Source organism: Ligaoa zhengdingensis, assembly GCF_014384885.1.
In the GTDB taxonomy this organism is placed as follows: domain Bacteria; phylum Bacillota; class Clostridia; order Oscillospirales; family Ruminococcaceae; genus Ligaoa; species Ligaoa zhengdingensis.
On sequence record NZ_JACRST010000003.1, the window covers coordinates 1 to 57,671 of the forward strand.

Genomic DNA, 57,671 nt, shown 5'->3' on the forward strand with positions numbered 1-57,671 from the left:
CATCGAACGCCGCCCAGCTCTCCTCGGTGTAACGCGCTTCCTCGAACACTCCGTCGATCGCTTTGATCAGCGATTCCAGCATGCTCTTATCCACATCGGAGGGAATCTCGCCCTCCACCAGATTGGAAATCGCTGTCTCTAATGCCGCCAAGGCGTCGCTCACCTCACTGTCCGCAACGCTTTCATCCTCCAAAATTTGCTGGGCGAGAGCTACAGCATCCTGAAGCTGTCCCCAGCTTTCCGCCGTATAGTCGTTCTGATTGAGCTGTTCAATCTGCGCCAACTTGGCTGCGATGCGCTCCCGGTCCGAACGGGCGGCAAGCTCATACAGGGCCTGATTCAACTGCTGGCTCGCCGCCTCGATTTCCGCCTCTGAGGCGCTTTCGTCGCCGCATACCAGCTCCGCTTGTGCAATCGCTTCCTCAAGGCTGGCCCAACTTTCATTCGTATACTCGTCCTGCAAATAGTATTGCTGGATAAACTCAATCTTGTCCCGAAGCGCTGTTGTATCCGCTTTTAGCTGTAGCGTATCGATTGCATTTTGCAGCTGATCGAGCGCCGACAGGATTTCGTCCGCCTGCGGATTCTCTTTCTCTGCAATGTTTCGCGCCTCATTTAATGTGCTGTCAAAGGCTGCCCAATCGGTGGTGGAGAGATAAGCATCCCTGTCGATCCGTTCTGCATGGAAGATCGCGTCCTTCAAAAGACCCAGGGTGGAACTGTAAACCTCGAGCTCGCGCATCCCCGCCCAGACGCCGTTGGTGCTGCTCAAAAAGCGAATGCGCAGATACCGGGCCCGCGCCGCGCCTGACGCGGCATACTCGGTGGAAACCTGGCTGTTGTTCGATTTGTCGCAGAACACCTGCCAATTGCCGCTTGCAAAGGAATCGTCCGCCCAGTCGCTGGGATCATTGGAATATTCGACAACGTACTGGAATCCAGCGGGTTTTTCCGCGGTGAAATCGACATTGGTGACGAGCGTTTCAGCGCCGAGATCGATTTTAAACCATTGGGGCATCGCGTCGCTTCTGACGCACCAACGATTTTCCACATCCGCGCTGTTGATGCCATCAACCGCTTTTTCCGGACCGTAATCGCCGTTGTACTGCTCCGATGCCTTCACCGCTTTGCCGAACGCAAGATTGTCCCCGCGGTCAGCCGTTATGCCGGTTTCCGCGCGGAAATAGGTGGTGTAGGTCTCGTCGCCCACCTCTGTGAACGGGACGAACAGCAGGGAATTGCCGCGCCCGTCCTCTGCGGAGAAGTGCAGCGGCAGACCATCACCGGCCGGTTGGAACCATTCATTCAGGTTGTCCTTCCAATTCTCATATGCGGACTGCGAGTCGAAAGCGAGCGTTCCGTTATCATTCACCGAGCCGATGGCGGCCAGGGCGACGGGGCCGTAGGTAAACGCGGTCACCATATCATCGTCGCCCATGGGAGCGCGCGCGAAATCCATTGGCAGGGAGACGCGGATGGTGTCACCGGTTTTAAATTCACCGGTTACGGCTACAAAACCGGATTCCGTTCCGCATGCATATTCCTCACCGTTGAGCTCAATGGTGTAACCCGACTTGATCCAGCTCGGAATGCGGATCATCACGGTGAGTTCCCGCCCATCCGCCTGCTCAAAGGTGAGAAGGGAAGTGTCTTCATAAGGGTAGGAAGTTTCCTGTTTCAGCCGGACGCCCTGTTCCTCCCAGTTGAGCGTGGAGGCTGCGAACTGGGCGACGTAAAGGGTGTCGTCGGAGAAGAAATACAGGCATTCGTTGAGCTTTGAAAAGTTTTCCAGACCAGAGCCATTGCAGCAGAATGCGCCGTACACGGTGTCGTTCCAGGTCGCCCTGCGGTTGGCGCCCATCGGCTGGAAATAGGTCTTATCCCCCTCCGGGTTCATGCTGCCCAAAATCTGGTTGAACAGGCCCTGTTCGTAGTAATCGAGATATTTGACATCGCCGCTCCATTCAAACAGGTCGCGCGAAATTTTGAGCAGGTTGTAGACATTGCAGGTTTCGCAGGTATCGCCATTGAGCTGGTGAGAGAGGGTGTTGGGCACCTGATAGTGTTCGGCGATGCTGTTGCCACCGTTCACATAGGTGCGTCCGTCCTCCACCACAAAATCCCAAAAGTGCTCGGTGGCCAAGCGGTAATAGTCGTCGCCGAACAGTTGATAATTGCGCGCCAACCCTACAATTTTCGCGAGATAGGTGTTGCCGTGCATCCCGTCGAGGTTGTCCACACCATTATAAAGGTCGTCGAACAGGCGTTCGCGCTCCTCAAACAACGCCGCGATTGGGAGGTATTCCTCCTTGCCGGTGGCTGCATACATGTTGAGCAAAACTTCATTCATGCCGCCGTATTCCTCATAGGAGAGCACCTCTTCGGCCCGGTCGCCCAGCCGCTCCATGCGCCATTTGGTCCATTGGGCCAATTGATCTGCTACTTCAAGCGCCTTTTCATTTCCACAGTAGTTGTACGCATCCAGCAGGCCGGCCATGATCTTGTGGATCATGTACCAGGGCACCGCAGCGTATTGATGGGATTCCAGTTGGTCAAAGCGGCTCTCCGGAAACGCGGAAAGGTATCCCCGCGCCACCTTCGGGTCTCCGGGGTTGTCCCCATCGCTGAGCATCAGCCCCTGGATTTCGGCCAGCCCATCCACAATTGCATCGAGTTTCGCCTTATCGGCCTCATCGTGGTATCTGCCGTACAGCATCGCCAGCGCGGACATGTAGTGGCCCTCGAGGTGGCCTGCAAACTGGTGCCCCGGTTCGGCCCACCCATGCAGGGAAGGGGCGCCCTTATAGTCCAGGTTGGCGCCGTAATTTTGATTGGCGTTGTAGCGGAACGCATACAAGATGGTGTCCGCAGAGATGCTGTCCATCACGGCGCGGTTGATCTCTTCCTTCTCCAGAAATTCGCCGTCCAATAGGGCGACGTCCTCCAGGTCAAAGGAAAGGATCTGTTCCTGGGCGAGCGATGCGCGCACCGTAACGAAGAAATCCTTGCTCAGGCTCGCTCCACCGCTTTGGATGGTGGCTGTGAGCTTCACCAGCACATCGCCACTGTCCGGTCGGGTCACTTTGCCGTCCGCGGTGATCGCCTCCGGACGGTTGGATCGCCAGCTGATGCGCGTCCCATAGGCTCCAGTGCGCACAAGCTCGAGGTTTTGAACCGCTGTTTTGGGGAGGGTGAGCAGCTCCTTGGCTGCCTTCACCTTTTCCATGTCGGTGAGGCTTGCAACCTCGGCAAGTTCTTCCGCGGAGAGCGCTCTGCTGTAGAGGCGGAAGTCGTCCATCTCCCCGCAAAATAAGGGATCATCCCACAGGGATTTTCCGAGATAGCTGCGGAAACCTTCCGCGTCCACGGCGATATCCGAGGGTTTCAAAGCGATTTCAGCTTCGGCTTGCTGTACCCCGTCGTAATAAATTTTGGCGATTCCCTGCTGATAGACAAGCGCCAGATGGAACCAGCGGCACTGCGGCGCTCCATCCTTTACGACAACCGATTTTTCCACCGCAGCGCCTCCGCCATTTTCCGAAATGGTATAGTTAAGGCCGCTGTTCCACTGGTTGGTGCTCCGGGTGATCAGACACATAAATTTTCCGGTTTCTCCGGTTCCAAAGTCGAAGACCCGCTGGAAGGTGCGGTCCTCCGCTACCTTCAGATACACGGATACTGTGAAGTCGTCAATTTGGGACAATTGGCCGTCCAAATCCGGGATTTCTATGTAATCATCTCCGCCGTCAAATGTGATTGCATTCCCTTTGATGCCATCTGCAAACAGCGCACCGCCGTTGATGACACCGTCCAGGCCGTTTCCACTTCGATCGGGCAGTTGGACCCCTTCCGAGCCCTCCATATCATACCACAAAACCAAATCATCCGCCGGCGGCTGCACCGTGTAGGCGCTCGCTGTCACAGCTGACGCCAGACTTGTTGCGATCATCACCGCAGCCAAGACGGAAGCTGTCGCCGCTTGAACCCTTTTTTTCATCCTTATTTTTCCTCCTTTTTGCTGTTTCCTCGAATTTTTACCCGGCGAGGGATCTTATTTATTATTTTACCACGATAAGTATTTTGAGTATTTACAATATTTTAGCAGATTTGCTGACAAAATGTTTAAAAAAGAAACAGGCGGGAGTTCCCCAGGAAACTCCCGCCTCAATGCCCGGTTGAACCGGTTTTGTTATCTCATCAATTTTCGCTTGTCCTTTTCACGGATAGATTTGCGGGCGTTTTTCATCCCGCCCACCTCTTTGAACATTTCATTCAGCTTTTTGGCTTCAAGTTCTCTAAAGTTGAGGCCATCGTATTGTGCTTCCTTTTGCAATTTCAAATAGCTTGCAAGCCGGTCCGTGCCGAGGCTGCCCTCCTGGATTGCCTGTTGTACGGCGCATCCGGGTTCTTTGGTATGGGTGCAGTCCCGAAATTTACAATGCGCCGCCAAAACCTCGATATCGGTAAACGTCTTTGATAGGTCGGCATTCTCCAAGCCGAGTTCGCGCATACCCGGCGTGTCGATCACCATCCCCCCGTTTTCCAGTGGGATGAGCTCCCGCCTGGTGGTCGTATGCCGGCCTTTATCGTCCGCCCGAATTTCATGGGTATCCAATTGTTCTCTACCGATCAGACGGTTGATCAGCGTCGACTTTCCGACGCCGGATGACCCGATAAAAGCCACGGTTTGGCCGGGTTCGATATATTTCAGGATGGAAGCATAGCCGTCTTCATCGACCGAGGAGGTGATAAGGATGTCCGCGCCGATCGCCACCGATTCCACCTGGGCAACCCATTGCTCCACGTGATCACACAGATCCGCCTTAGTTAATACAACGACTGGGATCGCTCCGCTGTCCCAACTGATGGCAAGGTATCGTTCCAGCCTGCGCAGATTAAAGTCATGGTTGAGCGACATGCAGAGGAACACTGTGTCGATGTTGCTCGCAACGATCTGCTCGTCATTGGCGGTCCCTGCCGCTTTCCGGATAAAGGCACTCTTTCTGGACAGCACATGATGAATCACAGCGTTGCCGTTGAGATCCGTTTCGCGGTCGATCATGACAAAATCACCGACCGCGGGAAAATCGGAAAGCCGGGTTGTCTCAAACCGGAATTTGCCGGAAACCGAGGCCATGAGTTCGCCGTTTTCACATAGAATTCGGTACAAATCCCTGGACTGAGAGACCACACGTGCAACAAAGAGGCCGCCGTACATTGCCGCTTCGGTTTCGAAGCGGCCTGTATATCCCAAATCTTTCATATTCAGTTGTTTCAATTGTAAATCCTCTCTACATTCAAAATTTTTATCCTGTTCGTTACCGCCGCTGTGATTTGCCGCGGTAAGAGTTTTTGGCCCGGCCAGAAGTTTTTTAGATCGCAAGCAGGCGGGTCGCAATTGAAAAATAGATGACCAGCGAGAATGCATCCACGATGGTGGTGATCAAGGGTGCAGCCATGATTGCGGGGTCGGCCCGGAACAGTTTGGCGACGATCGGCAGAATTCCGCCGATCGTTTTGGCCATCACCACGGTGGCGAACAGGGCCAACGCCACGGTGAGAGCCACAGCCTCATTGCCGGGGTAGGTGATAATCAGCCGCACATAGTTGACCGCCGCCAGAACAGCGCCAACCACCACGCTCACCCGCAGCTCCTTCCAAAGGACGGAAAGCAGGTCGTGCGGCTGAATTTCTGCCACCGCCATGCCGCGGATGACCAGGGTGCTGCTTTGCGAACCCGCGTTGCCGCCGGTATCGGTCAACATGGGGATAAAGGTGACCAGCAGCGGCATGGCGGCAAATGCGGCCTCATATCGCCCCAGAATCCCGCCGGTGATCATGCCGGAGATCATCAGAACCAGCAGCCACAGAATACGATTTTTGGCCAGGGAGAACACGCCGGTTTTCAGGTAAGGCCGTTCGGAGGGCAGCATTGCCGCCATCTTTTCAAAGTCCTCGGTGGCCTCCTGCTCCATCACATCCACCGCGTCGTCGACAGTCACGATGCCAACCAGGCGGTTTTCGTGATCCACCACCGGCATGGACAGCAGGTCGTATTTGGAGAACAGCCGCGCAACCTCCTCGCGGTCCTCGGTCGTCTTCACCGAGATGATATCGGTATCCATGATCGTGTCCAAAGCGCATTCGTCGTGCGCAAGCAGCAGGTCCTTTACGGTCACTACGCCGTCCAGCTTGCGCTGCTCGTCGATGACATAGCAGGTGTAGATGGTTTCCCGATCCTCCCCGGTGCGGCGAATGTGCTTAATCGCATCTTCCACCGTCATGTCGCGGCGCAGGTCGGTGAACTCAGCGGTCATGATGCTGCCAGCCGAGTTTTCGGGGTACTGCAAAAACTGGTTGATCAGCGCGCGGTCGTCCGGCGTCGCATTGCGCAGCACCCGCTTGACCACATTTGCGGGCATCTCCTCGAGCATATCCACCGCGTCGTCGGTGTGCAGATCATCCAGAATCACGGCGAGCTCCCGGTCGGTGATGGAACCGATGATGACTTCCTGGGTTTCAGACGATAGATTGGCGAATACATCCGCAGCCATATCCTTGGGCAGGGTGCGGAAGGTGACGACCGCCTTCTCCACTGGGAGCTCCTCAATGAATAGGGCGACGTCCACCTCGTTGGTGTCAGAGAGCACTTCGCGCAGCGCGCGATAATTTTTGGTGTCCAAAAGCGCTTCCAACGCTTCAAAATTTGAGTTGATTTCCATTTTGATTTCCTCCTTGCGTCGTTTTTAATCAAGGTAGGAAGCTCAAAAATGAACAAAACCGCATGAGAAGGCACAGACCTGTCTCATGCGGTGATTATCCTTATGTGCAGAGAGGGCCGCAAATTCAGCGCGCCACAAAACAAGCGGACCAATATGAGCCGCCGCACAAATGATAATCACTGTCTTGTTCCATTTTTGTACTTCGACCGCATATGTCCACCTATTTTCCCTCCTTTGTCCGTTTCAAAGTCTTAGAATGCCCAAAATTTCTCCAGGAATCCTTTTTTAGTATACGCTGAGCCGCACTTTTTTGCAACTGTTGGTCAGCGCTTCTCCAACAGTAGGCGGCGGATATCGTTGCCCTGGAACCACAATACACTGTAGTTGCCGATCAATCGCGACACGATGCGGTCGGCGTACTGCTGGTCGAGCTCCTTCAGGGTGAGATTGGTGCTGATGATGGTGGATTTGCGGGTATTGATGCGGGTGTTGATCAGGTTGTAGAGCAGGGAATTGGTAAAATTGGTGGCGAACTCAGACCCGAGGTCGTCGAGGATCAACAGATCGCACGCCAGCATCGATTCCAATGTGTCGTAGCGGCTGCCTTCGCGGGAGAACTTTTCGTCCTCCGCGCGGCGAAACAGGTCCTGCATCGAGCCATACACCACCTCAAACCCGCGTTTGATCACTTCGGATGCAATGGCGAGCGAGAGATGGGTCTTGCCCAGGCCGGTCGCGCCGAGCATCAGCAGGTTGCGTCCGCTGCCCCCTTGAAAATCGCGTGCAAACTGGCGGCAGACGTCGTAGATCGCCTCCATGCGGCGGCGGGGCGCCGCGCCTCCATCGGCGGTATTGGGGTAATAATCGAGATGAAACTGGTCGAAGGTCGCCAGCGAGAGGGAAGAGACCGAGTTGAGGCGGCGGAGCTTCTCCTCCCGAAGGACCTTTTCCAGGCAGGAGCAGATTTTTCCATCGATGTATCCCTCATCCCTGCACAGGGGACAGACAGGGCTGGGTTCGAGGTAGTGCTCCTCCACCCCGACCGAGCGCAGCAGCTCGGTCCGCTCCTGTTGCAGGGCAAGATTTTTGGCCTTTACCTGTTTGACCAGTTCGCCGGTCGATGATCCGCCCGCTATCACGGCGCGCACTAACTCCAGGCCGGTGCCCGCAAGCTCCTGTTCGATCGCGCGCAGGCGCGGCAGATGGCGGTACAGCTCCTCACGCCGCTCGGTTGCCTGCGCCTTGGCGGTGTTGCGCCGTTGGCTGAGAACCCCCAGGCCATATTCCAATAAATCCTTTGAATAAGCCACAAAATCACCGCTTTCGTTTTATTTGGGCGTGCTGCCCGCGAGGTATGCCTCCAGCTCATCAATATCGTAAGAGGATTTCGGCTTTTGTTGTTCCGCTTTTTGACGGGCAAAGGCCGAGCTTTCCTTGGCGACCTGTTCGGGGGTGCGGATGTTCTGGCTGCGCCAGTTGGAGAGAACCTTATTGATATAGGGAAAGCTCAGTTTCCCGGTGTTTTCGATCGACCGTTCATAGGCCAGCTTGATAACTGGCAGATCAAACCCGTAATCGCAGAACCAGGTGCGTATGTATTCGCACTCTTTGCTGGTCAGTGCGCGGTCGTAGATGCCAAAGGCAGCTTTGCAGAGCTGCTGCCGCTTGTCCGCCTCCAGGCTCTCACGTATGTAGTGCTCCGCCTTTTCCAGCGTATCGATGCCGCGCTCCTGCCAGGCCATCGCTACCTTTTCGATGTACCGGAGATTGGTCTTTCCAATCTGCCGGCAATATTCAATTACGGTGAGCAGCACGTCTGCTGGGATACCGGCCCAGTCGTAGAGGGAGGCCAATGTCGCGAGGTCGGAGCTGGTGAGCGTCTTGCCCAGGGCCGCCTCAGTTTCAGTCAGCAGAGCCTGGAATTCGGCGCTGCTCCGGGCCAGCTTGGCGATTTCGGCGGATGTGAGCCGCAGCTTCGGCGGACTGCCCGAGGGGCGCGGAGCCGGCGTTTGAGAGGCGACAGGGAAAGCCGGAGCGGGTTCGGCATTTGTACTGGGAACCGTAAGGCGGACGGAATCCTCATCGGGCAGGGCGCAGAGGACCCCCGCGCCGATCCAATAGTTGAGCGCATCCTGGGTGTCTCCTGCGGAAAGATTCAGCGCTGCCGCAAGGTCGGCGAGCTCCACAGCTTCGCCTGCCCGCCGCAACAACAGCAGCAGCACCTTCAGGTGGGCCACGCCGCACAGCTTTAGGTGTTTGTCCACAATTTGAGTAGGTACGGCGAACACCGAATTCCATATACCAAAATTTAAAGAATATTTCATAGAGAGATAGACCTCCGCCTTGTTGGTTCTGATTGTTTATCTTTATTATAACAGATTTCCGGCTTCTCGTCACAAAAAGGAGAAAAAATTTGATAAAACAGTTGACAGGGGAAAATTTATTTGCTATAATAAACCAGTCAGCTCAAGAAAGTGAAAAATGCGGGTTTAGCTCATTTGGTAGAGCGCCACCTTGCCAAGGTGGAGGTAGCGAGTTCGAACCTCGTAACCCGCTCCAGAGAGAAACCCCGTGAATTGGCTTAGAATGCCAGTTCGCGGGGGTTTTTTTATTATTTTCAATTTGGGTTTTGAGCCAAAATTTTTATAGATTTTGAGTATTTTTCAGCCGTAAGGTAACACGTAAGGTAACAGACTTACAAGGGATAAGGTAACAAATATTATACTACGAGTGATCGTCCTAGAAGCTCTTTTTGATCTCATTCTGGATGACCTTCAGGAACCAGCGCACTAAGACTGATAGATCATTGCTGCTGCTTTTGTATCGTTGAAAATAGCGGCTCTATGACTATAAATCGTTCTGTTTTAGGATATTTTTCCTGCAAATAAGGTGCCTGATTGGCCACCTTTTATGATTTCATATAGACTTTCAGGTGCTTTTCCATTTGTGATAATGGTATCTATCCCTTGTGCGGTGGCAAGCTGAGCGGCCCGAAGTTTTGTTTTCATGCCGCCTGTTCCGCGCCTTGAGCCTGCGCCGCCTGCAAGAGAATATATTGTTTCATCAATTTGTTCTATCCGGCTGATCAGCTTGGCATTTGGGTGCAGTCGCGGGTCTGCATCATACAGACCGTTTATATCGGACAAGATGACGAGCCGCTTTGCCCTGCATAGAACCGCAACGACAGCGGAAAGCATGTCGTTATCGCCGAATAGCCTATCCTCCGATTCTATCTCTGTATAGCTTACTGAATCATTTTCATTGACAATGGGGATAATGTTCATTTCCAATAGGGCGTTGAATGTATTTGTCAAATTTTCTTTCTTTTCTTCTTGTTCCATGTCTTCCGCATTCAGCAGAATTTGGGCGATTGTCTTGTCGTAATCATTGAAAAATTTGTCATACAAATACATGATGCTGCATTGACCGACCGCAGCAGCAGCCTGTTTCATTCGCATACTGGAAGGACGCTCTTTCATATTCAGTTTGTTCGTTCCAACGGCTATCGCGCCGGAAGATACCAAAATCACTTCATACCCCATATTTTGAATGTCGGACAGTACACACGCAAGGCGGTCAAAGGAACGCAGGTCGCTTTTTCCCATTTCGTTTGTCAGTGTGGAAGTTCCAACTTTTACTACGATTCTGTTTTGATATAGTCCCATATCACACCTCAATAACAGTGGCAGTATGCTTTGTAAATGGCAGGAACTTCCGGTAAATGTCATCTGTTTTCACTTTCATGTATCCGGTTGTCGTGCCGTCGCTGCACCCATACCATTCTTCTGCAAGGACATCTTTATCAAAAACAATCCTCACTTTGTTTTCGCTGTCTAAAAGGCTGCTGAAAACAGTTGCTGCGCCTATTTTTGTGCTGAGCATGGCATCCATTTGTTCCGCTGGCGCAAAGGAGACGCGGGAAACATCTAATGCATTGCTGAAGTCTTTAGAGCGAAACGGCTTATTGCCAACGGTAATAAACAAATAGAAATCGGTTTGCTGCCTGTTGCAGAGGAATAGGGTTTTTACCATATTCATATTCAGTTTTTCATTAATGGCAACGCAGTCCTCCATTGTAATCGCTTCCTCTGTATCGACGCGCTCAAACGGAATTTTCAGTTTTTCTAATGTCTCATAGACTTTTTTCTGAAGCTGCGTCTGAAAATGACAGGGAGCTTCGGTTTGAATTTCACTTACATAAAACATGTTGCTGTCACACTCCTGCTTGACTTTTTTGCGTTTTCAGTTTACCATACTTTTTATAATTACAAAAGCGAATGTTTATCATGAAAAATATGATAAAATCAGATGGAAAAACAGGGTGATAGTATGGATATGAATATCCAAAAGTATATGGCATTTGTAAAAACAGTAGAGTATGGCAGTTTTACAAAAGCCGCTGAGATGCTTCATTATTCCCAATCTGGCATTAGCCGCATGATTAATGATTTGGAAAAAGAGTGGAAAATCGTTCTGTTGGAACGGGGGAAATTGGGGGTAAGACTCACAAGCGACGGAATGAAGCTGCTTCCGCATGCCAAGAGCGTCTGCATGGAATACGAGAAACTGCAAATGGAGGTAGACGAGCTCTCCGGGCTGCAATCCGGGCTGATCCGTATCGGTACATTTTCCAGTGTGGCGACACATTGGCTGCCGAACATCATCAGAGAATTTCAAAAGGCATATCCGAACATTGATTATGAATTGTTACTTGGCGACTATACGGAAATCGAAGCATGGATATTAGACGGACGTGTGGATTGCGGTTTCCTGCGTTTGCCCGCACATCCGGAATTTGAAACAATTTTTTTAGAACAGGACAGGTTGCTTGCTGTCCTGCCAGAAAATCATTCTTTGGTACACCTTGAGAAAGTCCCTGTTGCCGCGCTCTGTGATGAACCGTTTATGCTTTTGGAGAAAGGCGCAAAAACGGAGGTGTCGGAAATATTTGAACGCTGCAATCTAACGCCTAAAGTGCATTTTACAACGTGGGACGATTACGCGATTATGTCAATGGTGGAAAGCGGTCTTGGCATCAGCATTCTGCCGGAATTGATTTTGAAGCGTGTTCCATATCGAATTGTTGTAAAAGAATTAGACGTTCCTGCCTATCGAAAAATTGGTATCGCTTTGCGGAATAAAAAAACAGCTTCGCTTGCGGTAAAACGGTTCTTAGAGTATCTGCAATATCGTTAAAACTTCAGAAAGTAAAATGCCAAGACAGCGCCCCCATATTTAACCCGATTTACGGTTGAATATGGGGGCGCTGTCTTGCGGTTCAGATCTTTATATCAAAATGAAAAATTAAGTTGTTAAAAGAGTTGCAAAGAAAAAATCTCATTACATTGTTCGACGATAAGAAAACAAAATTGATACAAAGTGGAGATCGACCGCTGTAAGATCATATCGGTTTAATATATAGCAGTTTCCTTAACACGGTAGGTCTAGCGTTAAGGAAACTGCTACAAAATTATCAATTTAGTGAATGTAAGCTGAGCACGCATAGATATCATAAATAATATGTGAAAATAATAAACTTTTTAAAATATTTTTTATTTACAAAATTTGTTATTTGTTGTATAGTAAAAACATATCATCCAATATTATACAAAATTCTACAAATTATGGATGGTTTGGGAGGTGGAACTAATTTTCCTTGGGGTAGGTTGAAGACAAACGAGAGTTGAGAACGGAGGAGATTTATGAAACGACAACTGAGGATTGTGACAGGATTAATCGCGATGTTGAGCATACTTGTTGGGTTGACAGTCGTTGCGTATGCGACGGAAAAGCATCCGAATCAGGTAAAGAGCAATGATATCGGACTTGATGAAGAAGGGAATCCTGTAGATCTGGATTTGTGGGAGTACAGTTTTGAAGCCTCCCCGCAACTACTTAGCCTGGAAGGTGCAGAGGATGAAAGCGATGAAAAAATCGCAAATGTGCGTTACGTTGGACCGATTATTGACGGACGAATCTTGGGAAATGCACCAGCAACCATTCAAAGCAGTGCGACGAATTATGATTCTGCCTTTCAAAATATGACCAGCTTGATATATCCCCCTGAAATACCGGAAGGCGTTATTTCAATGAACCATACCTTCAATGGGTGCAGTAATTTAGTAGCGGCGCCAGAAATTCCATCTACAGTTACATCTATGAACTTTTGTTTCGCTAACTGTACCAGCATGGTGACACCGCCGCCGTCAATTCCGGAGGGAGTTTACACTGTTTACGGGACATTTGCAAATTGCAGCAGTATGACGACAGCGCCGCAATTTGTCAGTTGGCCTGGGATGGTGCAAAACTTGTTTATCCAATGTACAAGTTTAAATCTGGATATGACGGTGCAGCCGACACTTTCGTATACGACCAGCGGAATGTTTGATAATGTCTTGAGCGTGCGATTTTTAAGAACAGATACGACTCTTGTTGACTATGCGGCAAGTACCCCAGCAGGGGGATATGATGCACCTCAAAACTGGATTATGGTGCAGCATGAAGAACTCGGAAACATCGCTTTAGGACAAACCTATAGCTACACAGGATATCTTGGAACAAAGCCGTTAGATTATATGACGGAATATGTAAAAGAAGAATGGATAGATTTCACGCCGACACAAAGTGGGGAGTATAGGATTTTATTAAACGGAAGTGATATGACGGCATATTTTGGGGAAAAAGCAGGGACATTGAGCTGTCTATCCTATCATTCAAGCGTGTTGGATATCACAAGAGCATTGACGGCAGGAATCACTTACAGAGTCAAAATAGAAGGCTCTGAAAATAGTAGCAGCAGCCTACAAATTAGTTCGGAGGGAACTACGCCGCCAGCTCCGCCTCAAGAATATATCGCAGGAGAAGAATACAGCTTTGCGGTGAAAGCAGAAAATGTGACAAACTTCAGCAACATTGTGTATAAGCTGGAATTCGACAACACCAAATTTGACATCGTGAACCTGTGTGCTGGGATGTATCCGGCAAAGACAACAACGGGAACTTGTTCCGGCCAGTATATCACAATTCAGTCGATTGACAGCACAGGCGTGACCTTCAAGTGCACGAGGACGGTGCCGGCAGGCAAGGCGTATACAGGGGTGATCAATGTCATCAAACTCAAGGCGAAGACAACAGGGGAAGCGGAAGTAAAAGTGACAACGACGAATGCGTAATGGAGGAGGGGCATTATGGATCGAACCAGTTTAAAACAGAAGCTGCTGAGCATTTTGCTGTGTGCGGTAATGACGTTCAACCTGGGAACCGTGGCGTATGCGACGGAGCCAATGAGAGAAAATACACAAGAAGAAGCATCACAATCGGAATCCGTAGTGGAAGAACAGCAGGATATAGCTCCCGAGGTGGAGGAACAGGAGAGCGCCTCTGAGTCTTCGGGTGAAGAAGTTTCCAGTACGCCAGAAACGAAATCAGACAAAGAGCAAGGAACCACTGAGGAATCTTCCGAGCCGTCCATTGAAGATGGCGAAGCATCCAGTGAGCCGGAGAAGCCGGACACGGAAGCGCTGGGAACAGAAGGAGATAATACAGGAGCGGAGCCGGGAAGCGGCGATGTTCCTGAAGAAAGCGATCCGCAGAGCCAAGCGCCAGAGGGTTTGACCGACGAGGAGCTGGACGCGCTCAAGGATTCCATCACGGAATATACGGAGGAGGAAAAGGCTGTTCTTTTAGAGAAGTTGGGGTTAACGGAAGAGCAAGTCTTGACTTTGGAAACGGAAGAAAAGTATACCCTACCCCAGATTGGGCTAATCAGTATTATTAAAGCTAATTATCCATTTTCTTTGGAAGATGCAATAACCTTTTTCGGGCATCACTACAACCTTGGAAATATTAAGCGAACAATAGCGGAACTTATTATTTTAACGGACGACGATTTAAACCATGTAACAGCCCATGAGGTGGAAAGCTATTTCTTGAATGGCAACGAAACAGAAGTGATCCGTGATGCGGTAATTATTGCAGAAATAACAGGACTTCCAATGGGAGAACTGATCAGACCAGTTCCAACAGAGGAGGAACTGAATCTATCTTCGAATGAATCTCTGCACTTTACAAATAGAAGGACCCGCCAGTTGAACCGTGCCTTGTCCTATAGAAACTGGTCCAATGGAGTTTATACAGTAGTCAACATAGAAAATTTTGAAGAATATTATTGGATCAACCTAGAGAGCATTCTGGCGGAACTGAGTGGGGAAGAAGACGAAGTGGATTCTGGATTACTCAATCAAGCACTGGAAAATATTCTCTATCAGGCGTTAGAACTGGAAGCTGAACTATATGGCGAGATGGTATTTGCAATTTCTCGTGCAGTTCCAGAAGAGAAATCGGAGGAGGAGCCAGAAAGAAACATAGTGGAAACAAGGGCATCGCGTCCCCGCCCGCCAGCTGAGGAGGATAAGGATAACCCGGTGGAAGCGCCCTATGCGGTTGCAGCAAAGGAAAATGAGCAAATCAATATGGCGACGGGTGCCTTGAAATACACATACAATGTCCTGGAATTGCCGAATACAAATGGAAATGGGTTTAAATTGAGCCTCACATATGACTTGGATGAAGCGGCAGTTGGAAAGGAGTTCTTCGGCAGTAAAACAAGAAAGGTTTATTGTAATCGGTATACAGAATATACCGATACGGGAGAATTTTATGACCAATATTATAAGTACTATTTGGAAAATGATAAATCGTATCAATGGGATTATGAAGATGATAATGATCCGAGTGATGGTGTTTATGTGACTCAAATGGGGCCGACGACCGATCTCACTACAGTTAATGAACTGTTAGATAGCTTTTCGGACACCACGAGCAACCTCGGACCTGGTTGGATGTGGGACTTGCCAATTATCGATACGCAACTGAGAGGATATAACCTTCTATATCTGCCAAACGTGGGCAAGTTTGCCTTTAAAGCCAGCGAATTAAAGTTTGAGAAATATCCGAGAGACGACATTAGTATTTCGAAAGAAGGCTCAGGTTCGAATGAGAAATATAAAGTGACGTTAAAGGATGGAGAAAAATATTATTTTAAGAAGTCTACCGGACAGCTACTGGAGTCTGAAGATCGCTATGGGAATAAAACGATCTTTAGTTACGATGGGGACTGGTTGCAAAGTATTGTGGATTGTTACGGAAGGGCAATAAATTTCAGCTATACAACTGAATCAGGGAACAGGAAACTGACAGTAACCGCCCCGGATGGAGGAACAATAATCTTTCATTGTGCACCAAAAGCTGTGATTGATCAAGAGGACGGAGGGTATATCAATCAGCAAATTTTATCCAGAATTGTAGACCAAGAGAATCGGGAGACCAGCTTTGATTACGATGCCAGTGAATATACTTTCGATTTCTATGACAAGATGGATGAACGCACCATGTATAAAATTATGGATGGTGCGGTAACAAATTCTATTTTGACACTTAAAGAAGTCACCTATCCGACTGGTGCGAAGACACTTTATACCTACACGACCGATTGGGAAAATTTGGCGAAATATGGCCGTATAAAAAAATACAAGGTCAAAACCAGAACAGACATAATAGACGACGGAAACTATAATGTAGAAAGTTTTCCTAGCTATGGAAGATATACACAGCATCCTAAAAAAACGACCTCTACTAGTAGAACATTTATTACAGAGCGCAAAGAACTGTTGGAAAATCAGACGTTGCGTTCCTATAAATACACATTTAATGAAGATTTCTTGACGACAAAAGAAGAATTTGAGAGCATTACAAATGCAGCCGGTGGAAAACTGAGCAAAACAACCACTCGTCTGTTTAGTACCTATCAATTGCCAACAAAAGAAACTGTCGTAAGCACAGACACGACGAGTGGTACTTCCAACAATGCACAGACGCTCATCAAGCAGTACAGTTACAACAAAACAGGCAATCTACTATACGAAATTGGAACGAAGGCAGAAGGCAGTTCAACCGATACGACATACCGCACGGATTATACTTACTATACAGACACGTCTACCCCTTACAGCCATCTTTTAACGAAGACCTACAAGCAGGACGCAAATACGACAATCCGGGAAGTAAATGTGTTGGATGAAGCGACTCACTCTATGGTAATCCGCACTGAGGTCTACAGCAAAGATTGTTCAGATGTTAATGCGGATTACGTTTTACAAAGCAAGACAGAGTACAGCTACAACTCGAAAGGAAATGTGACGCAGAAGAGGGAATACCAGGATGTGACCACCGGAGAGTGTATCATAACGAACTACGAGTATGACAGCAGCGGAGCGAATGTGATCAAAGAGACGGTGCTGGGCGAGAGGGACAGCGACGGCAATGTCATCAACGAAGCGGACAACATCTCGACCAGCTATACCTACGACGCCATGGGCAATGTGACCTCTATCACTGATCCCAACGGGAATACCAGTAGCATCACTTATGATAGCATCTATCGCGTTACTGAGAAAAAGGATGCCCTCAACCATACGGAAACATACGCATACGACGATACCGCGAACAGCACAATCTACACCGATCAGCGCGGCAAGTCCTACGAATATCAGTATGATCCGCTGGGGCGTCTTGAGACGGTGAAATATCTGCCGGATAAAGATCATCCGGAGAATGGCCAGCTGCTGGCTGCCTACGAATACGATGCAAACGGCAGGCTGATCAGGGAGAGCAAGAACCAGGATGCGGGCGGAGTGCGCAATATCCGCTATGAATACGACGCGCTGGACCGGCAGATCAGCAAAGGATATTATGAGAGCGATACCGCAGCCACGCCGGTTTATCTCGAGACCACGTCCTATGAGGATGTGACGTCATCGGACGACAATTCAGGCGATATCACCAAGGGCGGATCGAAGGTGACGATCACAATCGGCAATCGCGTGACAACCCAATATTACAACCGGTATGGAGAACTGATCCAGGAAGGCGGAGTGCTCAATGGGTCAGACGCACAGACCAGCACCTATTACGAATACAACTACCTGGGCCAGAAAGTGGCGGATAAACAGTACATCGGCGGTGCGTTAACAACTGTGGCGGCATACGAACTGGACTACGCAGGCCGGATTGTGAAAACGACCGATGCGCTGGGCGGCTATGCGTCTACAGAATACGACGATAGGGGGCAGGTGCTCAACCAGACGGATAAGAAGCAAAAGGTAACGGTCAACACCTACGATATCTTTGGGCGGATGGTGGAGCAGAAGCAGCCGTTTGCTTCAGACGCAGGGCAGGATGTGGAACAGTACAGTTTCCAATACACCGAATACGACAAAGCAGGCAATGTGGTGAAAACGAGGCGGAGCAACCAGGCGAGCGACAGCGCGGCGGGCCGCTATGCCGTCACGGAGTATGAGTACGACGCCAATAACCGATTGACGGATGTGATTCAGACGATCGAGGGGACAAAGAAGCAATACACCCACTATGAGCTGGACGCAGCGGGCAACACGATAGCGGCGTATATCGGGCTGAGTGTGCCGTATGGGCAGCGGTCCACATCGGAACCCTACTCGGTCATCGAGTACGAATACGACGACCAGGGCCGCCTGGTCAAGACAACCTATCCGGATGATACGGTGGAGACTGTCACCTACGATGCGAATGGGAACAAGGCAACCGCAACGGACCGCAACGGAGCAGTGACGACCTACAGCTATGACGCAGCGGGCAGAGTGATCAGCGAGAGCACAGCGCAGGGAGAGGCCGCGCCAGTAGTAAAAAGCTATAGCTATACCGGAGCAGGGGATATTGCGGCGGTGTCGGCCGAAGGCATGACCATCGGCTATGAGTATGACGGCCTGGGCCGGATGACCCAGGAAACCCAGCCGGATGGGATCGTAAAGGAATACGGGTACGACAATCGGGGCAACCGTCTGTCATTCGTGCTGAAGCAGGATAATGTGGAACGGGTGAACGAGGGTTATACCTACGATGCTCTAAACCGTATGCAGACGGTGAAGGAAGGCGGAACAACCGTAGCCACGTATACCTACGACGCGAACGGGAACCGCGCAAGCCTGACGCAGGGCGGCGTGACGACAACCTACACCTACAACGACGCGAATCTCGTGACCAGCTTGACAAACAAAAAGGGAACGGACATATTGAGTTCCTATAGTTATACCTACTACCTGGACGGCAACCAGCGCACTAAGACAGATGTGGTGAATAACAGGACAACGACGTATGGTTACGACCTGGCGGGGCGTCTGACGAGCGAGAGTGAGAGCGGCGGGAACACCTACGCCTACACGTACGACAGCCGGAACAACCGCGCAAGCCTGACGGTGAGCGGAGACGAGAGCTACAGCGTGGCGTATGAGTACGACGGGGACAACCGCCTGCTGACCGAGACGAAGACGATAAACGGCAGGCAGGAGATCACGAATTACTCGTACGACAACAACGGGAACCAGATTCTGAAGACGCATTCGGTACTGGAAACAGCAGGCAGCGGCACGGCGGGAGCGTCCCTGCAGGTCAGCGCATCGGAGCCGGTGGAGTTCGACGCGACGGTATCGGAGTACGACGTGTGGAACCGGCAGGTGAAGGTGACGAACGACGCGGGCACGAGCAACTACGCGTACTACCCGGATGGGCTGCGTTACAGCAAGACGGTGAACGGCGCGCTGCTGCGTCAGGTATGGGACGGCACGAACCTGGCGTATGAGTACACGCTGGGCGAAGAGGACGCGGTTGTACCGGTGCGGCGGTACGCGCGTGGAATCAATGCGATCTACGTAGAGAGCGGCGATGCGAAGAGCTACTACCTGTACAACGCGCACGGCGACGTGGTGCAGATGACCGATGCGACAGGCACGGTGACGCAGGAATACGAGTATGACGCATTCGGCAACGAGCAGAACCCCAGCGCAAACGACACGAACCCCATGCGCTACTGCGGCGAATACTTCGACGCGGAGACCGGCACGATCTACCTGCGCGCCCGGTACTACGACCCGAGCATAGGTAGGTTTACCAGTGCGGATACCGTGTTGCAGATTATGGTGGAGCTCAGCAGCGGCATTGAAGTGCCTGATCCGTTGAGCTTGAATCGGTATACCTATTGCCATAATAATCCGGTGATGTATATGGACTCCACCGGCAACTTTGTAATTTCGACTACGGTTCTATTGGTTGCTGCAGGAGCTGCGATCGTAGGAACAATAGGGGGCTTTGTAGGTAATTACATTGCTGACCAAAAAGGAGCAACTGGTTGGGAGAAGGCTGGATATATTGCAGGTGGTGCGGTAATTGGCGCTGTTGCGGGAGGTGTAGCCGGTTATGTTGCAGCACCAGCGGTTGCAAGTGCTACAAATGTTGCTGCAATTTCTGTTACAAGTGCTGGTGTTGCTACGATTTCTGCCAATAGTACGGTAGTAGCTGAACAGACATCTCGAATATTCAACAATGCTACGACAGCAATTACGACATATTATCCTCCCAATAATGGCTTTTTGGGTGAATCACAAAGAATTATGTTGGACGCTGGGACAATGATTCAACGAACTGGAAATTTAAGTGGATATTTTGTGGCTCCAGCGGGAACACCAGGAGCAATGTTGGCATTACCCTATGATAAGATAGGAGATGCAACGACATTGCTTCAAATTCAATATCCAATATATGTAGAATCGGGGCAAGTAGCTCCTTGGTTTGGGCAAATTGGTCTGGGTACACAATATATTTTAGAGCAAAATTTAGATAAACTAATAAGTGTAGGAGCAATAAAAATAATAGGAGGTTAACTAAAATGTTGGATGATGATTTTTTTGAAGTTCTGAGAGCAAATAATATTCCTGAGTTCAAAGTAAGTATTAACAACGCAATTAAAGATGATGTGTATTGTATAAGAGAGAATTATAATCAGTGGGAAGTATTTTACAGAGAACGGGGAAAGGAATTCAATTTGAAAAAGTTCGATACTAAAGAAGAAGCCCAAAACTATTTGCTTAATTATTTAATAAGGATTAGATAATCTAGATATTAAGGATATTTCTAATTGTTAATGACAAATAGGGAACAGTTTTTTCTGTTCCCTATTTGTTCCGTCAAAGTATTGGTTGAAGGAAATATCAAACAGCGGCACGGCGGGAGCGTCCCTGCAGGTCAGCGCATCGGAGCCGGTGGAGTTCGATGCGACGGTGACGGAATACGACGTGTGGAACCGTCAGGTGAAGGTGACGAACGACGCGGGCACGAGCAGCTACGCGTACTACCCGGATGGGCTGCGTTACAGCAAGACGGTGAACGGCGCGCTGCTGCGCCAGGTGTGGGACGGCACGAACCTGGCGTATGAGTACACGCTGGGCGAAGAGGACGCGGTTGTGCCGGTGCGGAGGTACGCGCGCGGAATCAACGCGATCTATGTAGAGAGCGGCGACGCGAAGAACTACTACCTGTACAACGCGCACGGCGACGTGGTACAGCTGACGGATGCGACGGGCATAGTGACGCAGGAATACGAGTATGACGCATTCGGCAACGAGCAGAACCCCAGCGCAAACGACACGAACCCCATGCGCTACTGCGGCGAATACTTTGACGCGGAGACCGGAACGATCTACCTGCGCGCCCGGTACTACGACCCGAGGATTGGTAGGTTTACCAGTGCGGACACGGTGTTGCAGGTTATGCGAAAGTTGGGCAGCGGCATCGAGGTGCCTGATCCGCTTAGTCTCAACAGGTACACTTATTGCCATAACAATCCGGTGATGTATATGGACTCCACCGGCAACTTTGTAATTTCGACTACGGTTCTATTGGTTGCTGCAGGAGCTGCGATCGTAGGAACAATAGGGGGCTTTGTAGGTAATTACATTGCTGACCAAAAAGGAGCAACTGGTTGGGAGAAGGCTGGATATATTGCAGGTGGTGCGGTAATTGGTGCTGTGGCTGGAGGTGTAGCGGGTTATGTCGCAGCACCAGCGGTTGCAAGTGCTACAGGTGTTGCTGCTATTTCTGTTACAAGTGCTGGTGTTGCTACGATTTCTGCCAATGGTATAGTAGCAACTAATCAATTAATTAATACAGTTCCTGGGGTTCAGCAAGGATTATATACTTCGTTAGAACAAGGTGTTAATTTTAGTCGGAGAGCTTTGGAGCATATGCAAGAGCCAGGGAGATTTGTGCCGGTTCAGTCGTTAATTGATACAATAAAAATAGGTGCTAGTATGCCGGATCCACAAGGTTCACAGGCTCTAATGTATTATGCAGAATTATCCATAAATAGCAAACTATATAACTTAGAAGTACTATATGATAAATTTTCAAATACTATTTGGCATTTTAAATATTATGTATAGGGAGGATCGCAATTGGATCAGAAAGATGAGTTATATTATTTACTTAGGGCATTTTTGAGGGGAGAATACGATATAAGAACATTTTGCGATGCTTTTTATGATGTATATTATCCAGATCGTCCAATAAAATTTATGGATGAAGAAGAGTTCAAATGTTTTGATAAGTTAGCAAATGTGATATCAAGATATACGCCATTTGAAGATGATATAAAAGCTTGCCCGAATGCATTTTATAGCAAAAATGATGTCAATAAAGCTATTATTACCACATGTAAACTATTAGGTATAATATAAAAGGAAATCTAAAAAGCAGGGCAGCAAAAGTTATTTTGCTGCCCTGCTTTTACGTATAACGACGCAGACTCGCGGTCAACTTGACAAACAAAAAAGGAACAGCTACACTGAGCTTATATAGTTACGGAACCAGCGAACAGGATAGCGTGGAATCAACGCGATCTATGTAGAGCGTGGAGACGCGAAAAGCTACTACCTGTACAACGCGCATGGCGACGTGGTGCAGCTGACCGATGCGACAGGCACGGTGACGCAGGAATACGAGTATGACGCATTCGGCAACGAGCAGAACCCCAGTGCAAACGACACGAACCCATTGCGCTACTGCGGGGAGTACTTCGACGCGGAGACCGGCACGATCTACCTGCGCGCCAGATACTACGACCTGAGGATTGGCAGGTTTACCAGTGCGGACAGTTTCCTGGGCAATGCGAATGACCCGCTGAGTCTTAATCGGTACACATATTGTAAAAATAATCCGATTTTATACATAGATCCAAGTGGTAATTTGACCTACAATTTGGGAAAGGGATGGACGGCTCGTATTGAGAACTCCCATGTTGAAAATGGGAAAGGAAAACATATTCATTTAATATACAAGTTATATAATTATCTCCATAGCATAAAGATCATCATGGGGAGTTCATCAAATCGCAAATTGCTTGAGCATAAGATTGGCTATCCTCCAAAATGTTGAGCGAGTCGGATACTTTTCTAAGAAGTAGAAAAAACAGGGGAAGGAATCGTTTTCCTTCTCCTGTTTTTGATAATCTAGTAACCAGCTTGACAAACAAAAAGGGAACGGCTACACTGAGTTTATACAGCTACGGAATTAGCAAACAAGATAGCGCGCGGAATCAACGCGATCTATGTAGAGAGCGGCGATGCGAAGAGTTACTTTTACTTGAAAATTATCTACGTATGGTATACAACCGGTCCGGTTAAAGAAATTTTTCTTGTCTCCAAAAAATTTTCAAGGAAATGGAATATCGTCGATGATCGGCTGCTCTTCCGTCACCTCTAATTTAAAAATCACAGGACGCAGCCCGTCGTTACAACTGCAAATGGCCCGGGTTTGCGAATCCAGTCGCCATAGTAAAATAGTCCGTTTTCAGCTCCGTGCGCCAAGGCGAAAACATACTGATAAATCGCCTTCCACGCCTCGTCGCAGAGCCCTTCTGGTTTGGCGTAATCCGCATAAAATGCCTGTCCCGCTTGTAGCATTGGGCAGGCAGTCAGACCCTCGACACCGTATTCCTTCGCCAATTCTTCATCCAGGGTTGTCTTCAGTACGGTGATCTTTACCTTTTTCACGAGCAGTTCCTCCCAGCATTCAAATGGTCAAGGGTTCGCGTAATACTCAATTTTTTCAATCTCATCCGCCTGAACCGTAAGTTTATCCGCGCGTTTGAAGATCGAATCGGGGATGGTTTCCGCAGAAAAAGCGGTGCCGTCGTCGATCGGTTCGGTGATGGTTACGCGTCTGCCATCCTTGAGCAGCACAATGTCCCTTGGACCGATTTTATGTAGACTGAGGATTTCCTCCCTGTGTTCTTGAAATTCACGGTTCTTTTTCCGCCCCACAAGGTATAAAATGACAAAGATCAGCGCCAGTAGCGCTGCGGTCAGCAGGATAAATTGGACTTGCTGGTCAAAGTTTTCCATAAAAAGAGCCTCCTCCAGAAAAAATGCCCTCTTCCAAGTGAGAGGGCTTGAAAAGACTTAACCAAAACGCCGCAAAAACTTGGGACGGAACCAAGTGATGTAAGCGGAGATGATGCGGGTAAGCGCCAGATCAAAGATGACGAACACCACATTGCCCAATGCTAGGGTGACGATGCCCGTATACCGACCCAGTTCACCCATCTCGGTCATGACCTCTGGCATCTTGAGGACATAGATCATCAGCAGATAGGCCGCAACCACACAGACGTTAAAAAGGATCATTTTAAGCGCCCATTCCAGGATACGTGAGGGCAGTTTTTCCAAAGCACCCTTGAGGATGGGATAAAATCCTAGGAAAAAGACGAAGAGGAGCGCAGCTGTTTTATCAGGTGCGACCAGAACGGAGAGAATGGATACAGCGATATAGACCACAACCGCCCATTTGGTCCCGCATTCGATCACCATGACCACCATCAAAAAACCTGCCATAGCGGGCACAGCGTAGGTCAAAAAAGGGAGGATGCCGGTCAGCATCATCAGTAATACACAAAGCGCCGCAATCATGCCGCCTAAGGCGACCTGCGAGGTTCGTTTTAACATAGATAGAACTCCTTTTCTGTCGTTGCATCAAATCAACAGCAGCTGATGAGATCCCCGCCCATGCATTCGCAACAACAATCCGCACAGACCAGGGAGGTGCACATATCACATGGGCTGCATCCCCCCGCGGACGTGGTGCGGTACGGGCCGGTTTGATTGGTGCCGTGGTTGCGCTGCCAGAGCATCTGGTTGAGCGCTGCGCGGTATTCCGGGTTCTGAGGGGCCAGATTGACCGCCTGGGCCATATGTTGATACGCCTGATCCAACCACCCACGCGTGTAGAGCACGCTGCCCTTGAGAAAGTGCCATTCCGCATCGCGGCGGCCCTCCGGCACGCCGTCGAGAAGCTCCGCAGCATCTTCCACCCGCCCATTTTGGATCATTCGGCGGATATCTGCAAACTGGGAACCGGAAGTATAGCCGTAGGCGCCGGTTTGTCCCTGCGACCGGGAGGCATTTTTTCGCTGTGCGGTGATGGTGTCGTAGGCTTCGTTAATTTCCTTCATCTTTTCCGACGCCAGATCGGCCAGCGGGTTGTTGGCGTAATTATCCGGGTGATACTTGCGCGCCATCTCCCGATAGGCGGCTTTCACCTCGTCATCCGAAGCATTGGGGCTGATGCCCAACACCTTATAAGGATCTGTCATGCGGGTTTCTCCTTTTTTCCTCGACCTGATTGAGGGTATTTTTTAGTCCCAAGTATACGACGTTATCCAGAATGGTTTTGTAACGCCGGAGCTCAAATAGTTCATAGGCCTTGGCCAGCTCGGCCGCCGTCTGGTTGAGGGATGCCACTGCTGCGCCGCGAATCGGCGCCAAGTCGCTTTGCACGGTCAGATGTTCATTTATGACAAAGGCGTTGTAGCTCCCGGTCTTGATGTCGTCCTCCAAGTTGTCCAGCGCATCGATCAGATAAATCCAGCGCCCCAGCAGGTAGCCGAAGCGCTGCAAAATGCGCTGTTCCGTTTCATCCTGCGAAAGCAGGCTGCAGAGCTCAGAGAGACAACGCGCCGTCGGTTCGGCAGCCTCGTCGATCGAAGGGCAACGGGCATCCTCCAGCGCACATTGCCGCCTCATCATCTCGGCGACGAGCTCATCCACGCGGGGATATTCCCGGCGGGCCTTGTTCCGTGCGGCCGCGGCGAACGGCCGGGCCAAAAGCATCAGCGCCTTGCCGCCGGGGCCGGAGTCGCGGTAATTGTCTTCGAGCTTATAATAAAGCATAATCATAGCGGTACACGCAGCGAAGTGGGACGAGTCGTTGAGCGAACAACAAAAGCTCTTTTTTAAGGGGTGAGCGATGCAGCGTTCTCGACAAAATTCGGGGCCATTTGCCTGCAAAGCCATCGACAAAATAGAAAGGAACGCGAAATCGTAACTCAAAGTGAAGCACGCCGCGAATCCATAGGAGTGACCCAGTTGTTTGCATAAGCCGCAATAGACCGCCTTGTAGGTGTCATATTCACAAATTTTCATCTGCGGTTTGTACGGTTTCACATAACCAAACATCGAACCTCAACCCTTGCTGTTGGCAATATGATTATTTTACAATAGCAAAGGGGACATTGCAATGAAAAAACTGTAAATTCCCCTCGAAAAGTCGACATTTATATGTCCAAACTGCGGCGTAAATTAATTTTTCAGCTCCCGGATTATGGTGCGCGCCGCCAAGGCGCCGTCCCCAACCGCTTTTGAAATCTGCAAAAATCCTCCGATACAGTCCCCCGCGGCATAGACGCCCGGCATGTTGGTGCGGTAGCTGTCGTCTACCACGATGCTGTTGCCTTCGGTCAAAATCCCCATCTTGACGGCGAAATCGAGGGCCGACGCGGCGCCCTCCGCCACAAAGATGCCGTCGATCTCCAGGCGGTCGCCGTCCTGAAATTCCAGGTGCTCCGCCCGGCTGCCGCCGGATACCCGGGCGAGTGCGCGGGTGTCCACCTTAATGCCTGCGGGCAGCGCGTTTTCCCAACTGGGTTCGCGCCCGTTGGTGCAGATGGTGATGTCTTGGGTAAAGCGGGTGAGTTCTTCGGTTTCCGCGAGCGCGTAGTTGGCACTGCCGAGCACTGCGAGCCGTTTGCCGCGGTAGAAAAAGCCGTCGCACACCGCGCACAAGCTGATGCCCCGCCCCAGAAAGGCGTCCACTCCATCCAGCTTGGTGGTAGCGCGGGGTTTTCCTGTGGCGATGAGCAGGGCCCGGCCTTCGTACTCGCCGCGGGTGGTTTTGACAACGGCGGTTTCGTATTTGGAGACCGACACAACCTCGTCCTCAACGAAGTCGCAGCCCAGCCTGCGTGCATGCTCTACCCCGCGCCGGTGCAGCTCCGCACCGCTGATGCCGCCGGGAAATCCGTAATAGTTGTCGATTTTTTCCGCATGTTCCAGCGCGCCGATGCCGCTGCCGATAATCAGGGTGCGCAGGTTGGCGCGCACCGTGTACAGAGCCGCCGAGACGCCGGCCACACCCTTGCCGATGATGATGATGTCATACATAAAAAGTTCCTCCATACCAAATGATAAAAGGGCGAAACAGCGATAAAACGCCGCGCATATACATAGTATTATACCACAGATAGGAAATGTTGTATCCCTCTCTGTAAGAAATTTTAAGAGACCGATTGACATGACAAAATAAATTCAGTATAATAAAAAGAATGCCATATCGGAAAAGGTGATCAGTTTGGGGATTGGAACGCTATTTTTACTTGCGGTGGGGCTTTCGATGGACGCCTTTGCGGTGTCCATCACCAACGGGCTCTGCATGAAGAACATCACGCGCGCCAAGGCACTGCAAATTGGACTGGCCTTCGGCCTGGCGCAGGGGATCATGCCGATCATCGGCTACTTGGCGGGGCAGACCTTCAGCAGGGCGATCTCGAGCCTGGACCACTGGGTAGCGCTGATTTTGTTGGGGGCGATCGGCGGAAAGATGGTGGTGGAGGCTGTAAAAGGGATGCGCGAGCCGGAATCCTGTCCGGTGAACGGGCTGCTCACTACAAAGATGCTCATCCTTCAGGCGATCGCCACTAGCATCGACGCGCTGGCTGTGGGGGTAAGCCTCGCGGTGATGAGCGTGAACATCTGGATTGCATCCTCGTTCATCGCCTGCATCACCTTTTGCTTCAGCATCGTGGGCGTATACATCGGCAAAAAGTCGGGGACGTTCCTCAAAAACAAGGCCGAGCTTGCTGGCGGGGTCATCCTGGTGCTGATCGGTGTGAAAATTTTTGCCGAGCATGTGTTCGGCTTATAGCAGCGGCAAACAGGCCGCGGCGGGAAGCAGAAATGCGCCGCCGCGGCCTGTTCTGGTGTTTCGACAAAATCTGTGGTATAATAGCCGCAAACTGGCAGTGATGCCGGTTGGATGCAGGACACATGAGCAATGAATTCCTTTTGTATCCCAATAGAAACCAGCCCGCCGCAAATAACATGCGGCGGCCGTAATGAAAGAGAGGAAGGAACCAAACGATGCAGCATGAAAAGAAATCCATCCTGTCCACCTCGATCAAGATCGTTGTGCTGTTGGCGGTTGCGGCGGTTTTACTGCTCAACTCGATGTACAGCATCAACGAGCAGGAGCAGGCGGTAGTCACAACCTTTGGCAGCCCTGCCACGGTCAGTACGCCCGGCCTTCACTTCAAGGTGCCCTTTTTGCAGCAGGTAGAGAAGGTGTCCACCGTCATCAACGGGTTCCCCATCGGCTACGATATCGAGACCAAGGAACCGATTGAGGCGGAATCCCTGATGATCACCTCCGACTACAACTTTGTCAATGTCGATTTCTTTGTGGAGTACAAGGTATCCGACCCGATCAAATACCTGTACTCGTCCCAGAACCCGGTGATGATCCTCAAAACGTTGGCGCAGAGCTACATACGCGACACCATCGGGCTTTATCCGGTGGACAATGTCATCACCACCGGCAAAAATGAGATTCAAGCGGAGATCAAAGAGAAGCTGATCGACCGCCTGGAGAAGGAAGATCTCGGCCTTCAGCTGGTGAACATCACCATCCAGGATGCGACGCCCCCCACCGCCGAGGTACTCGAAGCGTTCAAGGCGGTGGAGACAGCCAAACAGAGCAAGGAGACCTCGATCAACAACGCCAACAAATATAAGAGCGAACAGGAGCCCGCGGCCGTCGCCAAGGTGGATGAGATCATCAAAAACGCCGAGGCGACCAAGCAGTCGCGCATCAACGAGGCGGAGGGACAGGTCGCCCGCTTCAACGCCATCTATGAGGAGTACACCAAAAACCCGCTGATCACCAAACAGCGGATGTTCTATGAGACGATGGAGGAGCTGCTGCCCAGCCTCAAAATCGTCATCGACGACGGCTCGGGCGGGGTGGATAAATTCCTGCCGTTGGATAGCTTCGCCGCGAATGAGCAGTAGGGAGGGGAATACAAATGATGAACTTTAACTTTGATACCGACCGCCAGACCGACCAAAAACAGGCGGTGGATGTGGAAGCTGCTTCTCGCAACAAGACCATTCGCCGTGTGATTACGGCGTTGCTTGTGGTGATGATCGCGGCCATTCTGCTCGCCAATGTGACCATTGTCACCAAACAGAACGAATACACCATGGTTCAGCAGTTCGGCAAGATCGTTGCAGTCCGGTCAGATGCGGGTTTGAGCTTCAAGCTGCCGTTCGTACAGTCGGTTAAGAGCATCCCCAAGACCGTCCTGCTCTACGACCTGCCCATCTCCGATGTCATCACCAAGGACAAAAAGACCATGGTGGCGGACAGCTTCGTGCTGTGGAAAGTATCCGACCCCACACTGTTTATCCAGACCCTCAACGGCAACGTGAGCAATGCGGAGGCGCGCATCAGTACGATCGTATATAACTCGATGAAAAATGTCATCAGCAGCCTGTCGCAGGCCGAGATCATCAGCGGGCGCGATAAGCTGGCTGAAGCCATCTTCGCCAATATCGGCGACAGCCTGGAACAGTACGGGGTGGATCTGGTTGCGGTGGAAACCAAACACCTCGACCTTCCCGACGATAATAAACATGCGGTTTACGAGCGCATGATCTCGGAGCGGAACAACATCGCGGCCGCGTATCAGGCTGAGGGTGAGTCTGAGGCGAAAAAGATCCGCACCGAGACGGATAAGGCGATCTCGATCAAGATATCCGAGGCCCAGGCCAACGCGGAAAAGCTGATCGCAGAGGGCGAGGCCCAGTATATGCAGATTCTCGCGGAGGCCTATGCCGACCAGTCGCGCGCAGATTTCTATACGTTCGTCCGCGCGTTGGATGCGGCAAAAGCATCGCTCAAGGGCAGCGATAAGACGCTCATTCTCTCCAAGGATTCTCCGATTGCGCAGATTTTCTATAACATCGATTAAAAATGTTTGTTAACAGCACCCCGGCCGGAATTTTCCAGCCGGGGTGTTGCTTTGGGGATATCCCGCTAAAAAAATTCTGATTCTACTGAAATTGTTCGCATAACGGCCGCTGAAAATGCCCTCGCCGTCTACCGAAAGAACATACAGAACAGGCGCGGCAAAAGTTCTGCTTTTAAGGGAATGGTTCTTGTAGTATAATAGACTGAGAAAAATCGAGTAAACAGGCGAGGGGCGCAGGCGAGAGATGGGAAAACAACGGGAAGACTACTATTGGCACCGACTGGATAACGCTGCTAAGGTGTTTCCGGCGGTGCGCAGTTCCAGCAACTCCAGCGTTTTCCGCCTCAGCGCAAAGCTGAAAGAATCGGTCGATCCAGAATTACTCGCGTTTGCGGTGGAGAGCGCGCTCAAAGAACTGCCCACTTTCCGTGTCAAGTTGAGGCGCGGGCTGTTTTGGTATTATTGGGAGACCAACGACCAAAGGCCGATTATATTAGAGGATTGTTTCTATCCCTTGCGTGGCATCGACAAACGCCAGAACAACGGTTATATGTTCCGTGTCACCTATTACGGTCAGAAGATCAATCTGGAGATGTTTCACGCCCTCACCGACGGGGCGGGCGCCATGGTTCTGCTCAAGAGCATCGTTTACTTTTATCTCAAGCAGCGCCACCGCGAGGAGGTCGCGGTGAACGAGTTGCTCGCTGACACCGGATTCTCGCAGCACGCCCTGGATGAGGACAGCTTCCAACGGCTGCGGAACCGGATGGAGAAAAAGCCGCCGCGGCCTAAGGTTACGACCGCATATCAGTTGAAGGGAGCGCGCTATCTGGGCGACCGGGTGGATGTCACCCAGGGGATTCTTCCCACTGGGGAGGTGCTGAAGCTCGCCAAACAGGCGGGCGTCACTGTAACCGCCTACCTCGTCTCGCTACTCCTCTATGCGATCGATCGGACCAATTTTCAATATTATGCTGAGAATAAGCCGGTTGTCTGTTCAGTGCCGGTCAATCTCCGCGGTTTTTTCCAGTCCAGCACCATCCGCAACTTCTTTTCGTTTATCACGGTGTCGGTCAACTTCCACCAGAAGAAATATACCTTTGAGCAGGTGTTGGAGGAGGTGTCCGGCCAGATGAAGGAGGCGCTCCAATTGGAAAGCCTCTCCCAACGCTTGGCCTACAATCTGAATGCGGAGCGCAACCTGGCAATCCGGTTTATCCCGCTGTTCGCCAAGAATTTTTTCCTCCGCGCCATCTATCGCCGTGGAGAAAAGGGCTACACCACCACGCTCTCCAACCTGGGCCAGGTGCGCCTGCCTACTGAGCAGTTGCCATATGTGGAACGTTTTGAGGCGCTCAACAACCTCACCCGCAGCCAGTGCTTCAAGGTCTGCCTGTGCTCGCTGGGGGAACGAATGACCGTGTCGTTTGTCTCTGGGATGGAGGACAAAGATGTAGAGCGCTTCTTCTTTCGCAGCTTGGCTAATCAGGGGGTGGAGGTGCAGATTGTGAGCAACGAGGTGGATGAAGATGAGATACTGTGAAAGCTGCAAGGTGTCGGTGGTGAGCGGACAACGCACCTGTCCCCTGTGTCACAGCGACCTGGCGGACCGGAATGATCAGTTTGAACAGGCATTTCCGTCCGCCCCGGTTTCATCCGGTGCCAAACGGAAGACCAAGTTGCTTATTTATCTGTCGATCGTGGTGGTGGCTGCCTGCGTTTTGATTGATTTTTATACGGCACGCAGCGGCCATTGGCCGCTGATTGCAGCGATCGGTTTGGCCTACCTTTGGTTGAGCATCCGCTTTATTCGCAAGTCTCGCCGCAACATCGGCATGTTGGCCTTGATCCAAATTTTTGGAATCTCGTTGCTGTCGTTTGCGATTGACTCCGCGACTGGTTATTACCAGTGGAGCACCAATTATGTGATCCCGTTTGTGTTGATCTCTGCTGCGGGCCTGATGACTGCGGTGATGATCTTCCGCCCAAAACGTTTCCGCGATTATATCCTCTATCAGCTCGGTATCTCGGTGCTCGGCATCGGGATGTCCGCCTTTCTGCTCTGGGACAAGTCTACTGTGATGTGGACCGGTGTGGTGGGCGCGGCATATTCTGGGCTGACAATTTTGGGAATCATCATTTTTACCCCGCGCAAGACCCGGCATGAGCTCAAAAAACGGTTTCACTTTTGAAAGGAGGAAAACGGGATGCTCCAAGAATTGTTGAGTCCCAACCAGGTCGTCCTACAGACGGTTGTACCCGACTGGGAGGCTGCGGCGCGGCGCGCCGGGGAGCTGCTTCTCTCAGGTGGAGGGATCGAGCCGCGCTATGTGGACGCGATGGTCGATACGGTGCGCACCGAAGGGGCGTACATCGTACTGACCAAGGGGTTTGCCCTTTTTCATGCGCGTCCCGAGTGTGGTGTGCTCCGCGAATGTGCCTGTCTGTTGACCCTGTCCCATCCGGTGGCGTTCGGTGCAGGCGAAAATGACCCGGTGGATGTGGTGATCGCTTACGGCTCCCCCGAGAGTGACGGACATGTGCGGTTTTTACAGGAGCTTGCAGGGTTGCTGATGCGGCCTGGTTTTTTGGATGAGCTGAGAACCTGCCGCAGTTATACAGAAGTGAAACATCTGCTGATGCAGCAGGAATAAGAAAAAGTCCCGTCAGGCAAGGGTTAACATTTGCAAGTAACTATTAGTCCTGTGGTTGAGGCAGAGGACGGTGTGACCGTAAAGGTCACGCCGTTTTTCTGCGTCCAAGGGTAGATTCTGCAATCATGGGTTCTGCCAGCGCGGGGATTTCCACATCGTCCGCGAAGTTGAAGTAAATCTCCACCTTCTGCCTGCGCTTGCCGCTGGACTTGTCCGGCGCATGGATAACGATCTTCTTGATATACTCATTGACAATCGTCTGCGTCAGCTCAATGACATCCACATACTTCTTCGTCAGTGCAATGAAAGCGTCCAGATCTTCGCCCATTTCCTGCCGCTGCTCGCCCCATTCTTCTGGTGTTTCAATTTCGAGTTTTAACCGTTCCTGCTCCGCCTCATAATCAGCAGTCATCTTCTTGTACTTGTCCTTGCTGATCTCACCAAGGGCATAGTCTTCATTAGAGCCGGGACATGACCACATCAAGGTTGGCAAGGCGTTTTTTTGCCTGCTCCACGCGCTTCTGATCCTCTCGGATGTCCCGTTCCTGATCGGTGCGGCGGTAATGCAGCCATTCTTCCTGAAAACCGTCCATATCGCTGCGGATATACGCATTGACTGCCTGAATGCGTTCCAACATCAGCTCTCGCAGCACATCCTTCCGGATATAGTGTGCAGGGCAATCGCTGCGCCCATTCTTGTACTTGGAGCAAACATAGTGATCCTGCTTGCCCTCAAAGCTCTTGCAGGTGGCAAAGTTGAGCTTGCTGCCGCAGTCTGCACAGTACAACAGCCCGGAGAACAGTCTCTGCCGTTCCGCTTTCGCGGAGCGGCGTTTGTTTTTGCGGTTCTGCTTTTCAGGGTCAGGCTGTTCCTGCGCCCGGTGCAACTTGCGGATAACAGACCGCTGCTCGTCCGGATGCGGTTCTCCCAGCAGCGCAGACACATCCCGGTCAGCCTGACGGAAGCGGTCATAATCGTAATTCCTGCCACAGGTATTCTTGATCTTCTCCCGGACTTCTACGGTCATGCCGCCGCGCAGCTCCATGCGGGCGGTGAGCAGTTCGTCGGTGTCAACGGTTTCTGCCTGCTCCTGTAGTTCGCTGTATTTTACGATCTCGGCATCCATGGAAGCGGCAGCGTTGGCTGCGACCCTTTCAAGCCCCGCTTTGTTGGCGGTCATTGCGTCAAACCGCTGTTTGACCTCCTTCATGTGTTCCGGATCGGCCTTGTCGAAACCGGCAAGCAGCACGGACATTTCGGATTTCAGTTCCTCCATATCCTCGGTAACAGCAGCCAACTCGCACTTGATCTCCCCACGGCGCAGGAAGCTTGTCGGACTGAGTGCTTTCAGCTCCGCCGTCAGCGCCTTTTTATGCTTGGATTTCTCCCGCAGCAGCTTCCGTATCTCCAAACTGCGCTCATAGTCCGACTGAATCTCCTGAATCCGCTCATCGAGCTTTTTTGCCGCGCCGGTATAGTAGAGCCATGAATAACGCAGCAGCAAAATACCCTTCCGGGCTGTTTCCAGAGCTTTTGCAAGGGCAGTGACAGAGGTCATGATTGCGTTTGTCAGCTTTGTGATCTCCGCACGGATGGCGCGAATGAGCTTGTTTTGCTCCCGTGTCTGACGGTTGATCTCGCAACGGTCAGAAACAAGCTCCATTGCCTCCATCTGGCGGGCAACTGGCCCTTCGTGAATGGTCGGAATCTCGTCCAGACCTCGCACGGCATTGCTGCGATGATTGATGCGCTCCTCATGACCGGCACGTTCCAGATAGCGGTTGGACACATCCGCCCACGCCGTCCGCCATGCCACAAGCTGTTCCTCGCTGTTCCAGCGTTCGGAGATGGGATTCTCTGCCTGCCGTAACGGGTGCTTTTGGGATGCTTGTACGCCCGGGCAAGCCCCTGCGTCTCGGCAGAAGATGGCGTCATATACACTTTCTTTTTACCGATCTTGTAGGGATGCTGTTTCTCCCAGCCGTCTTTCTGTGCCATTTTGGACTCAGCGGCGGTGAAGCCCCGTTCCTCGCCGTTTCTCATGCAGAGATATTCCTTCTCGGTCTTGTACTGCCAACGTCCTTGTTCATCCAGCGGGCGCACGGTCAGCATAATATGAGCGTGAGGATTATGACCGGGCGGGTGCGGATCGTGGATAGCAACGTCAGCGCACATTCCGTCAGCCACAAACTGCTGCTGGATGAACTCTTGCAGCAGTTCAATTTGCATCTGCCGGTCAAGCTCTCGCGGCAGTGCAACGATGAACTCCCGCGCAAGACGGCTGTCCTTGGTTTTCTCCGCTTCCTCTACGGCATTCCATAACTGTTCCCGGTCCTTCCATTCGGGCGGAGCCATAGCCGGTAGGAACACGCCCTGCCAGACAAGCCGCTGTTTTCTCGTATAGTCATGTTGTATCCCGTCGTAATCGTTATACAGGCGGGAATAGCTCAGATAAGCAGAAGCGGCAACCGCAGAGCCCTTGCTGACCACCTTCGTTTCCAGATGATAGATTGCCAAACGAGCTCCTTTCTGCCTGCACACAGGCTTGTTTTTGTTTCTTTTTCGGAAAAAGAAAAGAGTGTCGGCATTAGCGACACTCTATCTGCGGCAAAGCTGCCTGAACATATCTGGAGGATTTGTTCTTGGCTGAGTTTGAATCAGGCGGTTGGAGAAATAACGTCGCAGAACGCAACGGTATTTCTCCAACTGCGCGGACAATGACAGCAGCACCCAATGGGGCTGTGGCATTGTCTGGAGGCTTCCGCAGAAGCCGCGGTCCCCCTCGGAGAGCGCACGGTTTCCGCAGGAAATACCACCGCCACAAAAGGGCTCCCGCAAAGTCGTTGACTTTGTAGGAAAAGGAGGCACAACGAAATGGATGAGACCTGCCGCTTGCGGCGGGGCGAAGGATATGGAGTTTGTGCCGACGTGGTGGTGAATAAGTGCGTCCTTACGGGAGAAAGCTACTGGCTTATCCTCCATTTTCGCCGTTCCCCGTCAGCCTATGGGAAAGATATTCATCCAACTCAGACACGGCTACAACCTGTACCTCTAGCAGCACTTTTTCCAGCACAGCGCCCCCTGAATAAGCCTGCGGGTACGGGCTTTGCGCTCCTTTATGCGATCCCGCGCCTGCGCTTCTTCTAATTGATGCTGTGCCTGCAAGAACTTCTTTTCTGTATCGGTCATGCGAAAACCTCCTTATCTTCGTTTCTGCCAGATAATCTCATATCCCAGCGCGTCAGCAAGTTGGACAGCCTCGATGTAGCGCAGGGATTCCCGCTGGAGCTTGTTGGACAGGTTGGAAACGCTGTCGCTCCCACCGTGTTCGTCCCGAAGAAGATCAACCACCTCCTGCATGGTCATTCCCTGACGGACGATGTACGATTTGATCTCGTTTCTTAAGTTAGATTTCATCATCTTTTACCTCCATATTTTCGTGTAGTGAGTTTTCGTATCGGTGATGCTGGTGTGTTTGCAAGTGAAAATCCCGCCGTGCGGCAAATCCGCTCAGATTTTTGCCCATGATGCCCTATTCATAACAGAACCCTATCAGCTTCATTGTTTTTGCGTGGGAACATACGGAACGGGAGAATATGCCGCAGTCCGGTGCCGCGGCTTCACGCTTCGGTAAATCACCGAACGGTGTGCTGCGTTCGACCTGCGGCAAAAACCTTCACGGATTTCACAAGCATTGATTTTGGAGTCGCAAAATTAAGCCGCCTATGTACGGCTCAGTACGGCAAAACAGTGTTGTGTACGCTTCTGTACGTCCTGTGCGCCGCTTTTAGCACGTTGGGCGGGCGTGCAACAGGCTGATTTTGCACGCAACTGTGAAGCACTTCACGAAACGCACAAGCACAAGCCGTTTTTCAGAGATGGAGTTGAAAAGTGCCGTACAGAGTGTACGGCGTGTACGGAAATTTTGAAGTTCACTTTCCACTTTTAATAGGGCAGCGGATTGACCACCTCAATGCCCATGAAGCCCCGCACACGCTTGCCGCTGATGCGGACGTTGTTGGTGGCTTCCACATTAGATTTGATATAGTTGGTCTTGGGCAAAGCACTCATATCCATATCATCGTCCACCATCAGGAGCTTGTTTTCGAGGTCAGCGCGGCTGAACCGGTTGCTCTCGACCTTCTGGATGCTGGTGGTATTCATGCTGTTGCCCAGCAGGGAACGCATGATAACCCGATGCGGCTCTTGTCCTCGCCGTCCTTGCCGATGAGCATGAGCATTTTCTGCCCCATGGTACAGGCGAATGGCATGACAAGTCTTTCCTTGTTCATATCTGTATGGTATAATTTAAAAAACGTGACAAGAGGAAAACCGTATGGCCGCACCTATCACCGACCACAATCTTCTGACGCTGGAGTACTGGCAGAACAGCGTGACTTATGAGGGGAAAACCGTACCAAGCGGCACTATTGGCTGCGAGGTACTGAACATCTCGGATACGCTGTGGGAGGAACTGGCACAGGCAAGTATCCCGCTGCGGAAGATTGTTGCAGCAATCGGAGAGAACAAGTTGACCGCCGAGTTGCTGCGTCCTGCCAAGGACAGTATTTTGCGGATGATCCGGCTTGCCAAGGCTACGCACCAAATGACAAGCATGGGCGTACCTGCCGTCAAGTTGGAAATCTCCGTGGGCGTGAACAGCGGGAGCTTGCCGCCGACCATCCCATTAAGAGAATATACACGACGCGGTTCAATACGATCACGCAATATCTTGGACGCGGCACGCTGGACGAGCAGACCTCCGCTGTGATGAAGATGCTGGCAAAAAGCAAACTGGAAAAAGCGCTGCAAGACAACCGGTATGCACAGGGCAGCTACGCCGCTGAAATGGAGCAGGCTGCTCTGCTGGCAGAGGCAAAAGCAAATTTGAAGCAGTAAGCAAAAGCCATTGCGGAGGGAGGTGCGGATATGAAGGATAACCGTGACAAGCAGATACCGGAGCAGCTTGCTGGTTACTCATGGGATTTATCCGGCTATGCGGCGAAAGTACCGTTCTATAACACGGACGATTTGACGATGCAGGAAGTAAAGAGCGTTTTTCAGCTCACACCGGAACCGCCAAAGATGGAGCTGAACGACTACATACGCAAAGCTGTCCAGCGAAAAGATTTTTCCTTTTTTTGCACCACTTTGAACGGCAGCTCAACAGCTGGGTTTACCGTTTTCTCTCGCAGAATGGCCTTGACCGCTATGGTCCGGCGCGGTTTCTGGACTACAAGCTGGAAGTCCTTCAAATGCTGCGGTACTGTCTGCCAAAGTATGACCTGGCACAGGGAACGGAGTTCCTGAAATATGCCAGGCACTATGTCCGTGATGGGCTGCTATTCTGCCGCATGATAGGCGAAGCCGGTTCGTTCTCCAGCCTTGCGGAGTACCGGCGCGTGCGTCAGATCGGCGCGATATACAACAATCCGGGAAAGAGCCGCGCAGAGATCGTTTCCGAGTTTGCCGCCAAAAGCGGATACAAAGACGAAAGCACAACGGCGGATGAACCGCTGACCATTGCCCAGCGCAACCGCAGTATTGTTCCCCTCTACCGCACAGAACAGGATGAGGAAGGCGAGGAAACCGGCGAGGATGTAACACGCAACGATAGCTGGAACTATGCCGAAATCCTATGGAATGGGATTCAGGCTAAAGAGGTTGCGGCGGCGTTTGACAATAAGGAGCAATGGTATCTGGAAAATGCGATCTGCATGACCTGCGGGCACGTCAGCCCCTTGTCTACGCAGCCCACCTTTGAAGATTTGGCTGTGGATTTTGAAGGTACGACAGCCAGCGGTGCGGAGCGGTTTTACCGGCGTACATTGGACAAGCTGCGGCTGAACCTGTTGGAAAGCGGTCTCATTCATACCGTGACGCTGAAACAGACAAAACGCCAGAAGAAGAACAAAAAATAGCCGCCGCTGTCTACCTGTATCAGGCGGACAACGACGGCGACTGGGGCGAGATTCAGTTTGACTTTGAAAACGGCACGGCGGAGATCATTAAGTTGGCAGAGTGGGACACAATAAAGTCCAACATTTTTGCTCAAACGGCGATCCGCTATATCCAGAACCTACCGGAAGCAAGGGTGCTGAAAGAAACGGTCGTGCCGTTTAAGATGGAGACTTTGGAAAAATAGGTTTCTATCGTAAAAGAAAATACGGTACTGGCACTCATCAATCAGAACACAATCACACTATATCAGACAGATTGTCTGTTCTGCGGAAAATGGTTACTTGGAGGGAAGCATCATGCCGAAACTAAAATGGAATTTGAATACCATCTACATATCAGAGCGGCTGCAGGAGAGCCTGCGCCCTATCTCCCGCTGCGCCTTGACCACCGTGGTTGCCCCCATGGGCTACGGGAAAACCACGGCGGTGAACTGGTATCTGGAGGAGCGCACAAAGACAGAGCCGCTGAAGGTCATTCGCATCAGCGTGTATTCTGATAACCTTGCGATTTTCTGGAAAAGCGCACAGGACGCCTTTGCCCGCGCCGACTTTGATTTCCTGCGGGACTACGCCTGTCCCACGGACGCGGCTGGCAGCGGACTGCTGGTGGACGACCTCTGCCATGAGCTGGCGGCAGAGGAGCCTTGCTACATTTTCATTGATGATTTTCACCTGCTGACCGATAGGCGTGCGTCGGTGTTCCTCTGTACGCTTACAAACCGCCTGCCGGGAAATGTCCACATCATCGTTGCCAGCCGGGACCGCTTTCTGCCCGCTGCGGAGACAGTGCGATTGGGGGTTAAAGTCTATCAAATCGGCACGGAGCAGCTCAGGCTCAACCACACGGAGCTTGCCGTCTACGCCCACCGATGCGGTACGGATCTTTCCGATGCGCAGGTCGAAAACCTCCTTTATTCCAGCGAGGGCTGGTTTTCCGCTGTCTATCTAAACCTGCGGACGCTTTCCGAGCGCGGAGTGCTGCCCGACCGCAATTCCGATATCTACACCACCTTTACCGCTGCCATGATCGATCCGCTGCCAAAGCAGCAGCGGGAGTTTTTAGCGGTCATGGGCCTTGCCGATGAGTTCACCGTGGAGATGGCGCATTTTATCACAGGAGATACCAACGCAGGGCAGATACTCTCTATGTTGACCGCACAAAACGCATTTGTGAAGTGCCTGCCAGATGGCATCACATACCGTTTTCACCACATGATGAAGGAGTGTGCCGAGCGCACCTTTGAGATGCTGGATGCGGAAAGGCGGGCCTTCTATCAGAAACGCTTCGGCGCATGGCATGAAGCGCATCACCAGTATCTCCACGCCATAGCGTCCTACCGGCGCTGCGGCGACTATGATGCGCTGCTTCGCGTGGTGCGGGAAGATGCGGGTATCCTCCTTGCATCTCTCAAGCCCACTGACGTGCTGGAGGTTTTGACGGAATGTCCGATCTCCACGCTCAAGAAACACCCGCTCGCCTTGCTGGTTCTGATGCGCAGCATGTTCAACTGGCGGAACATTCCGAAAATGATGGAACTGAAAGAAATCCTGCTGGCCGCCATTGAAGAAAACCCGGAGCTGTCCGCAGAGGAGCGCGGCAATCTGTTGGGTGAATGTGACCTCATCATGAGTTTCCTTTGCTACAACGACATCAGCGCCATGAGCCGTCTGCACCGCAGTGCCAGCACACAAATGTCCCGACCGGCCATCAGCATCCAAAACAGCGGCGGATGGACGTTTGGTTCTCCATCAGTGCTGATGATGTTTTACCGTGCGCCGGGCGAGCTTCAAAGCGAGCTTGTGGAGATGGACGAATGTATGCCGCATTACTACAAAATCACCAACGGGCACGGGCAGGGTGCGGAGAAAATCATGCGTGCAGAAGCGGCGTTTATGCAGGGACGCCTCACGGACGCACACATTGAATTGGAAAGCGCCTACGCTCAAATTGAGGGCAATGGGCAGGAGAACATGGCTCTCTGCTGTGATTTCCTTGCATGGCGACTCTCGCTGCATAAAGGGGTGGAGCATCGCTGTACCCTTGAGGAGCGCCGTGCGGAACTGCTGCGGCAACACAACGCCGCGTGGCTCAATATTTGGAACGCCACCAGCGCCTATTACCACGCTCTGCGGGGTGATACGGAGAATATCCCGGAGGTATTCGCGCAGCACCAGCTTTCCTCCGTCAATATCCTTGCGCCGGGCAAGCCGATGATGGAGATGATCGAAAATCAGGTGTATCTTGCTCAAGGTTCTTATGCAAAGGTCATTGGACGAAGCGAGGGGCTACTTGCCGTGTGCGAGGGGATGCATTACGCGCTGGTGACGCTGCACATCCGTATTCAGACTGCGGCGGCCTATGAGAGGCTGGGCAAGTACGAGGAAGCACACACATTGATCTCAAAGGCGCTTTCCGATGCCGCACCGGACGGCTTTGTGATGCCTTTTGTAGAAAACTACGGTTATCTGGAGCCAATGCTGGCGAGGGGAATTCAGAACGACCTCATTGCACAGATTATCGAGTTCGGCGAAACGGCGAAGCGGCGAAAAGATGAAAGCGTCCGACCGCCAGCGTTCGCCGCACTGACGGGACGGGAATATGATATCGTGGGTCTGATGGCAAAGCGCCTGAGCAACCGCGAGATCGCGGAAAAGCTGTTCCTATCCGAGGGCAGCGTCAAGCAGTATGTAAATCAAATCTACTCAAAGCTCCATATTGAGGGCGACACCCGGACAAAACGAAAGCAGTTGACTGACCTATTATCACAAAAGACCTAACCTTTGGTTAATGGTTATCTTTTTGAATCCACCGTACAATATTTGTACGGTGGATTTTTTCGCCTTTATTTGACTGAAAAGGAGGATGTGCATTTGAACCGGAGGTATATTGCAGCCGTTGCACCGTTGCCTGATCGCGTGCTGCAAGTCGATTTTGTGTCCGGAAGTCGGCTTTTGCTTGATATGAAACCCTATCTGGACAAGATCCGTTTCCGCCCGCTTGCAGATACGCTAGTGTGGAACAGCGCCGTGACCAACGGTATCTTCGTCCGCTTCGGCAATGTGGAATTGAGCCACGATGAGATCTTGTCCATGGCGGAGCAGGAACATTGATTCAACTTATCTGAAAAAGGAGAAAAGAACAATGAAAAGCTGGAAAACATATTTGTCCCTTGTGCTGGCGCTGGTAATGTGCATGGCCCTGACCGCCTGCGGCGGCGACAGCGGAAACGGCGATGACGAATTTGGCGCCCCAGAATCCTTTGAAGGAATGGTCAAGGATTCGCAGCTCCTGACGGACTATGCCATGTATTGGGGAACCTGGACAGGCGAGGATAACAGCGAACTGATTGTGGAGATGAACGACAGCGGCGACGAGGTGCGCTATGCGCTGTACGACGACAATACCGATCTGACGGCCAGCGGCTACATTCAGGCTGTGCCGGAATACAGTGCTGATTATTTCTATAACGAGCACGACGGCGTGGCGCACCACAGCTGGTTTGATGATGACGGTGTACTTCATATTGATTTCTTCGGCGTCTTTACCAAGGTGAGCGGCGATGTGCCTGGTGAAAACGTCGGATTTGCAGACATTGCCGGTGAGTGGTACTGGAACGGCCAGCTTGACACGTCCAGCTATATCGAAATCGACGAAGACGGCGAATGGGAGCTTTATGAGCTCGACGCCGACGCGGACTTCGTTCTTGTGGATTACGGCTACTTGGAGCGTGACACCGAGGACGAAGACCAGTATTACGCCCATTCGAATGAATTCGAGGGCGTGACTTATGACATGTATACGACCAATGAAAAGACCCTGTTTGCCTGGGGCGGCGAGGGAGATACCTATGCGCAGCTGTCGGATGGGCAGTGAGTGATTTTGTGAGGCATGATATGAGTAAGAGGCTGCATCTGACCTTCGTGCTGGCACTGATACTGTGTCTGAGTCTAACCGCCTGTGGAAGCGACAACGACCTGGCATCGCCGGATGAAGTTGCGAAGGGTAACGAGCTCGTGACCGACATGGCGTTTCTCGACGGAATGTGGAGCAACGACGGACTTTCCATGCTCTATTTTAACAGCGATGGCGGCTACTATGTCTATCATTCCACCTACGGCCCCACCGGACGCGGCGAGTTTACCGACGAGACCGGCAAGCCCATGATCAACTACGGCGGCTTCCTGTATGACTTTTATCTGCGCGATGACGGCGTACTGCTGCCGAACCAGAACGGCGAGGGCGGCGATACGCCGGACATCGACCATCACACCTTCCGCCGCGACAACGAAGCGGAAATCTGTCTGTGGGAGCTGGACAATTATGACGGTATGTGGCAGAACGCGGCGGGCGAAACCATCGTCATCGACGCCTCGCTGAGCGAGTACACAGCCTGTTCATCGAAGTATTCCTCAAGCGGTACCATCGGCGACGAGGAGCAGGGCAGAGGGCTTTACCTTTATGATGACGGCAGTCGCGCCTACATTTGCCCCTCCGCCGACGGCAACAGCTTCACAATCTCCAGCGGCTTTGCCGGGCGTTACAGCGAGGACGGACACTTCGACGGCGTTTTTTACCGGGATGGCGACATAGAAGCCTATACCGACCTTTCGAACGCAGAGTTCTACTATGATTTCTGGCAATGGTATTTCGACGGCGTGAATGATTATTGCTTAGGTGACGACTATGAGGTCAGAGAGGATGGCCTTGCCTATCACGTCAAAGATGGAAAAGTCTATCCTGCGGGCTGGATCCCCGAGGAACGATACGATCCCGCCGACGACTGGGGCGAGCAGTTCGCGGCAGACAAGATTCTCGTACTGACAGGCGGCGTACTGCCCTTCACCAATATACAGAACCTGAGCTCTGACAACAACCCGGACGGCACCTATTATTACGAGGACGTCACCGAGGACGGACTCATCGTGGTAAACATAGCGGAACAGAGCTGCTTTGAGCCTGACGTGCAGGATATGGAGGATTATCTGACGGCCTGCGTCCTGTCGCTGAGTGATGCGGATACCTATGAGCTGCTGTCTGCTGAGGAGAACGAGGAATACAGTGAAAATCTGAGTTATCCCGTTTACATCGTAAAGTATACCGCCGGTGATGGTGAGGACACCCGGAGATGGATCGTCTTTGCCACAGACACAGACAACTATACCTATCTCTATGGCTTCTGCGAGGCCCCTGACGCCGCAGAGGACATGGATGAGACCTATCAGAGCATTTTTGCGCAGCTATATTTGAGCGATGAAGGATAAAGGAGGCGAGCCACATGAAAAGAAGAATGCCATATCTTCTAACGAGGTTGGTGCTGGTGCTTTGCCTGCTATGCACAGCCTGCGGTGGAACGGAGAATTCGCTCTCTCCTCAGGACGATCCAAACGAGGGTCTGGGCAGGAGGCTCAATGAGGACACGGTGAATGATTTCAGCGAGTATGCGGGCATCTGGCTGGGCGAGGCGGACAATGATTACGATTCCATGGAGATCGACGCGGAGGGCAACTGGACGCTTTACCTCAGCGGCGATGTTGTAGATGACGGTTATCTGCGGTATGAGCCGGAGTGGGAGGGCGTCTACGCCTACAGTAATCAGGAAGATTCCGGCAGCCGTATTGCGCTGGAAAACGGGCAGCTTTACAGCGCCTCTTACGGTTACTTCAACTACGGCGACGGAATGGAATATCTCTGGTATGAGAACGGCGGAGGGGATCACAACGGCAACCACCGGCTCACCGAGTACGATGAGCCCTATCCGTCCGAGGTCGATGTACCGGACTGGAACGGTCGTCTGAACGGGAATCCGGATTCGTATTGGAGCCGGAACTCAGACCTCTGCCAGCGGAATGTCTCCGAATTTGAGGGCGTATGGCACTACGACGGCGATCTCTCGGCTGAGACCTACATTGTGATCGATGGATCCGGAAACTGGAGCTACTACCAGCGTGCCCCCGGCTCCGAGCCTGCGGAAATGGATTGCGGTACGTTCTCTTACTCCACGGATGAAGCAAGCACCTATTATGCAAATTCCACCATGAATGAAGGAATGTCGTACCGGGTGTTTGAGTTTGATGATGTTTTGGTCTGGGGTGACGAGGGCGCTTACTGCCTGATGGAGTGATGGAAAGAAAGAGAGGATGACGATGATGAATCAACTGAAAAAGGGTTTTACAATTTTGCTGACGGCTGTTCTCTGCCTGAGCCTGACAGCCTGCGGAGGAGCCAAGGAAGATATTGTGGGCGACGACTGGCGTGTCAGCGGTGTGGTAGTAGACAGTGGAACCATCACTCATGACGGTGACAGCGTAGATGTGCTGGTCACGATCAGCCCTGAGAGTGCAGCCTTCTACCGGGATAGTTCGGAACAGGTGCTGTTTGACAGCGTGTCCTTCCCTATGACGATCTCCGATGCAGAGGACGCGTTCAACTCTATCTCATTCAATGATATGGATGGCGACGGTGAAAGCGATGTGCTGGTCAGCTTCATCCATGAAAACGGTGATACCACAGAGCTAATCTGGATCTGGGATCCGGTGGAGCGCTATGTCTTCCGGGAAGATCTCTCCACCGTCACCATCAGCGGCGGTGATCTTGACGAGTATGTGGGACTCTGGGAGTATCAGGGCGAAAATCTCTGGCTCAAGATCCATGACGATGCCACATGGGAATTTGTGAACGATCAGGATGACGTGATTGAATACGGTACGCTGTGGGTGGATGAAAACGGTGTGACGCTCCACTTTGATGGCAGCGGCGATGTGTTGCAGCTTGACCGAACCGTCAGCGGCGACCTGATCGACACCGCGAACGATGGGACACTTGTTCCAGTGGAGGGCATCCAGTCCAGCGAGCCTTATTTTTCCCGCAATGATCTGGAGATCAACGCCGCTGTGGAGAAGGGTACCTTCCTGCTGAAGGACGGTGCCTGCAGCTACGCCGCCCTTGGCGACGGCTACAGCGTCGGTGACTGCTACTGGGAGGTCACAAAGGGCTACGACTATACCCACGACGGTATCCGGGAGCTCCAGTTCGACGCGATCTGTTATATCCCTGACAGCTCCATTCCGTACTTTGATCAGCAGTATGTTACCAACACCGACAGCGAGCTGTACGACTTCTACACCGGTATGTGGTTCACTGCCGCATCCTCTTACGGCAACAGCAGCCGAGGCGAGAATTATTATCTCCACACCGTCAGATGGAGAGGAAACAGCTATCTGATCGAGTTCGCCTACTCCACGGATTGGCAGTACAATGTGGGCGACTGGGCGGCAGTTCTGACCAAGAGCTACGTCGTTTACCTGCCCGAGGATTACGACGGTCTTGTCTTTGCGGCCGAGACGCAGCCGGATAACTATAAGGACAGTGCCAAGCGGATGCAGCTCGACAGCATTTCTCCTGAAGCCGGCATTATGGATATCGACACCGTTGACCCGTACAGCAGTCTGTATTTCAGCATCTGCTATTGAGAGGGAGCGCACATGAAAAAGAAAACAAATGGCTTTGAAACGGTGGGGACAGAAAAAATGACGGACGCGGAACTGTCAAAAAAGCTGGGACACTATCAGAAAATGTCCTCGGCCTGGCTTCTGGTCGGGCTGATCGGCGTGGTAGGCGGAACGATCTCGTTTTTCGCGGTGCAGGACGCCGCGCTCAAGGCAATCCTTGTGACGGTGCTGTTTTTCGGCGGCGTCTGCTGTGCGCTGTTTCTTGGCGGCGGCGCGCAGAAGAAGCTGAAGGCGCTGATGCACGAGCAGCTGGGCGATTTTTTCCGCGCGGAGCTGGAAAAAGCATTCGGTCCCGATATACATACTCCGGAGATGCGCATCAACGAGCCGTTTATGAAAACGCTTCATCTGCTGGACGGTCAGTGGGAGGAGTGTGAGGTGGAGAACTTCCATGAGGGCACGCATCGCGGTGTCCACTTCTCCGCCGCCAATGTGCGTCTGGATCATGTTTATGAAAGAGCCATCGCGCACGAAGGATTGGAGACATGTCGGGATAAGGTGTTCAAAGGTCTTGTCCTGCGCTGCGAGACGTGCGTTCCAGCCCCGTCGCCCATCCGCGTCAATGCGCGGACAGAGAGTAGTCCGCGCGGCGTTGTGACGGATAATGAGATATTTGACCGCAGCTTCTGCGTCACGGCGGAGCCGGGGCAGGATGCTTTCTACCTTCTTACACCGCAGTTCATGGAACTGCTGGAGACATTCGGTCAGCGCATAGAGGGACATATCCTCGGCTTTCGGTGGGAAAACAGTATTTTCTCGCTGGCACTGGAAACGGATTTTGGCTTTGCCGCTATCGCAAGCGATGTAGCCCTGCGTGACCTCGATGCGGCGCGCCGGAGCTATACAAAATCGCTGCAGGAAATGGGTGAAACGCTCGATCTCCTGTTGAAAAACGCCACTCTCTTTGCGGGGAGAGACTGAGAAAGGAACGAATGTATGACTGGTATCATATTGGTTTTGATTGCTATTCTGCTGATTGCCGTCTGGTGCGTTAGCACCACCAATGGTTTCAAGAAAAAAGAGATTCGTGTGCAGGAAGGACTCTCTGGCGTGGAGGTGGCGCTCACCAAACGCTATGACATGCTCACAAAAATGCTCGACACAGCTAAGGGCTATATGGCGCATGAAAACGAGCTGTTCGCCAAGGTTATCGAGCTGCGCCGCGGCATGAGCCTCAAAGAGCTGAATGATGCCCAGCAGAAGATGGACAGTCTCAGCGGCAAATTCTTCGCCGTAGCGGAGGGCTATCCAGAACTCCGATCCAGTGATGTTTTCGCGGAACTGCAGCGAGGCATCCGCGATGCGGAGGAGCATCTGCAGGCGGCACGGCGGCTGTACAATACCAGCGTCACCGCCTATAATACGGCCATTGCCATGTTTCCGGCAAGGCTGTTGGCGGGTGGCCGCCAGCCCAAGGAGTTCTTCGCCGCAGACGAGACCAAGCACGAAGACGTAAAAATGACATTCTGACAGGAGGCACAGTATGGACGAAAAGCAGAAGTTGACAAATGAACAGCTGGAAGCCGAACTTGGCAGCCGCCGCAGCAAAGCAACGCTCGCCAAAATCGTGACCTATGGTTCCGGTGCGGCGACAATGCTGTTGTTTGGCATAGGACTCACCCCGGTGGCAATTATTTGCCTGTTGATCGCACTGGTGGGCGGATACCAGCTGTCCAAACAAACGGAGGTTCTGAAAAAAACGCTCAGCGACAATGTCGTCAGCAGCGTACTGGACGAGGTGTTCGAACGTGTGGAGTACGATCCTTTCGGCCGCCTTTCCGATGAACTGGTGAACGGCGCTGGCATGGTGTTTCCTTTCTCCTATGAGCGCGTCCGCGGCAGCGACCACATCAAGGCCGTCTACAAGGGACTGAACCTTGAACTGAGCGATGTGGAGCTCTATCATGTAACGGATTCCTACAATGAGGAACGCAGCGAGTGGGAGGAATCCGAGAAGAAGGCCTTTCAGGGTCAGTGGCTTGTGTGCGACTTCGGAAAGACTCTCTCCGGCGAGGTGCGCCTGTCTGAAAACACGAAGGCCCTGCGCAAGCAGCATAAGAACGATCGTATCGAGATGGAGAATCCTGTATTCAACGACCACATCATCGTCATCGCCGAAAACGCGCAGGAGGCATACTACGTTCTCACGCCGCACATGATGGACTACATCCTTACAGCTGCTGGCAGAAGCGGCGGCGAGGTCTACATGTCCTTCCTCCGCGGCGGCAAGCTGCATATCGCGGTCAAGACCGGAAGAGACTTCTTTGAGCTGGGCAGAAACAGTGCCAACATTGATTCACTGCGGCAGAAGTTCCTCGGCGAGCTGCGCTGGTTCACTGATATCATCGATACACTTCGCGTAGAGGATACGCTTTACAAAAAGGAGACGAGCGCATGACTCTCGAGACTGCTGTAATTTTGCTGCTGTGTGCGGCTGTCGGCATTGCTGCGTCCCGTATCTGCCTGCGGCAGAAAAAAGCTCTGCGCACGATCTGCATCGTGCTGCTTTCACTGCTCGCGCTGGCTTTAACAGTTTACATCGGTCTGATCATTTTCTTTGTGGATGCGGTCAGCCACCAACCTCCTGTGTAGTAGAACGGAACAGTGAGAGCTGAAAATTAGAAAAGGAAGGCATCTGTCAGGATGTCTTCCTTTACGTTAGGATGTGTCACACACTCGAATCCGTTAGCTAACAGTAGTAAGTATGAATTAGTTCCTTATCACTGTTAAGCCAATGCCTGACGGGGCTTTTGGCTGTTATATGCGGAGGTTAACGGGGCAGAGGCGAGAGCAACCGGCTTGCCGCTCCTCACAGAGGTGATGCAGCAGGCAACTTTCCTTTCGGTTTCCTGTGTTCAGATACGCAACCTCGATTGGGACATTCCGCTCAAGCGCTGGACAATAGCGTTCGACCATCGATTTTAATTCGTTCAAACCACTGCCTCCTTTTTTCTTCCGTCTATGGTATCCATTATATGCCATGAACTGAAGAATTAACCGCGAATTTTCGCGAGGAAGGTTCAGCGGACGGTATATTTTTTCGCATACCTGCCAATCCTTTCCGCATAGAATCTATGGAAAGGCGGAAAGGATATGACAGAATTACTGACAAAATGGAAAGCGCGCGTAAAACGTGAGTCTGCGCAGCAAAATCCGGAACATGACGCTTTGAAAGCGGAATTGAAGGAACTGCGCCGTCAGCTCGAATGCATCGATTCCTGCTTTGATATGATTCAGGACGGTGACATGATCGATAGCCTGATTTATCAGCGCAACGGGTTAATGGCTCGCTACGAATACCTGCTCAAACGCGCCAAGGAACAAAATGTGGTCAGCAATAACATCCGCATTTCGCTGTAGACTCTCTGCGGAAGGAGGAACGGAATGGATACGGTACAGGCGGTTCTGCTGATTGGCGGCATCGTGCTGGCGTTTCTGATGCTGACCATCTACGCGCGCACGGGAAAACCCTTTCGCTCGTTGTTGGGCACCGCGATACCGGGTGTACTTTCCCTGGCTGTGATCAACTATGCGTCCTTTTTTACCGGGGTGGGGATCACGGTCAGCGCGGCGACGCTGTTCACCTCGGTATTTCTCGGAATTCCCGGGGTGATCTCAATTTTTGTGCTAAAACTTTTGTGGGGGCTGTAAACTGTATTAAAAAAGCGGGGCGGTTAGATAACCGCCCCCGCTTTTTATTGGGAATCTTCCTGTGTCTGGTTGATGATGTTGACCATCATCTCTTTGGTAAGCCCCCCCGGTACATAGCCGTAAATGTTTCCGTCCGTGTCGATCATAAAGGTGGTCGGCAGGGAACGGATCAGGTAATCTTCAAACACCGCCCCATCTATATCGAACACGACGGGGAAGGTGTACTCGTGTTCTGCCAGGAAGGTTTTCACTTCGTCCGAGGTTTTCTCCTGCACATAGGGGTTTTTGTCCGATTTAGGGCTGGAAACTCCGAGAAAGATCACATCCCCAGTATTTTCGTCGTATTCCTCATATAACTCCTGGATATGGGGCATCTCCTGCAAACAGGGGGGACACCAGGTTGCCCAAAAATTCAAAAATACAACCTTGCCCTTGTAATCCGAAAGGGTGTGGGTATCCCCATTTTGGTCGGTCAGAGTGAAGTCGAAAGCGGCCATCCGCTCTTGCTGTGAGGAGGATTCCACTTGAGAAGAGGATTCAGGCTGCGACGAGGTGCTCGAGAGCCCTTCAGAGGAAGAACCGTCCCCTTCAGAAATAGAGGAAGAGGCCGTGGCCTCGCCAGAAAAGGAATTGAGATAGCCGGTAATCCCGTTCATCCAACCGGTAAAGGTCATGATGCCGACCAAGATAAGCAGGATGCCGCCGACCTTGATGGCATACTGTAGAATTTTCTGCTTCCGTTTAATAAAATTGAGCACCTGAGTGGTAAATAAGCCCAGGGCCAGAAAAGGCAACACAAATCCGATGGTGTAAATCAACACCAGCATATTGCCGGTCAGGGCGTTTTTGGCGGTGGAAGCGAGCACCAACACTGAGGAAAGCGCCGGCCCGACGCAGGGGGTCCAGGCGAAGCTAAAGGTAAACCCCATGACGAATGCCACCAGCGGATTCATATTTTGGAGCTTCAGGCGAAAGGGCAGGCGATGCTCCTGGTCGAGCGACTTTAACTTCAAAAATCCTACTTGGTACAGGCCGAGAAGCAGAATGATAATGCCGCCGACGCGGCTGAACACGTTTTTATATTGGTTAAAAAAGCTGCCCAGCGCCGAAAAGGAGAGCCCCAGTACAAAAAAGGCGAAGGAGATTCCCAACACAAAAAAGACGGTGTGAAAAAATACCTTTTTGCGTTCGTAAGAGATCGTCCCATCCGGCTCGGTTCGCTTTGCATTGCCGGCAAGATAGCTGACATAGATCGGGATCAGCGGGAGCACACAGGGGGAAAAGAAGGAAACCAGCCCCTCTAAAAAGACCACCCAAAACGAAATTTGCCCACCGATTGAGATTGCGTTTTCCATAATATTCCTCCGTTTTTCTCTGTTATTTTAAGTATACAATATTTGTTCAATTTGGCAAGGGGATTGAGGAAAAGTTTCCATTATAGTTTTAATTTATTGTGAGATTCAACAATACAATTTTGTGGAAATGAAACAGGAAACATATTAGAAAGTTGTCTAAACAAATAATTGTAGAAACAGAATTTTCGTGGTAAAATAAGGAATTGTATTCACATGTTGAGGTCAGTTAGTCTCGACATGGAATAGACAGTTTGGGAAAATGAAATGGAAGAAAGGGAGATGTACGATGAAGTTGTTTTTGGATACCGCAAATGTTGATTACATCCGTGAGATCAACGACTTGGGTGTCATCTGTGGGGTCACCACAAATCCCAGCTTGATCGCCAAGGAGGGGCGCGACTTCAAAGAGGTTGTAACCGAAATCACCGGCATTGTGGATGGTCCAATTTCGGCGGAGGTCATCAGCATGGACGCTGATGGTATGGTGGAAGAGGCCAAGGAGCTTATCAAAATTCATAAAAATATTGTCATCAAAATCCCCATGTGCGCGCAAGGGCTGAAAGCCTGTGCAGCGCTCACCAAAATGAATATCAAAACCAATGTGACGCTCATCTTCTCCGCAGCTCAGGCGCTTCTGGCGGCGCGGGCCGGCGCAACTTATGTCTCACCGTTTGTGGGCCGCCTCGACGATGTAGGCGCGCATGGTGTCGAGCTGATCGAAGAGATCGCCAATATCTTCGCAGTACACGGCATCGAATGCGAAATTATCGCTGCATCCATCCGCAAGCCCGGCGATGTCACCGCCTGCGCGCTGGCAGGGGCGAATATCGCGACCGTGCCTTATGATGTGATGAAAAAGTGCATCGACCACCCGCTCACTACTCAGGGTATCGCCCGTTTCCTCAAGGATTGGGAGACGGTTCCGAAAAAATAATTATACAGTTTTCGATGAAGGCCGCCCGCTGCGCTGCGGGTGGCCTTTTGTTGTTCCTTTAACTGTAATCGCTTTTTGGAACCTTTCCTGCTATAATGGGAAAAGTATTGTGCCAATAAAAAGGAATAAGATGCTGAAAGTATGCCAAAAGAGAAATTTGAGCGTTTGAGGGAAGCGGAGAAGCGGGATTATTTGGAGCTCCTGTTGCTCGCTGACCCAGAACGGGCGATGCTGGAACGCTACCTCACGGCTGGAGACATGTACCTGGTGCGGCAGGGGGACGCTCCGGTGGGGGCGGCGGTGGTTCTGCGCCTGGAAGGGGAGCGCTGCGAGCTCAAAAATTTAGCGGTTGCGCCAGAATATCAGCGGAGGGGCTGCGGCGGCCGGCTAGTGCGCCGTCTCTTCCAGCTCTATGCAGGCGATTGCGCGGAGATGCTGGTGGGCACCGGCGATTGTAGTCGTGGAACGCTCTGCTTTTATCAGAAGCTGGGGTTTATTTACTCCCACACGGTGGAGCAATTTTTCATCGAACACTACCCTGAACCCATCTTTGAAGATGGGTTGCAGCTGCGGGATATGATCTATCTCAAGCGTAATCTGAGGGAAAAACCGTGCTTTGTTTATATGTTGGAATGTGAGGATGGCTCCCTGTATACCGGATGGACCAACGATCTCGCTGCACGGATGCGCGCCCACGCGGGGGGAATAAAGGGTGCAAAATATACCCGCTCCAATCCCCCGGTGCGGCTGGCCTTCTGCGAATGGTGCCCGGACCGGTCGCATGCGATGAGGCGGGAAGCGGCGATCAAACGCCTGAGCAGGGCGCAAAAGCTCGCATTAACCGAACAGGCTGCGTCCCTGGATGGAATTTTTCATCACCAGTTTGCTGATACCGATTTGTAATGATTTCGATGCAGTTTGCTCAAAATTTCCTCATTCCGGCTTCATAAAATGCAGGTATAATAATTACCGACCTAGAATTGGTGCGAGTTGCGCTCTGTTGTGGGATGTGCAGCTCTCTCGCCTTTACTGTATTTCCCGAAATCAAACAGAAAGAAGGACAAACTTATGAAAAAAACGATCGCGATTGTGTTGTCGCTTTTGATGCTCACCGGTGCGCTGGCCGGATGCTCTAAAAAGAATGAGGGCAGCTCGTCCGGAGGGGCGCAGTCCTCGTCCGTTGTGGGTGGCGGCGACACCGAAACACAGGACAAACGCGACTTCGGCGTCCTCACCGGAATCGATGAGGAGAACCTCTACCTGGAACGCGCCAAGAAAAATGAAGAGAAGCCGAACGGCATCGAGTCCCTGGATGAAGAAGTGATGTATCCGCTCAACGACTCCATCAAAGTGACGCTCGCACAGGATGGCAATCCGACGGATGGCAGCATATCCGATCTGGCGGAAGGGGATATTGTCACGATCACCTACCGCAACGTGGAGGGCGAGTCGGTAATTTCGTCGATTTCGGTGAGCGGCAAGGCTGCATAAGAAAGTCCCATCAACAGAGGGAGGCGTGGCTATGGCGGAACAGTTGCAGAGGATCATCGACGACAGCGCCAATATCGTATTTTTTGGCGGCGCAGGGGTATCCACCGAAAGCGGCATCCCCGATTTTCGCAGCACCGATGGGCTATACAATCAGCAATACCGCTTCCCCCCTGAAATGATCTTGAGCCACAGCTTTTATCTGCGCAACCCCGAGGAGTTTTATCGCTTTTATCGCGATAAGATGCTCTGTTTGACTGCGCGGCCCAATGCGGCCCATTATAAACTCGCTGAATTGGAGCAGGCCGAAAAATTGTGCGCGGTGGTGACGCAGAACATCGATGGACTGCACCAGATGGCTGGGAGCCGCAATGTGCTGGAGCTCCACGGTTCGGTTCATCGGAACTACTGTATGCGCTGCCACAAAGCCTACGATGCCCGTTTTATGCTGGAGAGCGAGGGAATCCCGACCTGCTCCTGCGGCGGTATGGTGAAGCCGGATGTGGTGCTGTACGAGGAAGGATTGGATGAACATACCGTCCGCGCTTCCATTCAAGCGATCCGCAGCGCCGATCTGCTCATCATCGGTGGAACCTCGCTGAATGTGTATCCAGCGGCCGGCCTGATCGATTATTTCCGTGGGAGGTATCTGGTGCTCATCAACCGCTCCCCCACTCCGGCGGACGCGCAGGCAGATCTGGTGATCCAAGAGAGCATCGGCGAGGTGCTGGGCACTGTCAAGGTTTAACAATTTTATGCGATAGAAAAAAGCGCTCCCTGTAGTAGGGGGCGCTTTTGCTATGGATAAAATTGTCTATTCCAGGCTCAGCATTTTGCCCAGGGTGTGGATCACCTTGTTTTGGCAGACCACCAGGACTTTGTCATTGCTGAGGATCTGCGCGTTGCCTCGCGGGATAATCATTTCGCCGTCTCGGATGATCGAAACGATGATGCTCTCCTCCGGCAGATGCAATTCGCTCAGGCGCACGCCGTTGCGCCGGTAGTTGGCCGGGATTTGCAGCTCGCTGATGGAGGTTTCCCCGCGGTTGAGTGAGATGATCTGCTTGATGGCGGCGCTATCCACCTCGCGCTCGAGCAGGCGTGCGATATTGTCGGTGCTGCTGATGGGGATATCGACGCCGAGCTGTTTCATTACCGACATATTTTTGGGATTGTTGACCCTGGCGACCGTCCGCTTGACGCCGAATTCCTTTTTGGCCAATTGGCAGGCGATCAGGTTGTTTTCGTCCTTGCCGGTCACACCGATCAGGGCGTCGGCCTCCTCAATGCCTGCGTGTTCCAACGCCTCAATGGTGCTGCCATCGCCGCAGATAACCGGTATGTCCAGCTCGTTGGCGATGCGTGTGCAGGCGTCTTTGTTCATTTCAATCAGGCGCGGCTTGTGCCCGTGTTCCATCAGGGTGCGCGCCAGGTAGAACCCCACTTTACCGCCGCCCACGACAATTACTGTCATCATACGCACCTCCCTTTAATCGCACTGTTTGGCAAAAATCAGTTGATCCCCCGGCTCCAGCGCAGCGTGTGTGTTGCAGGCCAACACCAGCTGCTGATCCGCCTTGAGCACGCCGAACAGGAGGGTGTCAGGCTCCGCCTTCACATCTCCGATCGATTTTCCGACGAGCTCAGAGGGAAGCGGCAGGGTGGCGTATGCGATATTTGAATGGCCGAACGGGATCTGCCGGTAATCGGTCGCACGCTCCAACGAGGCGCAGACGGCCGAAACCGTGAGGTTGGTGGGGCAGATGGTCTTGAGATGAAAATGCGAGAACACATTTTCGCGTTCCGGGTCGTAGATGCGGGTGAGAACGTTTTCAACGTGAAACACCTCGCGGGCGAGCTGCGACACCATGATGTTGACATTGTCGTCCTGCGTCACAGCGATCACCGCGTCGCTGTTTTCGATGCCGGCCCGCCGCAGCACATCCTGATCGATGGGGATGCCGCTGACAGTATAACCGGAAAAATCGTGATCCAAACGTTCAAAGTTTTCCGTTTCTCGGTCCACAATGCAGACATCGTGGCCCATTTTATCCAGCACGGATGCGAGCTTGGAGCCAACCTTGCCGCATCCGACCACCAGTAGATTCATTTTGAAAAGCGCCGCCTTTCCTGTTTGAGGTCACTTCATTATAATCCATTCCAGAACGGGTTGCAACCCCAATTCTTTGAATAGGTTGTCAAACTTTGTGGAATGATCCTCTCTCTTTTCAGTATACCCGAAGCAGCAACAATCAAACCAGGTTTTAAGAGGCGGCCTGCCGGTCGTTCCACACACACCAGGCGGTGATGGCGCAGATGACTACCACTCCGCCGACGAGTGCGAACGGGCCGGGCGCTTCCCCATCAAACAGGAATACCCACACAGGGTTGAGCAGCGGCTCCACCGCGCCCAGCAGGGAACAGGCGAGGGGTGGGCAATCCTTCACTGCGAGCCCGTACAGCACATAGGGGATACCCAACTGCACAATGCCGAGGGCCAGGATGCTGAGCACCGCAGGAGGATCGACCGGAGTGGGGAACACCAGTGCCATGGGCACGCCCACCAGCGCGGTGATGAGGTGCCCGATGAAGATACCCGTCATCCGCGCGTTTTCATCCGCCCGGCCGGTGAGCAAATACATCACACCCATAGAGAATCCGGCCCCAATAGCCACAAAGTTGCCCAATAGCGAACCGGGTGTGAACTGATCGAAGAAAAACAGGGCAATTCCTGCGAGTGTGACCAGGACCACCGCCAGGTCGGCGCGCCGCAGCCGCTGATGATACAGCAGGGTGGAGAGCAGAAGGATGAACACCGGCGCGGTGAATTGCAGTACAATGGCATTGGCCGAGGTGGTCAACTTGTTGGCGGAGACAAAGGCCAAAAAAGTGAGCGCCAGAAATATTCCGGAGAGCAGGGAATCCTGGTTGAACACAAAGCGCACACGCGCCACAAGCATATAAACGGCGAGCACTCCCGCGGCGATCAGGCTGCGAAAGCCCGCGATTACCAGAGCATTCCAGGGCAATTGTTTGATAAAAATGCCCGCGATGCTCCAAAGTCCAGCGCAGAGCAGCATCATGGCGATGGCGCGCTTCTGCGCCTTGGTGGATGTCATTGAAGGAACCCTCCCTTATAATTTTGTCAGGACAACTCAGGCGAGCCGCGCTCAGGCACCTGCGGCTGTGCAAATAGGCGGCGGGAATAGATGGCAAAGGTCAGAACAGTGGTGGTTACGGCGAGAACGTCCGCGACCGGTTCAGCGATAAAGATGCCCTTCCATCCCAGAAAATGGGGCAGGATAATCGCCAACGGGATGAGAAGGATGATTTTGCGCAGCAGCGCGAGGAACATCGAAATTTTAGCCTGGCCGAGCGCGACAAACGTCTGCTGACATGCGCACTGGGCGCCCATCAGCAGAGTGCCGGCCATGAAGATGCGCATCCCATATACGCCGAGCTCCAGCAGCGCGGGGTCATCCGAAAACAGTGCGACAAACGCCTGTGGGATAAACATAGAAATGGCCCACAATGTGCAAGAAAAGGCGAGCGCGCTGATCAACAGGATGCGGAATGCCTGTTTCACCCGGTCAATTTTACCCGCGCCGTAGTTGTAGCTGATGATCGGCTGAGCGCCCTGCGTCAGACCTGTCAAGGGCATCATAACAAACTGCATGGTGCTGATGAGAATGGACATCGCGCCCACCAGTTGGTCGGCCTGCGCGCCGCCGTAGGTTTTAAGACCTGAATTGAGGGTGATCTGTACCAGACTCTCGGTCGACTGCATAACGAACGGGGACACGCCGAGCGCCAGCACGGGCAGGATGATACGCGCCTCCAAGTGGAAGTACTTTGGATTGATTTTTAGGGTGCTTTTTTTGCTGAAAAGGAAGAAGAGTACCCAGGCAGCGGAAATAAACTGCGACAGGATGGTGGCCAATGCTGCGCCGCGTACTCCCATACCGAACCCAAAGATGAAGATTGGATCGAGCACGATGTTGATGATCGCGCCGATTAACACGGTAAACATGCTGGTTTTGGCGAACCCTTGCGCAGAGATGAACTGGTTGAGCCCCAAGGAAATCTGTACAAACAGGGTACCCATCAGATAGATTGAGAAATAATCGTTGGCGAAGGGCAGGGTGTTTTCCGTTGCACCGAAGGCCACAAGCA

The 57,671-nt window shown here is 52.0% G+C and carries 52 protein-coding genes, 1 tRNA gene and 3 pseudogenes (1 of these 56 running past the window's edge); 32 read left to right on the top strand and 24 right to left on the bottom strand.

Translation table 11 applies throughout. From position 1 onward, the window contains the following. The 5 genes from H8711_RS03230 to H8711_RS03250 all read right to left on the bottom strand — a co-directional run. A partial coding sequence (locus H8711_RS03230; RefSeq protein WP_249282106.1) for a beta-L-arabinofuranosidase domain-containing protein occupies positions 1-3,997 on the bottom strand: 3,997 nt, incomplete at its 3' end. Between the two features lie 192 nt (positions 3,998-4,189). Continuing rightward, the gene (gene rsgA, locus H8711_RS03235) at positions 4,190-5,278 is read right to left on the bottom strand and encodes a ribosome small subunit-dependent GTPase A (RefSeq protein WP_249282107.1); all 1,089 of its coding nucleotides are present in this window, start codon (positions 5,276-5,278) and stop codon (positions 4,190-4,192) included. Positions 5,279-5,372: 94 nt separating this feature from the next. Further along, positions 5,373-6,722: a magnesium transporter gene (gene mgtE / locus H8711_RS03240; protein WP_249282108.1), complete on the bottom strand. Its 1,350-nt coding sequence runs from the start codon at positions 6,720-6,722 to the stop codon at positions 5,373-5,375. A gap of 323 nt (positions 6,723-7,045) precedes the next feature. Further along, entirely contained in the window at positions 7,046-8,032 is a 987-nt protein-coding gene (locus H8711_RS03245; protein ID WP_249282109.1) for an ATP-binding protein, read from the bottom strand. Between the two features lie 18 nt (positions 8,033-8,050). Then, positions 8,051-9,046, bottom strand: coding sequence for a DnaD domain protein (locus H8711_RS03250; RefSeq protein WP_249282110.1), 996 nt, complete (start codon positions 9,044-9,046; stop codon positions 8,051-8,053). Between the two features lie 159 nt (positions 9,047-9,205). Between H8711_RS03250 and H8711_RS03255 the strand changes: the two genes are divergently transcribed. Continuing rightward, a tRNA-Gly gene (locus tag H8711_RS03255) sits at positions 9,206-9,281 on the top strand. 305 nt (positions 9,282-9,586) lie between these two features. On the opposite strand, the gene proB is transcribed toward H8711_RS03255, so the two are convergent. Next, complete coding sequence (proB, locus tag H8711_RS03260; RefSeq protein WP_249282111.1) at positions 9,587-10,387, bottom strand: glutamate 5-kinase; 801 nt, start codon at positions 10,385-10,387, stop codon at positions 9,587-9,589. Position 10,388: 1 nt separating this feature from the next. Continuing rightward, entirely contained in the window at positions 10,389-10,928 is a 540-nt protein-coding gene (locus H8711_RS03265; protein ID WP_249282112.1) for a prolyl-tRNA synthetase associated domain-containing protein, read from the bottom strand. 123 nt (positions 10,929-11,051) lie between these two features. Between H8711_RS03265 and H8711_RS03270 the strand changes: the two genes are divergently transcribed. From H8711_RS03270 to H8711_RS03300, 7 genes are all read left to right on the top strand, one after another. Beyond that, positions 11,052-11,918 carry a LysR family transcriptional regulator gene (locus tag H8711_RS03270; RefSeq protein WP_249282113.1) on the top strand — a complete coding sequence of 289 codons (867 nt, stop codon included), beginning with the start codon at positions 11,052-11,054 and terminating at the stop codon, positions 11,916-11,918. A 506-nt stretch (positions 11,919-12,424) separates the two neighbouring features. Then, positions 12,425-13,894, top strand: a complete 1,470-nt coding sequence (locus H8711_RS03275; protein ID WP_249282114.1) for a hypothetical protein — start codon at positions 12,425-12,427, stop codon at positions 13,892-13,894. Positions 13,895-13,909: 15 nt separating this feature from the next. Then, positions 13,910-20,473, top strand: coding sequence for an RHS repeat-associated core domain-containing protein (locus H8711_RS03280; RefSeq protein ID WP_249282115.1), 6,564 nt, complete (start codon positions 13,910-13,912; stop codon positions 20,471-20,473). Positions 20,474-20,478: 5 nt separating this feature from the next. Further along, positions 20,479-20,703, top strand: coding sequence for a hypothetical protein (locus H8711_RS03285; protein WP_249282116.1), 225 nt, complete (start codon positions 20,479-20,481; stop codon positions 20,701-20,703). Positions 20,704-20,869: 166 nt separating this feature from the next. Beyond that, positions 20,870-22,030, top strand: coding sequence for an RHS repeat-associated core domain-containing protein (locus tag H8711_RS03290; protein WP_249282117.1), 1,161 nt, complete (start codon positions 20,870-20,872; stop codon positions 22,028-22,030). Between the two features lie 12 nt (positions 22,031-22,042). Further along, positions 22,043-22,324 (top strand): hypothetical protein, encoded by a 282-nt coding sequence (locus tag H8711_RS03295; protein WP_249282118.1) that lies wholly within the window; start codon positions 22,043-22,045, stop codon positions 22,322-22,324. A 160-nt stretch (positions 22,325-22,484) separates the two neighbouring features. Further along, positions 22,485-23,021 carry an RHS repeat-associated core domain-containing protein gene (locus tag H8711_RS03300; protein WP_484985966.1) on the top strand — a complete coding sequence of 179 codons (537 nt, stop codon included), beginning with the start codon at positions 22,485-22,487 and terminating at the stop codon, positions 23,019-23,021. Positions 23,022-23,297: 276 nt separating this feature from the next. Here the strand turns inward: H8711_RS03300 and H8711_RS03305 are convergent. The 6 genes and pseudogenes from H8711_RS03305 to H8711_RS03330 form a co-directional block, all read right to left on the bottom strand. Continuing rightward, a pseudogene (locus tag H8711_RS03305) lies at positions 23,298-23,638 on the bottom strand (TIGR04076 family protein). A 27-nt stretch (positions 23,639-23,665) separates the two neighbouring features. Beyond that, positions 23,666-23,989 carry a hypothetical protein gene (locus H8711_RS03310; RefSeq protein ID WP_249282120.1) on the bottom strand — a complete coding sequence of 108 codons (324 nt, stop codon included), beginning with the start codon at positions 23,987-23,989 and terminating at the stop codon, positions 23,666-23,668. Positions 23,990-24,046: 57 nt separating this feature from the next. Next, positions 24,047-24,589 (bottom strand): hypothetical protein, encoded by a 543-nt coding sequence (locus tag H8711_RS03315; RefSeq protein WP_249282121.1) that lies wholly within the window; start codon positions 24,587-24,589, stop codon positions 24,047-24,049. Positions 24,590-24,621: 32 nt separating this feature from the next. Beyond that, on the bottom strand, positions 24,622-25,236 hold the full coding sequence (locus H8711_RS03320; RefSeq protein WP_249282122.1) for a J domain-containing protein: 615 nt from the start codon (positions 25,234-25,236) through the stop codon (positions 24,622-24,624). Then, positions 25,220-26,098: a DUF5685 family protein gene (locus H8711_RS03325; protein ID WP_249282123.1), complete on the bottom strand. Its 879-nt coding sequence runs from the start codon at positions 26,096-26,098 to the stop codon at positions 25,220-25,222. Before H8711_RS03325 ends, H8711_RS03320 begins: the two co-directional genes overlap by 17 nt. A gap of 123 nt (positions 26,099-26,221) precedes the next feature. Then, positions 26,222-27,082, bottom strand: coding sequence for an NAD(P)/FAD-dependent oxidoreductase (locus H8711_RS03330; protein ID WP_249282124.1), 861 nt, complete (start codon positions 27,080-27,082; stop codon positions 26,222-26,224). Between the two features lie 187 nt (positions 27,083-27,269). Here H8711_RS03330 and H8711_RS03335 point away from each other — a divergent pair, with 187 nt between their 5' ends. The 6 genes from H8711_RS03335 (at position 27,270) to H8711_RS03360 (ending at position 32,600) form a co-directional block, all read left to right on the top strand. Beyond that, positions 27,270-27,842 carry a manganese efflux pump MntP gene (locus H8711_RS03335; protein WP_249282125.1) on the top strand — a complete coding sequence of 191 codons (573 nt, stop codon included), beginning with the start codon at positions 27,270-27,272 and terminating at the stop codon, positions 27,840-27,842. A gap of 215 nt (positions 27,843-28,057) precedes the next feature. Beyond that, positions 28,058-28,984, top strand: coding sequence for an FtsH protease activity modulator HflK (hflK, locus tag H8711_RS03340; RefSeq protein ID WP_249282126.1), 927 nt, complete (start codon positions 28,058-28,060; stop codon positions 28,982-28,984). 14 nt (positions 28,985-28,998) lie between these two features. Beyond that, positions 28,999-29,946: a protease modulator HflC gene (gene hflC, locus H8711_RS03345; protein ID WP_343252796.1), complete on the top strand. Its 948-nt coding sequence runs from the start codon at positions 28,999-29,001 to the stop codon at positions 29,944-29,946. 244 nt (positions 29,947-30,190) lie between these two features. Next, positions 30,191-31,489, top strand: coding sequence for a hypothetical protein (locus H8711_RS03350; protein ID WP_249282127.1), 1,299 nt, complete (start codon positions 30,191-30,193; stop codon positions 31,487-31,489). Then, a complete protein-coding gene (locus H8711_RS03355; RefSeq protein ID WP_249282128.1) occupies positions 31,476-32,138 on the top strand; it encodes a DUF6320 domain-containing protein in 663 nt (220 codons plus the stop codon). The genes H8711_RS03350 and H8711_RS03355 overlap by 14 nt, the downstream gene beginning before the upstream one ends. A 15-nt stretch (positions 32,139-32,153) precedes the next feature. Next, a complete protein-coding gene (locus tag H8711_RS03360) occupies positions 32,154-32,600 on the top strand; it encodes a PTS sugar transporter subunit IIA (RefSeq protein WP_249282129.1) in 447 nt (148 codons plus the stop codon). Positions 32,601-32,685: 85 nt separating this feature from the next. On the opposite strand, the gene H8711_RS03365 is transcribed toward H8711_RS03360, so the two are convergent. From H8711_RS03365 to H8711_RS03390, 6 genes and pseudogenes are all read right to left on the bottom strand, one after another. Then, on the bottom strand, positions 32,686-33,093 hold the full coding sequence (locus H8711_RS03365) for a DUF4368 domain-containing protein (protein WP_249282130.1): 408 nt from the start codon (positions 33,091-33,093) through the stop codon (positions 32,686-32,688). After that, on the bottom strand, positions 33,059-34,417 hold the full coding sequence (locus H8711_RS14180) for a recombinase zinc beta ribbon domain-containing protein (protein ID WP_343274522.1): 1,359 nt from the start codon (positions 34,415-34,417) through the stop codon (positions 33,059-33,061). Before H8711_RS14180 ends, H8711_RS03365 begins: the two co-directional genes overlap by 35 nt. A 200-nt stretch (positions 34,418-34,617) precedes the next feature. Then, positions 34,618-35,142: pseudogene (locus H8711_RS14185) on the bottom strand (MobA/MobL family protein); the annotation flags it as partial. 510 nt (positions 35,143-35,652) lie between these two features. After that, positions 35,653-35,790 (bottom strand): hypothetical protein, encoded by a 138-nt coding sequence (locus tag H8711_RS14320; protein ID WP_425516138.1) that lies wholly within the window; start codon positions 35,788-35,790, stop codon positions 35,653-35,655. Between the two features lie 12 nt (positions 35,791-35,802). After that, positions 35,803-36,018: an LLM class flavin-dependent oxidoreductase gene (locus H8711_RS03385; RefSeq protein ID WP_249282273.1), complete on the bottom strand. Its 216-nt coding sequence runs from the start codon at positions 36,016-36,018 to the stop codon at positions 35,803-35,805. A 564-nt stretch (positions 36,019-36,582) separates the two neighbouring features. Beyond that, positions 36,583-36,857, bottom strand: a pseudogene (locus H8711_RS03390) (DUF5906 domain-containing protein); the annotation flags it as partial. A gap of 208 nt (positions 36,858-37,065) precedes the next feature. On the opposite strand from H8711_RS03390, the gene H8711_RS03395 reads away from it, so the two are divergent. The 14 genes from H8711_RS03395 (at position 37,066) to H8711_RS03460 (ending at position 49,721) form a co-directional block, all read left to right on the top strand. Continuing rightward, positions 37,066-37,500: a DUF6076 domain-containing protein gene (locus H8711_RS03395; RefSeq protein ID WP_343274523.1), complete on the top strand. Its 435-nt coding sequence runs from the start codon at positions 37,066-37,068 to the stop codon at positions 37,498-37,500. Between the two features lie 242 nt (positions 37,501-37,742). Then, positions 37,743-38,522, top strand: a complete 780-nt coding sequence (locus tag H8711_RS03400; protein ID WP_249282131.1) for a hypothetical protein — start codon at positions 37,743-37,745, stop codon at positions 38,520-38,522. Between the two features lie 336 nt (positions 38,523-38,858). Then, positions 38,859-41,339 (top strand): winged helix-turn-helix domain-containing protein, encoded by a 2,481-nt coding sequence (locus H8711_RS03405; protein WP_249282132.1) that lies wholly within the window; start codon positions 38,859-38,861, stop codon positions 41,337-41,339. Between the two features lie 93 nt (positions 41,340-41,432). After that, positions 41,433-41,672 carry a hypothetical protein gene (locus H8711_RS03410; protein ID WP_249282133.1) on the top strand — a complete coding sequence of 80 codons (240 nt, stop codon included), beginning with the start codon at positions 41,433-41,435 and terminating at the stop codon, positions 41,670-41,672. 31 nt (positions 41,673-41,703) lie between these two features. Further along, on the top strand, positions 41,704-42,435 hold the full coding sequence (locus H8711_RS03415; protein ID WP_249282134.1) for a hypothetical protein: 732 nt from the start codon (positions 41,704-41,706) through the stop codon (positions 42,433-42,435). Positions 42,436-42,455: 20 nt separating this feature from the next. Beyond that, positions 42,456-43,823 carry a hypothetical protein gene (locus H8711_RS03420; RefSeq protein WP_249282135.1) on the top strand — a complete coding sequence of 456 codons (1,368 nt, stop codon included), beginning with the start codon at positions 42,456-42,458 and terminating at the stop codon, positions 43,821-43,823. A 14-nt stretch (positions 43,824-43,837) separates the two neighbouring features. Then, on the top strand, positions 43,838-44,683 hold the full coding sequence (locus tag H8711_RS03425; RefSeq protein ID WP_249282136.1) for a hypothetical protein: 846 nt from the start codon (positions 43,838-43,840) through the stop codon (positions 44,681-44,683). Positions 44,684-44,705: 22 nt separating this feature from the next. Then, on the top strand, positions 44,706-46,031 hold the full coding sequence (locus H8711_RS03430; protein ID WP_249282137.1) for a hypothetical protein: 1,326 nt from the start codon (positions 44,706-44,708) through the stop codon (positions 46,029-46,031). A 12-nt stretch (positions 46,032-46,043) separates the two neighbouring features. Beyond that, on the top strand, positions 46,044-46,991 hold the full coding sequence (locus H8711_RS03435; RefSeq protein ID WP_249282138.1) for a DUF3137 domain-containing protein: 948 nt from the start codon (positions 46,044-46,046) through the stop codon (positions 46,989-46,991). 15 nt (positions 46,992-47,006) lie between these two features. Continuing rightward, the gene (locus tag H8711_RS03440; protein WP_249282139.1) at positions 47,007-47,540 is read left to right on the top strand and encodes a LemA family protein; all 534 of its coding nucleotides are present in this window, start codon (positions 47,007-47,009) and stop codon (positions 47,538-47,540) included. A gap of 13 nt (positions 47,541-47,553) precedes the next feature. Then, on the top strand, positions 47,554-48,468 hold the full coding sequence (locus tag H8711_RS03445) for a DUF3137 domain-containing protein (RefSeq protein WP_249282140.1): 915 nt from the start codon (positions 47,554-47,556) through the stop codon (positions 48,466-48,468). Beyond that, on the top strand, positions 48,465-48,662 hold the full coding sequence (locus tag H8711_RS03450) for a hypothetical protein (protein WP_249282141.1): 198 nt from the start codon (positions 48,465-48,467) through the stop codon (positions 48,660-48,662). Before H8711_RS03445 ends, H8711_RS03450 begins: the two co-directional genes overlap by 4 nt. A gap of 501 nt (positions 48,663-49,163) precedes the next feature. Continuing rightward, on the top strand, positions 49,164-49,430 hold the full coding sequence (locus H8711_RS03455; protein WP_249282142.1) for a DUF2508 family protein: 267 nt from the start codon (positions 49,164-49,166) through the stop codon (positions 49,428-49,430). Between the two features lie 24 nt (positions 49,431-49,454). Then, on the top strand, positions 49,455-49,721 hold the full coding sequence (locus H8711_RS03460; RefSeq protein WP_249282143.1) for a pro-sigmaK processing inhibitor BofA family protein: 267 nt from the start codon (positions 49,455-49,457) through the stop codon (positions 49,719-49,721). 44 nt (positions 49,722-49,765) lie between these two features. Here H8711_RS03460 and H8711_RS03465 read toward each other — a convergent pair whose 3' ends face one another. Next, positions 49,766-51,076: a redoxin domain-containing protein gene (locus H8711_RS03465; RefSeq protein ID WP_249282144.1), complete on the bottom strand. Its 1,311-nt coding sequence runs from the start codon at positions 51,074-51,076 to the stop codon at positions 49,766-49,768. Positions 51,077-51,362: 286 nt separating this feature from the next. On the opposite strand from H8711_RS03465, the gene fsa reads away from it, so the two are divergent. From fsa to H8711_RS03485, 4 genes are all read left to right on the top strand, one after another. Further along, on the top strand, positions 51,363-52,010 hold the full coding sequence (fsa, locus tag H8711_RS03470; protein WP_249282145.1) for a fructose-6-phosphate aldolase: 648 nt from the start codon (positions 51,363-51,365) through the stop codon (positions 52,008-52,010). A 141-nt stretch (positions 52,011-52,151) separates the two neighbouring features. After that, positions 52,152-52,913 (top strand): GNAT family N-acetyltransferase, encoded by a 762-nt coding sequence (locus tag H8711_RS03475; protein ID WP_249282146.1) that lies wholly within the window; start codon positions 52,152-52,154, stop codon positions 52,911-52,913. 165 nt (positions 52,914-53,078) lie between these two features. Continuing rightward, complete coding sequence (locus H8711_RS03480; RefSeq protein ID WP_249282147.1) at positions 53,079-53,501, top strand: hypothetical protein; 423 nt, start codon at positions 53,079-53,081, stop codon at positions 53,499-53,501. Between the two features lie 31 nt (positions 53,502-53,532). Continuing rightward, the gene (locus tag H8711_RS03485) at positions 53,533-54,246 is read left to right on the top strand and encodes an NAD-dependent protein deacylase (protein WP_249282148.1); all 714 of its coding nucleotides are present in this window, start codon (positions 53,533-53,535) and stop codon (positions 54,244-54,246) included. 66 nt (positions 54,247-54,312) lie between these two features. Here the strand turns inward: H8711_RS03485 and H8711_RS03490 are convergent, their stop codons facing one another. From H8711_RS03490 to H8711_RS03505, 4 genes are all read right to left on the bottom strand, one after another. Continuing rightward, positions 54,313-54,975 (bottom strand): potassium channel family protein, encoded by a 663-nt coding sequence (locus H8711_RS03490; protein ID WP_249282149.1) that lies wholly within the window; start codon positions 54,973-54,975, stop codon positions 54,313-54,315. 12 nt (positions 54,976-54,987) lie between these two features. Further along, positions 54,988-55,608, bottom strand: a complete 621-nt coding sequence (locus H8711_RS03495; RefSeq protein ID WP_249282150.1) for a potassium channel family protein — start codon at positions 55,606-55,608, stop codon at positions 54,988-54,990. 154 nt (positions 55,609-55,762) lie between these two features. Continuing rightward, positions 55,763-56,617, bottom strand: a complete 855-nt coding sequence (locus tag H8711_RS03500) for a DMT family transporter (protein WP_249282151.1) — start codon at positions 56,615-56,617, stop codon at positions 55,763-55,765. A 26-nt stretch (positions 56,618-56,643) separates the two neighbouring features. Then, positions 56,644-57,671 carry the 3' portion of an MATE family efflux transporter gene (locus tag H8711_RS03505; protein ID WP_249282152.1) on the bottom strand. It continues 364 nt past the right edge of the window, so only the last 1,028 of its 1,392 coding nucleotides appear in the window; its start codon lies beyond the right edge, outside the window; it ends in the stop codon at positions 56,644-56,646.

What these genes read in the sequence shown, in the direction of transcription:
- H8711_RS03500 (WP_249282151.1), bottom strand. Translation starts at nt 56,617, where the DNA reads ATGACATCCACCAAGGCGCAGAAGCGCGCCATCGCCATGATGCTGCTC.
- H8711_RS03490 (WP_249282149.1), bottom strand. Translation starts at nt 54,975, where the DNA reads ATGATGACAGTAATTGTCGTGGGCGGCGGTAAAGTGGGGTTCTACCTG.
- H8711_RS03435 (WP_249282138.1), top strand. Translation starts at nt 46,044, where the DNA reads ATGAAAAAGAAAACAAATGGCTTTGAAACGGTGGGGACAGAAAAAATG.
- H8711_RS03440 (WP_249282139.1), top strand. Translation starts at nt 47,007, where the DNA reads ATGACTGGTATCATATTGGTTTTGATTGCTATTCTGCTGATTGCCGTC.
- H8711_RS03310 (WP_249282120.1), bottom strand. Translation starts at nt 23,989, where the DNA reads ATGGAAAACTTTGACCAGCAAGTCCAATTTATCCTGCTGACCGCAGCG.
- H8711_RS14320 (WP_425516138.1), bottom strand. Translation starts at nt 35,790, where the DNA reads ATGACCGATACAGAAAAGAAGTTCTTGCAGGCACAGCATCAATTAGAA.
- H8711_RS03460 (WP_249282143.1), top strand. Translation starts at nt 49,455, where the DNA reads ATGGATACGGTACAGGCGGTTCTGCTGATTGGCGGCATCGTGCTGGCG.
- H8711_RS03475 (WP_249282146.1), top strand. Translation starts at nt 52,152, where the DNA reads ATGCCAAAAGAGAAATTTGAGCGTTTGAGGGAAGCGGAGAAGCGGGAT.
- H8711_RS03320 (WP_249282122.1), bottom strand. Translation starts at nt 25,236, where the DNA reads ATGACAGATCCTTATAAGGTGTTGGGCATCAGCCCCAATGCTTCGGAT.
- H8711_RS03285 (WP_249282116.1), top strand. Translation starts at nt 20,479, where the DNA reads ATGTTGGATGATGATTTTTTTGAAGTTCTGAGAGCAAATAATATTCCT.
- H8711_RS03420 (WP_249282135.1), top strand. Translation starts at nt 42,456, where the DNA reads ATGAGTAAGAGGCTGCATCTGACCTTCGTGCTGGCACTGATACTGTGT.
- H8711_RS03485 (WP_249282148.1), top strand. Translation starts at nt 53,533, where the DNA reads ATGGCGGAACAGTTGCAGAGGATCATCGACGACAGCGCCAATATCGTA.
- H8711_RS03385 (WP_249282273.1), bottom strand. Translation starts at nt 36,018, where the DNA reads ATGAAATCTAACTTAAGAAACGAGATCAAATCGTACATCGTCCGTCAG.
- H8711_RS03250 (WP_249282110.1), bottom strand. Translation starts at nt 9,046, where the DNA reads ATGAAATATTCTTTAAATTTTGGTATATGGAATTCGGTGTTCGCCGTA.
- H8711_RS03265 (WP_249282112.1), bottom strand. Translation starts at nt 10,928, where the DNA reads ATGTTTTATGTAAGTGAAATTCAAACCGAAGCTCCCTGTCATTTTCAG.
- H8711_RS03445 (WP_249282140.1), top strand. Translation starts at nt 47,554, where the DNA reads ATGGACGAAAAGCAGAAGTTGACAAATGAACAGCTGGAAGCCGAACTT.
- H8711_RS03275 (WP_249282114.1), top strand. Translation starts at nt 12,425, where the DNA reads ATGAAACGACAACTGAGGATTGTGACAGGATTAATCGCGATGTTGAGC.
- H8711_RS03360 (WP_249282129.1), top strand. Translation starts at nt 32,154, where the DNA reads ATGCTCCAAGAATTGTTGAGTCCCAACCAGGTCGTCCTACAGACGGTT.
- H8711_RS03350 (WP_249282127.1), top strand. Translation starts at nt 30,191, where the DNA reads ATGGGAAAACAACGGGAAGACTACTATTGGCACCGACTGGATAACGCT.
- hflK (WP_249282126.1), top strand. Translation starts at nt 28,058, where the DNA reads ATGCAGCATGAAAAGAAATCCATCCTGTCCACCTCGATCAAGATCGTT.
- H8711_RS03405 (WP_249282132.1), top strand. Translation starts at nt 38,859, where the DNA reads ATGCCGAAACTAAAATGGAATTTGAATACCATCTACATATCAGAGCGG.
- hflC (WP_343252796.1), top strand. Translation starts at nt 28,999, where the DNA reads ATGATGAACTTTAACTTTGATACCGACCGCCAGACCGACCAAAAACAG.
- H8711_RS03270 (WP_249282113.1), top strand. Translation starts at nt 11,052, where the DNA reads ATGGATATGAATATCCAAAAGTATATGGCATTTGTAAAAACAGTAGAG.
- H8711_RS03450 (WP_249282141.1), top strand. Translation starts at nt 48,465, where the DNA reads ATGACTCTCGAGACTGCTGTAATTTTGCTGCTGTGTGCGGCTGTCGGC.
- H8711_RS03480 (WP_249282147.1), top strand. Translation starts at nt 53,079, where the DNA reads ATGAAAAAAACGATCGCGATTGTGTTGTCGCTTTTGATGCTCACCGGT.
- H8711_RS03455 (WP_249282142.1), top strand. Translation starts at nt 49,164, where the DNA reads ATGACAGAATTACTGACAAAATGGAAAGCGCGCGTAAAACGTGAGTCT.
- mgtE (WP_249282108.1), bottom strand. Translation starts at nt 6,722, where the DNA reads ATGGAAATCAACTCAAATTTTGAAGCGTTGGAAGCGCTTTTGGACACC.
- H8711_RS03325 (WP_249282123.1), bottom strand. Translation starts at nt 26,098, where the DNA reads ATGTTTGGTTATGTGAAACCGTACAAACCGCAGATGAAAATTTGTGAA.
- H8711_RS03430 (WP_249282137.1), top strand. Translation starts at nt 44,706, where the DNA reads ATGATGAATCAACTGAAAAAGGGTTTTACAATTTTGCTGACGGCTGTT.
- H8711_RS03415 (WP_249282134.1), top strand. Translation starts at nt 41,704, where the DNA reads ATGAAAAGCTGGAAAACATATTTGTCCCTTGTGCTGGCGCTGGTAATG.
- fsa (WP_249282145.1), top strand. Translation starts at nt 51,363, where the DNA reads ATGAAGTTGTTTTTGGATACCGCAAATGTTGATTACATCCGTGAGATC.
- H8711_RS03355 (WP_249282128.1), top strand. Translation starts at nt 31,476, where the DNA reads ATGAGATACTGTGAAAGCTGCAAGGTGTCGGTGGTGAGCGGACAACGC.
- H8711_RS03425 (WP_249282136.1), top strand. Translation starts at nt 43,838, where the DNA reads ATGAAAAGAAGAATGCCATATCTTCTAACGAGGTTGGTGCTGGTGCTT.
- H8711_RS03465 (WP_249282144.1), bottom strand. Translation starts at nt 51,076, where the DNA reads ATGGAAAACGCAATCTCAATCGGTGGGCAAATTTCGTTTTGGGTGGTC.
- proB (WP_249282111.1), bottom strand. Translation starts at nt 10,387, where the DNA reads ATGGGACTATATCAAAACAGAATCGTAGTAAAAGTTGGAACTTCCACA.
- H8711_RS03495 (WP_249282150.1), bottom strand. Translation starts at nt 55,608, where the DNA reads ATGAATCTACTGGTGGTCGGATGCGGCAAGGTTGGCTCCAAGCTCGCA.
- H8711_RS03315 (WP_249282121.1), bottom strand. Translation starts at nt 24,589, where the DNA reads ATGTTAAAACGAACCTCGCAGGTCGCCTTAGGCGGCATGATTGCGGCG.
- H8711_RS03280 (WP_249282115.1), top strand. Translation starts at nt 13,910, where the DNA reads ATGGATCGAACCAGTTTAAAACAGAAGCTGCTGAGCATTTTGCTGTGT.
- H8711_RS03330 (WP_249282124.1), bottom strand. Translation starts at nt 27,082, where the DNA reads ATGTATGACATCATCATCATCGGCAAGGGTGTGGCCGGCGTCTCGGCG.